The organism is Wolbachia endosymbiont of Ctenocephalides felis wCfeT (assembly GCF_012277295.1).
In the GTDB taxonomy this organism is placed as follows: Bacteria; Pseudomonadota; Alphaproteobacteria; order Rickettsiales; family Anaplasmataceae; genus Wolbachia.
The window spans coordinates 403,104-460,774 of record NZ_CP051156.1; the positions used below are offsets into that span (position 1 = coordinate 403,104).

At 34.9% G+C, this 57,671-nt stretch carries 49 protein-coding genes and 7 pseudogenes (2 of these 56 cut by a window edge); 31 read left to right on the top strand and 25 right to left on the bottom strand.

Features of this window, described 5'->3' with window-relative positions; genetic code table 11:
• The 5 genes in view from tsf to HF197_RS01980 are tightly spaced (at most 9 nt apart) and all read left to right on the top strand, a layout consistent with a single transcriptional unit that may run on beyond the window.
• Positions 1–304: the 3' end of a translation elongation factor Ts gene (gene tsf / locus HF197_RS01960; RefSeq protein WP_168464065.1), read on the top strand. 566 nt of this gene lie to the left of the window's left edge; the window shows 304 of its 870 coding nt (coding positions 567–870); its start codon lies beyond the left edge, outside the window; it ends in the stop codon at positions 302–304.
• 2 nt (positions 305–306) lie between these two features.
• Positions 307–1,038 (top strand): UMP kinase, encoded by a 732-nt coding sequence (pyrH, locus tag HF197_RS01965; RefSeq protein ID WP_168464066.1) that lies wholly within the window; start codon positions 307–309, stop codon positions 1,036–1,038.
• Between the two features lie 3 nt (positions 1,039–1,041).
• Complete coding sequence (gene frr / locus HF197_RS01970; RefSeq protein WP_168464067.1) at positions 1,042–1,599, top strand: ribosome recycling factor; 558 nt, start codon at positions 1,042–1,044, stop codon at positions 1,597–1,599.
• Positions 1,600–1,608: 9 nt separating this feature from the next.
• Positions 1,609–2,304 carry a polyprenyl diphosphate synthase gene (gene uppS / locus HF197_RS01975; RefSeq protein ID WP_168464868.1) on the top strand — a complete coding sequence of 232 codons (696 nt, stop codon included), beginning with the start codon at positions 1,609–1,611 and terminating at the stop codon, positions 2,302–2,304.
• Positions 2,294–2,920, top strand: coding sequence for a phosphatidate cytidylyltransferase (locus HF197_RS01980; protein WP_168464068.1), 627 nt, complete (start codon positions 2,294–2,296; stop codon positions 2,918–2,920). The genes uppS and HF197_RS01980 overlap by 11 nt, the downstream gene beginning before the upstream one ends.
• A 17-nt stretch (positions 2,921–2,937) precedes the next feature.
• On the opposite strand, the gene murB is transcribed toward HF197_RS01980, so the two are convergent.
• The 7 genes from murB to HF197_RS02015 form a co-directional block, all read right to left on the bottom strand.
• Positions 2,938–3,825: a UDP-N-acetylmuramate dehydrogenase gene (gene murB, locus HF197_RS01985; protein ID WP_168464069.1), complete on the bottom strand. Its 888-nt coding sequence runs from the start codon at positions 3,823–3,825 to the stop codon at positions 2,938–2,940.
• On the bottom strand, positions 3,816–4,694 hold the full coding sequence (hemC, locus tag HF197_RS01990; protein ID WP_168464070.1) for a hydroxymethylbilane synthase: 879 nt from the start codon (positions 4,692–4,694) through the stop codon (positions 3,816–3,818). The genes murB and hemC overlap by 10 nt, the downstream gene beginning before the upstream one ends.
• 92 nt (positions 4,695–4,786) lie before the next feature.
• Positions 4,787–5,923, bottom strand: a complete 1,137-nt coding sequence (locus HF197_RS01995) for a hypothetical protein (protein ID WP_168464071.1) — start codon at positions 5,921–5,923, stop codon at positions 4,787–4,789.
• 9 nt (positions 5,924–5,932) lie between these two features.
• Entirely contained in the window at positions 5,933–7,915 is a 1,983-nt protein-coding gene (locus HF197_RS02000) for a hypothetical protein (RefSeq protein ID WP_168464072.1), read from the bottom strand.
• A gap of 33 nt (positions 7,916–7,948) precedes the next feature.
• Positions 7,949–8,389, bottom strand: coding sequence for a hypothetical protein (locus tag HF197_RS02005; RefSeq protein ID WP_168464073.1), 441 nt, complete (start codon positions 8,387–8,389; stop codon positions 7,949–7,951).
• Between the two features lie 124 nt (positions 8,390–8,513).
• Entirely contained in the window at positions 8,514–8,651 is a 138-nt protein-coding gene (locus HF197_RS02010; protein ID WP_168464074.1) for a hypothetical protein, read from the bottom strand.
• Positions 8,652–8,681: 30 nt separating this feature from the next.
• A complete protein-coding gene (locus HF197_RS02015) occupies positions 8,682–9,545 on the bottom strand; it encodes a hypothetical protein (RefSeq protein WP_168464075.1) in 864 nt (287 codons plus the stop codon).
• Between the two features lie 143 nt (positions 9,546–9,688).
• Here HF197_RS02015 and HF197_RS02020 point away from each other — a divergent pair, with 143 nt between their 5' ends.
• From HF197_RS02020 to tnpC (HF197_RS02045), 6 genes and pseudogenes are all read left to right on the top strand, one after another.
• Positions 9,689–11,014 (top strand): phosphomannomutase/phosphoglucomutase, encoded by a 1,326-nt coding sequence (locus HF197_RS02020; RefSeq protein ID WP_168464076.1) that lies wholly within the window; start codon positions 9,689–9,691, stop codon positions 11,012–11,014.
• A 71-nt stretch (positions 11,015–11,085) separates the two neighbouring features.
• Entirely contained in the window at positions 11,086–11,412 is a 327-nt protein-coding gene (gene rpsP, locus HF197_RS02025; protein WP_168464077.1) for a 30S ribosomal protein S16, read from the top strand.
• Between the two features lie 9 nt (positions 11,413–11,421).
• Entirely contained in the window at positions 11,422–12,390 is a 969-nt protein-coding gene (locus HF197_RS02030; protein WP_168464078.1) for a polyprenyl synthetase family protein, read from the top strand.
• A 61-nt stretch (positions 12,391–12,451) separates the two neighbouring features.
• A complete protein-coding gene (locus tag HF197_RS02035) occupies positions 12,452–13,018 on the top strand; it encodes a nucleotide exchange factor GrpE (protein ID WP_168464079.1) in 567 nt (188 codons plus the stop codon).
• Between the two features lie 6 nt (positions 13,019–13,024).
• On the top strand, positions 13,025–14,017 hold the full coding sequence (gene trpS, locus HF197_RS02040) for a tryptophan--tRNA ligase (protein ID WP_168464080.1): 993 nt from the start codon (positions 13,025–13,027) through the stop codon (positions 14,015–14,017).
• Positions 14,018–14,374: 357 nt separating this feature from the next.
• Positions 14,375–15,735, top strand: a pseudogene (gene tnpC / locus HF197_RS02045) (IS66 family transposase).
• A gap of 80 nt (positions 15,736–15,815) precedes the next feature.
• Here the strand turns inward: tnpC (HF197_RS02045) and ftsY are convergent.
• The 5 genes and pseudogenes from ftsY to HF197_RS02070 form a co-directional block, all read right to left on the bottom strand.
• The gene (gene ftsY, locus HF197_RS02050; protein ID WP_168464081.1) at positions 15,816–16,727 is read right to left on the bottom strand and encodes a signal recognition particle-docking protein FtsY; all 912 of its coding nucleotides are present in this window, start codon (positions 16,725–16,727) and stop codon (positions 15,816–15,818) included.
• 349 nt (positions 16,728–17,076) lie between these two features.
• The gene (locus tag HF197_RS02055; protein ID WP_168464082.1) at positions 17,077–17,460 is read right to left on the bottom strand and encodes a hypothetical protein; all 384 of its coding nucleotides are present in this window, start codon (positions 17,458–17,460) and stop codon (positions 17,077–17,079) included.
• Between the two features lie 145 nt (positions 17,461–17,605).
• Positions 17,606–18,967 (bottom strand): annotated as a pseudogene (gene tnpC, locus HF197_RS02060) (IS66 family transposase).
• Positions 18,968–19,023: 56 nt separating this feature from the next.
• Positions 19,024–19,932: an Rpn family recombination-promoting nuclease/putative transposase gene (locus HF197_RS02065; RefSeq protein ID WP_168464083.1), complete on the bottom strand. Its 909-nt coding sequence runs from the start codon at positions 19,930–19,932 to the stop codon at positions 19,024–19,026.
• A gap of 145 nt (positions 19,933–20,077) precedes the next feature.
• Complete coding sequence (locus HF197_RS02070; protein ID WP_168464084.1) at positions 20,078–20,884, bottom strand: hypothetical protein; 807 nt, start codon at positions 20,882–20,884, stop codon at positions 20,078–20,080.
• Positions 20,885–21,086: 202 nt separating this feature from the next.
• On the opposite strand from HF197_RS02070, the gene dnaG reads away from it, so the two are divergent.
• From dnaG to HF197_RS07640, 4 genes are all read left to right on the top strand, one after another.
• Positions 21,087–22,823 (top strand): DNA primase, encoded by a 1,737-nt coding sequence (gene dnaG / locus HF197_RS02075; RefSeq protein ID WP_168464869.1) that lies wholly within the window; start codon positions 21,087–21,089, stop codon positions 22,821–22,823.
• A gap of 47 nt (positions 22,824–22,870) precedes the next feature.
• Entirely contained in the window at positions 22,871–23,608 is a 738-nt protein-coding gene (truA, locus tag HF197_RS02080; protein ID WP_168464085.1) for a tRNA pseudouridine(38-40) synthase TruA, read from the top strand.
• A 92-nt stretch (positions 23,609–23,700) separates the two neighbouring features.
• Positions 23,701–25,557: an ankyrin repeat domain-containing protein gene (locus HF197_RS02085; protein ID WP_168464086.1), complete on the top strand. Its 1,857-nt coding sequence runs from the start codon at positions 23,701–23,703 to the stop codon at positions 25,555–25,557.
• A complete protein-coding gene (locus tag HF197_RS07640) occupies positions 25,548–25,712 on the top strand; it encodes a hypothetical protein (RefSeq protein WP_369800025.1) in 165 nt (54 codons plus the stop codon). The genes HF197_RS02085 and HF197_RS07640 overlap by 10 nt, the downstream gene beginning before the upstream one ends.
• On the opposite strand, the gene HF197_RS02090 is transcribed toward HF197_RS07640, so the two are convergent.
• Entirely contained in the window at positions 25,692–27,041 is a 1,350-nt protein-coding gene (locus HF197_RS02090) for an IS110 family RNA-guided transposase (RefSeq protein WP_168464853.1), read from the bottom strand. The genes HF197_RS07640 and HF197_RS02090 overlap by 21 nt on opposite strands.
• A 309-nt stretch (positions 27,042–27,350) precedes the next feature.
• On the opposite strand from HF197_RS02090, the gene HF197_RS02095 reads away from it, so the two are divergent.
• The 4 genes from HF197_RS02095 (at position 27,351) to HF197_RS02110 (ending at position 31,318) form a co-directional block, all read left to right on the top strand.
• Positions 27,351–27,704 (top strand): hypothetical protein, encoded by a 354-nt coding sequence (locus tag HF197_RS02095; RefSeq protein ID WP_168464087.1) that lies wholly within the window; start codon positions 27,351–27,353, stop codon positions 27,702–27,704.
• Positions 27,705–27,855: 151 nt separating this feature from the next.
• Entirely contained in the window at positions 27,856–29,595 is a 1,740-nt protein-coding gene (locus HF197_RS02100) for a type I secretion system permease/ATPase (protein ID WP_168464088.1), read from the top strand.
• Positions 29,596–29,777: 182 nt separating this feature from the next.
• Positions 29,778–30,632 (top strand): ankyrin repeat domain-containing protein, encoded by an 855-nt coding sequence (locus HF197_RS02105; protein WP_168464089.1) that lies wholly within the window; start codon positions 29,778–29,780, stop codon positions 30,630–30,632.
• A gap of 143 nt (positions 30,633–30,775) precedes the next feature.
• Positions 30,776–31,318, top strand: coding sequence for a hypothetical protein (locus tag HF197_RS02110; protein WP_168464090.1), 543 nt, complete (start codon positions 30,776–30,778; stop codon positions 31,316–31,318).
• Between the two features lie 158 nt (positions 31,319–31,476).
• Here the strand turns inward: HF197_RS02110 and HF197_RS07400 are convergent.
• Positions 31,477–32,420, bottom strand: a pseudogene (locus HF197_RS07400) (IS5 family transposase).
• An 88-nt stretch (positions 32,421–32,508) separates the two neighbouring features.
• Between HF197_RS07400 and HF197_RS02120 the strand changes: the two are divergent.
• A pseudogene (locus tag HF197_RS02120) lies at positions 32,509–33,278 on the top strand (IS5 family transposase).
• A 187-nt stretch (positions 33,279–33,465) separates the two neighbouring features.
• A pseudogene (gene tnpC, locus HF197_RS02125) lies at positions 33,466–34,826 on the top strand (IS66 family transposase).
• Positions 34,827–34,901: 75 nt separating this feature from the next.
• Here tnpC (HF197_RS02125) and HF197_RS02130 read toward each other — a convergent pair.
• Complete coding sequence (locus tag HF197_RS02130) at positions 34,902–35,489, bottom strand: Maf family nucleotide pyrophosphatase (RefSeq protein ID WP_168464091.1); 588 nt, start codon at positions 35,487–35,489, stop codon at positions 34,902–34,904.
• Positions 35,486–35,716 (bottom strand): translation initiation factor IF-1, encoded by a 231-nt coding sequence (infA, locus tag HF197_RS02135; protein WP_168464092.1) that lies wholly within the window; start codon positions 35,714–35,716, stop codon positions 35,486–35,488. Before infA ends, HF197_RS02130 begins: the two co-directional genes overlap by 4 nt.
• A 344-nt stretch (positions 35,717–36,060) precedes the next feature.
• On the opposite strand from infA, the gene HF197_RS02140 reads away from it, so the two are divergent.
• Complete coding sequence (locus HF197_RS02140; RefSeq protein WP_168464093.1) at positions 36,061–36,654, top strand: hypothetical protein; 594 nt, start codon at positions 36,061–36,063, stop codon at positions 36,652–36,654.
• On the opposite strand, the pseudogene tnpC (HF197_RS02145) reads toward HF197_RS02140, so the two are convergent.
• Positions 36,634–37,994, bottom strand: a pseudogene (tnpC, locus tag HF197_RS02145) (IS66 family transposase). The gene HF197_RS02140 and the pseudogene tnpC (HF197_RS02145) overlap by 21 nt on opposite strands.
• A 187-nt stretch (positions 37,995–38,181) precedes the next feature.
• On the opposite strand from tnpC (HF197_RS02145), the gene HF197_RS02150 reads away from it, so the two are divergent.
• Positions 38,182–39,138 carry an IS5 family transposase gene (locus HF197_RS02150; protein ID WP_168463922.1) on the top strand — a complete coding sequence of 319 codons (957 nt, stop codon included), beginning with the start codon at positions 38,182–38,184 and terminating at the stop codon, positions 39,136–39,138.
• 5 nt (positions 39,139–39,143) lie between these two features.
• On the opposite strand, the gene HF197_RS02155 is transcribed toward HF197_RS02150, so the two are convergent.
• Positions 39,144–40,154 carry an ankyrin repeat domain-containing protein gene (locus tag HF197_RS02155; RefSeq protein WP_168464094.1) on the bottom strand — a complete coding sequence of 337 codons (1,011 nt, stop codon included), beginning with the start codon at positions 40,152–40,154 and terminating at the stop codon, positions 39,144–39,146.
• 135 nt (positions 40,155–40,289) lie between these two features.
• Here HF197_RS02155 and HF197_RS07340 point away from each other — a divergent pair, with 135 nt between their 5' ends.
• The gene (locus HF197_RS07340; RefSeq protein ID WP_174855531.1) at positions 40,290–43,004 is read left to right on the top strand and encodes a PD-(D/E)XK nuclease family protein; all 2,715 of its coding nucleotides are present in this window, start codon (positions 40,290–40,292) and stop codon (positions 43,002–43,004) included.
• Here HF197_RS07340 and HF197_RS02165 read toward each other — a convergent pair.
• Positions 42,964–43,785 (bottom strand): hypothetical protein, encoded by an 822-nt coding sequence (locus HF197_RS02165; RefSeq protein ID WP_168464095.1) that lies wholly within the window; start codon positions 43,783–43,785, stop codon positions 42,964–42,966. The genes HF197_RS07340 and HF197_RS02165 overlap by 41 nt on opposite strands.
• Positions 43,786–43,831: 46 nt before the next feature.
• A complete protein-coding gene (pdhA, locus tag HF197_RS02170) occupies positions 43,832–44,803 on the bottom strand; it encodes a pyruvate dehydrogenase (acetyl-transferring) E1 component subunit alpha (protein WP_168464096.1) in 972 nt (323 codons plus the stop codon).
• Between the two features lie 107 nt (positions 44,804–44,910).
• On the opposite strand from pdhA, the gene HF197_RS02175 reads away from it, so the two are divergent.
• Complete coding sequence (locus HF197_RS02175) at positions 44,911–45,291, top strand: CopD family protein (protein WP_246168563.1); 381 nt, start codon at positions 44,911–44,913, stop codon at positions 45,289–45,291.
• Between the two features lie 8 nt (positions 45,292–45,299).
• On the opposite strand, the pseudogene HF197_RS02180 reads toward HF197_RS02175, so the two are convergent.
• Positions 45,300–46,223 (bottom strand): annotated as a pseudogene (locus tag HF197_RS02180) (Rpn family recombination-promoting nuclease/putative transposase).
• Between the two features lie 81 nt (positions 46,224–46,304).
• Complete coding sequence (gene gshA, locus HF197_RS02185) at positions 46,305–47,444, bottom strand: glutamate--cysteine ligase (RefSeq protein WP_168464097.1); 1,140 nt, start codon at positions 47,442–47,444, stop codon at positions 46,305–46,307.
• A 106-nt stretch (positions 47,445–47,550) separates the two neighbouring features.
• Between gshA and hslV the strand changes: the two genes are divergently transcribed.
• The 6 genes from hslV to HF197_RS02215 all read left to right on the top strand — a co-directional run bounded on the left by hslV (position 47,551) and on the right by HF197_RS02215 (position 53,306).
• Positions 47,551–48,105: an ATP-dependent protease subunit HslV gene (gene hslV, locus HF197_RS02190; RefSeq protein WP_168464098.1), complete on the top strand. Its 555-nt coding sequence runs from the start codon at positions 47,551–47,553 to the stop codon at positions 48,103–48,105.
• A 1-nt stretch (position 48,106) separates the two neighbouring features.
• The gene (gene hslU / locus HF197_RS02195) at positions 48,107–49,576 is read left to right on the top strand and encodes an ATP-dependent protease ATPase subunit HslU (RefSeq protein ID WP_168464099.1); all 1,470 of its coding nucleotides are present in this window, start codon (positions 48,107–48,109) and stop codon (positions 49,574–49,576) included.
• Between the two features lie 101 nt (positions 49,577–49,677).
• Positions 49,678–50,163, top strand: a complete 486-nt coding sequence (locus HF197_RS02200) for a hypothetical protein (protein WP_168464100.1) — start codon at positions 49,678–49,680, stop codon at positions 50,161–50,163.
• Positions 50,164–50,203: 40 nt separating this feature from the next.
• Positions 50,204–50,566: a hypothetical protein gene (locus tag HF197_RS02205; RefSeq protein WP_168464101.1), complete on the top strand. Its 363-nt coding sequence runs from the start codon at positions 50,204–50,206 to the stop codon at positions 50,564–50,566.
• Positions 50,567–50,639: 73 nt separating this feature from the next.
• Positions 50,640–52,205, top strand: a complete 1,566-nt coding sequence (gene guaA / locus HF197_RS02210; RefSeq protein ID WP_168464102.1) for a glutamine-hydrolyzing GMP synthase — start codon at positions 50,640–50,642, stop codon at positions 52,203–52,205.
• 144 nt (positions 52,206–52,349) lie between these two features.
• Positions 52,350–53,306 (top strand): IS5 family transposase, encoded by a 957-nt coding sequence (locus HF197_RS02215; RefSeq protein ID WP_168464007.1) that lies wholly within the window; start codon positions 52,350–52,352, stop codon positions 53,304–53,306.
• 19 nt (positions 53,307–53,325) lie between these two features.
• On the opposite strand, the gene HF197_RS02220 is transcribed toward HF197_RS02215, so the two are convergent.
• The 3 genes from HF197_RS02220 to HF197_RS02230 form a co-directional block, all read right to left on the bottom strand.
• Complete coding sequence (locus HF197_RS02220; RefSeq protein WP_168464103.1) at positions 53,326–54,825, bottom strand: DEAD/DEAH box helicase family protein; 1,500 nt, start codon at positions 54,823–54,825, stop codon at positions 53,326–53,328.
• 91 nt (positions 54,826–54,916) lie between these two features.
• Positions 54,917–56,701 carry a pentapeptide repeat-containing protein gene (locus tag HF197_RS02225; RefSeq protein WP_168464871.1) on the bottom strand — a complete coding sequence of 595 codons (1,785 nt, stop codon included), beginning with the start codon at positions 56,699–56,701 and terminating at the stop codon, positions 54,917–54,919.
• On the bottom strand, positions 56,685–57,671 hold the 3' portion of the coding sequence (locus tag HF197_RS02230) for an ankyrin repeat domain-containing protein (RefSeq protein ID WP_168464104.1). Its footprint extends 201 nt past the window's final position; 987 of the gene's 1,188 nt are visible here — the last part of the coding sequence; its start codon lies beyond the right edge, outside the window — the gene reads right to left on this strand; it ends in the stop codon at positions 56,685–56,687. Before HF197_RS02230 ends, HF197_RS02225 begins: the two co-directional genes overlap by 17 nt.

Sequence of the window (57,671 nt, forward strand, 5' to 3'; positions counted from 1 at the left end):
GCATATTGTTGCTATGAAGCCTGAAGCCTTGTCCATAGATGATTTAGATCAAGCTAAATTAAATAATGAGCGATCTATCGTTGAAGAACAGGTAAAAAGCTTAAATAAACCTGAAGAAGTAACAAAAAAAATAGTGGATGGTCGTATGGCTAAATACTATGAAGAAGTTGTCTTGTTAGAGCAAAAATTTATAAAGGATGATAAGATAAAAATTTCTGATTTTATAAAATCAATCGAATCAAATGTAAGTTCTCCTGTTAAATTATCTGATTACAAGTTATTTGTTTTGGGTCAAAATAATTAAAGATGGAAATCTCACCAGATGAAGTAAAATACTCTAGGGTATTATTTAAAATTTCTGGTGAAGCTTTGATGGGGCTACAGCCTTTTGGCCATGATATGGAAGTAATAAGCCGATTATGTAAGGATATAGCTGATATTCATAAACTTGGGGTTCAAGTCTGTATTGTGGTTGGTGGTGGCAATATATTTCGTGGTTCGTCTGCGTCTTTGAATGGTTGTGAAAGAGCAAGCAGTGATTACATTGGCATGCTTGCAACTATAATTAATGCTTTGATTTTGCAAAATTTTTTAGAGGAAAATTCAGTGGACTCTAGGGTAATGTCTGCAATACCTATGGCTGCTATATGCGAGCCTTACATTAGGAGAAAAGCTATTCGTAATTTGGAAAAAGGTAGAATAGTAATATTTGCAGCAGGTACAGGTAATCCATTTTTTACTACAGACACAGCTGCAGCTTTACGTGCAGTTGAAATGAATTGTGATGTTATTCTTAAAGGTACGCAAGTAAATGGAGTATATTCCTCTGATCCTAAGAAAAATGAAGATGCTGTAATGTACGATAAACTGTCTTATACAGATTTATTAGCTCGTGATTTAAAAGTGATGGATGCATCAGCAGTTTCACTTGCACGAGAAAATTTGATTCCAATTGTAGTTTTTTCTTTGAAAGAGGAGAAAATAGTCAATATCATTAAAGGTAGAGGCATTTATACTATAGTGTCAAACAGTAGGTAATTTATGTTAAGTGAAGTAAAAACTAAAATAAAAGAGAGGATGCTAAAAACTATTCAGTCCTTTCATGATGATATTAAAGGTGTACGTACTGGAAGGGCTAGTGCATCGTTACTTGACGGTGTGGTGGTGAATGCCTACGGTGGACATCAAAAGTTAAGTCAAGTTGCAGGCGTTTCAGTTACAGACAATAAAACTTTATCAATCAAAGTTTGGGATGAGGGAATTATAGGTGAAGTTAAAAATGCCATACTGAATGCTAATCTTGGTTTAAATCCTGTTATTGAAGGCAATACAATACGTGTAACGCTTCCAGATTTAACAGAAGAGACTCGTAAGAAACTAGTTAAGCTGTTGCACCAATTTGCTGAAAATGCACGTATTGCTATCAGAAATATACGCAGGGATACTTTAGAAGAAATAGAGAAGATGAAGGAGGATAAAGAAATCTCAGAAGATGAGTTTCATAGTGCTAAAAAGGAAGTTCAGAGCATTACTGATGAAAATATCAAGAAAATTGATGAAGAATTATCCATAAAAGAAAAAGATGTATTGAGTCACTAAATGACAAACATATTAAGCCCTGAACTTTTGCCGAAACATTTAGCAATCATAATGGATGGCAATGGTAGATGGGCAAATAATCAAGGAAAGGTAAAACTTGACGGTTATAGAAAGGGTAGTGAAGTTGCATATGATATTGCTAAGTATTGCACAGCTCTCACTATACCTTATTTAACCTTATACGCATTTTCTATGGAAAATTGGCTAAGACCTGTAGATGAAACTAACTGCTTATTTGATTTATTTTATTCTATTTTAACTGATAAAGATAAAGTTAATTTCATTTGTAGCTGTAACATTAAATTGAACTTTATCGGCAATTTAAGCATGCTACCAGCCAGAATATTTGATCAAATTAAAAAGGCAGAGGAAGTTACACAAAAGAATGAAGGTTTATTACTTACTGTAGCAGTAAGCTATGGAGCAAAACAAGAAATCACACAAGCTATAAGCAATATCATAAAAGAAAATGTTGACTCTGTATCAGAAGATGAATTTGAGAAGTTTCTTTATACTAAAGGCTTGCCAAAGTTAGATTTGCTAATTCGCACGGGAGGAGAGAAAAGGTTAAGTAATTTTTTATTATGGCAAGCAGCTTATGCAGAGTTATATTTTTGTGATACTTTATGGCCTGATTTTTCTTGCCAAGATTTAAGCAAGGCATTAGAAGATTATACAAAAAGAGAGAGAAGATATGGTGGATAATAATTTTATAGTTAGGATGCTGTCTTCAATAGTAATATTGTTTATATTTTCTTTTGCTACATATTTTAGTGATTTATCGTTCTATTTATTGATCTTTTCAATAGCGGTTTTATCTTCCTTTGAGTGGTATAATTTAACCAAAGGGAATAAAATTTTATATATTTTTGCGCTGTTACTTATTGCATTGCCAAATGCCTCATTGATATATTTATATAATTTACCACAGGGAAAATACGCATTAGTATGGATAATTCTAACTATTTGGAGTATTGATATCACTGCCTATTTATTTGGCAAGAACTTTGGTGGACCAAAGATTTGTCCGATGATTAGTCCTGGTAAAACTTGGTCGGGGCTTCTTGGTGCTATCCTAGCTGGGATAGTGTGTACAATCTTTGGGTCAATATTTTTTGGTCTATTTTCAATTCTTTACTCTCCTTTTATTGGCTGTGCAATTGCTATACTAGGACAGCTTGGCGATTTCACTGAATCACTTATTAAAAGAGTTTATGGTGTGAAAGATAGCGGAGGCATAATACCTGGTCATGGAGGAATACTTGATCGGATGGACAGCTTTATCTTTACTGCACCTTTTATTGCTATTTATGTGAGCTAGCTACAGTTTGTCTTCTTTTAGTAGTTACCAATAACCCTTATCTCCCACTCAAGTTCGACATTAAATTGATCTTTTACGATATCTCTAACTCTATTGCCAAGACTTTCAAGATCAGAAGCAGTGGCATTATTGCAATTAAGTAAAAAATTACAATGCTTCTCAGAGATTTTAGCTCCACCAACATTTAACCCTCTACAGCCAGATTTATCGATCAGCTGCCATGCTTGGTAGTTTTGTGGATTTTTAAATATGCAACCGGCAGTTTTTCCCCTTGTTGGTTGGCTCTCATTTTTTTTATCAATGATTTCTTCCAATCTTTTCGAGATGATTTCGTATTCTGAATTTACTCCCTTGAACTCAGCTTCAATGAAAACCCATTTTCCTTTTAAACTATGCCCTCGATAAAAATAACCCATCTCTCTGCTGGAGAATTCATATATATTTCCGTCTTCCAAGCTAATTGCTTTTACAGACTGCATAATACTCGCGATATCACTACCATATGCACCAGCATTCATTTCTATTCCGCCACCCACTGTCCCTGGGATTCCAGCTAAAAATTCTAGTCCACCTATTTGCCTTTCTCCGGCAAAGTAAGCAAGATTACTAAGCAGTGCAGCACCACCTATAACAATAGAGTTGTTTCCCTTGTACTTTATATATGCAAATTCTTTACCTAACTTTACTGTTATCCCTCTAATGCCGCTATCTCGCACAATTATATTGGATGTTGCACCAATAACACTAATTGGTAATTCAGCATTTCTAATTAAATACCTCAAATCGTCAATATCATGAGGTTTAAATAATACGTCAGCTTGCCCGCCAACATTTAACCACGTCATTTTGGACATTGAAATATTATAACGATATGCCCCACGTACTTTAGGTAAGCTTATAAGCATTTTGATTTCAACTCTAGCCCTGCATCTATGCCCATTTTTTCTGCATCTTCTATGCAGGAAGTACGCTCCGTAAAGTATATGTCCTTCTCATTAGCTAACATACAGCGAAGGTATAACATATTTTCATTTACATACTCAGCTAAAGCTGCAAGTGGTGTAAAACATGAGCCATTTACCGTTTTCATAAAACTACGTTCTGATTTAACCCTTATATAGGACATATTATCATTAAATTTCTCTAAAAGATCGATAATTTTTACATCATTTTTTCTACATTGAACACAAATTGCCCCCTGTCCAACCGCACTTAACATGAGTTTTGGTGGCAATATCTCTGTGATTAAATGGTGTTTTTCTAATCTTATCAATCCAGCTTCAGCTAGAATTATCCCATCAAAACTCTGATTTTGTAATCTAGTTGTTACATTCCCACGTAGCGGTACTATGTTTAAATCTGGTCTAAAATGTAATAACTGAACTTTCCTTCTTATTGCAGAAGTAGCAATTGTGGCCTGCTTTGGTAAAGATTCAAAGCTGCTATGCTTATGAGAAACAAATACATCATATGGACTTAGTCTTCTCAGAACGCATGGAATTATTAAATCATCTGAAAAGAATGCGGGTACGTCCTTTAGAGAGTGAACTGCAATATCTATCTTGCTCTCAAGTAATTCATCTTCAATTTCTTTAATAAATAGCCCTTTACCCCCTATTTCAGCAAGATTCGCATTGGCATATTTGTCTCCAGAGGTTTTAATTTTAATAATCTCAATAGATAAATTAGGAAAAGAACTAAGTAACTTCTTTTTCACTTCTAAAGCTTGAGCAACCGCAAGATCGCTTCCTCTAGTACCTATTCTGATTAACATGTGTGAAATTAAAATATTAGCTTAATTAGTTACCTAAGTGAAGTCTATTCTAGCTATTTGTACAGTCCCACAATATCATTAGATGTACAACCTCAACTCCTCTCTTGGGATTGTGGTTTATCATCAGATTTTTTAGAACCACTAGTAGTTGGAAGTGACGTAGTTCGTGGCTTAGGTTGTGGTGTACTATCAGGTCTTATAGAATCACCAGGTTCGACAGAATCTTCAAGAGTGATTTCTACAGGACCGGGAGCGACTTGTGTTGGTATTGTTTCTGATAATTTTGTTCTCGGTGGCAGTTGTTGGAACTTCATTCTTGAACCAAAAAAAGTCTTGCTTCTTTGAGAAGTTAACTCTGTTTGAGTAAATGAGTCCATTGTTTTTGCACCAAGTGGCATCGTTCGTGGCTTGGGTTGTGGTGGTGTCTGGTTAGGTTTTTGAGAATCACCAGCAATTGGGGGGAAGGACTCCGTTCGTGGCTCGGGTTGTGGGGGTTCATCAGGTTTTTTAGAACCACCAGTAGTTGGAGATAACGTTGTTCGTGGCTTGGGTTGTGGTGGTTCATCAGATTTGATAGAACCGGAAGTGACTTGTGCTGACGTTGCTCCTGATAATTCTGTTTTCGATTGCATTAATCTCGTTCCAACAATTGTTCCATGAGTCCTTCTTGGAAATTCCTGAAGAATTGCATCACGATTCGCGTGTATGAAAACTTTACAGTCCCTTGCTAACTCCCATATCTTGAAATCTCTTCTTGCAATTTCACTACTTCTTTTTCCATCTAAACTTTCTTGTTTAATTTTCTTACTTAATAACTTATCTTTTTCATGTAACTGTTTGTACTTTTTTTCTAACTGTTCTATCTTTGGATTTTTTTGTTTAGTTTCCTTACTTAAATCTTCTTTCTTGCCAGTGAAAAAATTTACGATGGAATTTGCGATGTAATTTTTAAAAAAAATCATAACATTCGATGCTAAATTCATAAGTCTTGATCGTAAGGGGACTTTTTGTTTATTAAATACGGAATCATTTGCACGTTCCAATATTTCTTCACCCTTTCCTACCATTCCATCTTTTTGTTGGTCGGTTACACGTTCTATCTGTCTCAAAAGGTCCGTGAACTCTTTTATTATTTCATCTTTCTCTTTTACTAATGGATGAGTTTCCTGCTTAGCTTGAGCTACTTCTTTAACCCCTGTTTGGTCAGTGGGAGACGACTGTTTGAGCATTTTCTCTGTCTACTCTACACTTAAACCTCGTCTAGTAAAAAGATTCATGAAATAATTTATAGAACGAGTTATGAGACTAAATCCGGGAAAATTCATTAAATAATTTACAAATCTTAATTGTAAGGAGGGGTTTTCTTTTAACTGTTCTATCTGCTTCTTTGCTATAGTAACATCGTCGGGGTGTACACTCATTCTGGGTACTTTAATTTCATTTTCAACTTTAGTTTTAGTTGATACCACTTTGCTTTCATCAGCTTGAACTACTTGTTTGACTTCTGTTTGGCCAGTGGAAGGTGACCGTCCTACCTGTTGAGTTTCCTGTTCAGCTTGAACTTCTTGAGTCTTTTGTTGAAGTTCCATACGAGTCAAATCTATGAGAGTTTGACAGGCAGGTACAAACGACCGTATCCAGATATCTTTCAATTCAATTTTCTCTCTTGTTTCTTCATCTAACTTTTCTCGTTTAATTCTCTCATCTAATGACTTATTTTCTTCTTGAAGATGTTTGAACTTTCCTTTTAACTGCTCTATACTTGGAGCTTCCTGTTCAATGTTTTCGGTTACATGTTTTATCTGTCTCCTAAGGTCCGTGAACTCTTTTATTATTTCATCTTTCTCTTTTACTAATGGATGAGTTTCCTGCTTAGCTTGAACTACTTGTTTGACCTCTGTTTGGTCAGTGGGAGACGACTGCTCTACCTGTTGAGTTTCCTGTTCAGCTTGAGCTTCTTGAGTCTTTTTTTGAAGTTTCTCACGAGTCAAATCTATGAAAGTTTTACAGACAGGTACAAGCCACCGTATCCAGATATCTTTCAATTCAATTTTCTCTCTTGTTTCTTCACCTAACTTTTCTTGTTTAATTCTCTCATCTAATGACTTATCTTCTTCTTGAAGATGTTTGAACGTTCCTTTTAACTGCTCTAGCTCTTTATCCCCTACTACCATTCCATCTTTCTGTTGGTAGTATAAATCTTGTGCCTGTGTCCGAAGCTTCTCGAACTCTTCCATTATTTGACCTTTCTCTTTAACTAACGGATGAGTTTCCTGCTTAGCTTGAACTACTTTTTTAACTTCTGTTGGTGTATCAATAACTTGTGCTTGTGTAGTCCCTGTTTGGCCAGTGGGAGATGACACATAAAAAACTGATTCACCAACTTTATATTCTGCTCCTGTAGTCTTTTTGGGATCAGTGGAAGACGGCTGTTCTACCTGTGTCATTTTATCCAAATCATCAATTAACTTTTCGCAGTTCTTTTTAAAATCCAATGTCTCGACTCTTAGCCTTTCAACTTCCATATTGTTTGCTATCTCTGGATACTGTCTAATTCTCTTACTCAATAAATGATCTTCTTTTTGCAATTTTATGAACTTTTTCTTGAAGTACTTTGGACCTCTGAAAAAATTTGCAACTCTTGATGGTAAGGATGTAGGTAGGGTGCCATTTTTATGTTCTAACTGTTCCACAAGATTCTTGAACTCTTTTTTCTTTTGACCTCTCTCTTCAATTGCTTTATTCAACTCCTTCTCTATAGCGCCAGCTTCGTGTGGCACGCTCGTCTGAGTAGCTTTATGTTCTAGTAGCTCATTTTCTTGTGATGACACAGTCATCGTTCCTGCTTGTTTAGTTGAAGGTGATTCAGTAGCCTTTTGCTTTAGTAGCTCATTTTCTTTTACTTTCCTTTTTAACTCCTCAATTTCTCTTTTTAACTCCTTATTTTCTCCTACTTTCCTCTTTAATTGGTCAGATATAGCGGAGTTATCTCTCTCTAATCTTATCTCTTTTTTTCCTTTTTTCCTTAACGCATGCACCAGATTCGAGTTACTACTTACGGCTTGCTTACCTTTATCTTGATGATCTTCTTTCTGCTGCAATGCTCTTTCCAATTCCTGCAATGCGTCTACCAATTTCTTCTCAGTGTCTCTAGCAATTTTTATCTCATCGTCCCTACTTGCTACCGTAGCTTCAAGCTCTTTTATCTTATTATCCTTCATTTTGTCTAGCTCACCTGCAAGACTCACACCAGGTTATTGATTCGGCAAATTTCCTCCTGAGCCCTTCTTTATTTTATTTAATTCCTCAGTTAACCCTTTCTCTCTGTTCTGCACATCCATTAATTCACTTGTTGTCTCAGTCAATCTCTTCTCTGTTTCCAACAACCGTTTTTCTGATTTCTCTAACTCCCTTTTATGACCACTTACTAAGCCTTCCACTACTGCCTTCATATCGCTCTCTAGCTTTGCCTGCGCTTCTGTCATTCTAGCTAGCTTTGCTTCAACTTCATCCAATTTTTTCTGCAGTCCGTCATTTGCAGCATCTGATAATTTAGTGTCGCTCTCTTTGTCCTTTAACTGATTATTTAATTTTTTGATAGTATCGTCTCTATCCTTTAGCTCTTTCTCTAACGCGTTTATATCTTGCACCGATTGTTCATTACCTTCATCTCTTTGGGCTAAAATTTTCCTCAAAATTTCCGATTCAGCTTCAGATTTCTTAACTTTTTCTCCTAACTCTTCTTTTTCTTTAACTAATCTCTTTCCTTGTTCATCGCTTTCTTCTATTAGCGCTTTATTACGATTTTCTAATTCTCCCTTATCTCTCTAATTGCCTTACTCTATCCTTTAATTCTTCCTCTCCTTGCTCATGAACTTCTTTAACTCCTTTCTCTAACCCTTCTCTTTGTTCATCGTCTTTTTCTATTAGCGCGTTTAATCTTACATTTTCTTTCATTATTTGCTTTACTGCCTCCTCTAATCCTCCCTATCCTTGCTCATGTACTTTTTTACTACCAGGTATACTATTTACTTCTTCACGAGCATTACGTGGAGGCGTAGGAGCGCTGCTATAGCCTCCAAATGTTTCATCACCAGCCTTCCCAGTACCTTTATCCATATTAGGAAAAGCTCGAAGCAAATCTTGATACAGAGTTTTTCCATTAATATAAACTTCTTCATTCTGCTTAGCTAATTCTAGGATCTTATCTAGCGATAGACCACCAAAGGTTGGCTTACTCACGAAGTCCTCGATACCATTAGGGCCAACCTTTACCTCCATGCTACAGTCTATATCTTTACCGTCAGAGCCTTTAGCTTTCCAGCTGATGGTCATTATACATGAACTTGAATCTGGACCGGTAAAAGTATAGTATCTTTTGTTACCTTCTCTCTTCGTAGCTACTTCAACACCACCTCCTAAATGTATATAGTAGACTTTACCCTCGTCACCGTTCCTTAAGACATCACTGATTGCTATTGATTTCCCTTCTTTAGGTCTAATGTAAACATCAGTACCATCTAGACATATCAAACAATCTTCCTTCTTTAATTTCAGTTTTGTATATATTGCCTCGATGACGCTATTAAACGACCGTAACTCACTTTTCCATTTTGCTAGTTTTTTCTTAATGTCTTTGTCCTCCAAGAAAGAATCAACAAAATGCCAAATTAAATTATCTTCTCCTAATTTCTTTGTGAATAATTTCTCTATGAAGTCCGTGAAAGACTGACTCTCTTCAGCAATTTTAAGAATACTGTTTTTGGTTTCTTCACTTACATCTAAACTTTCATTTTTACTTACTAACCCTTCAAAACTTTTCTTTTTAGGTGCTGATATTCCTTCTGGCATAGCTTTAATACTTTTAAAATATAATTATATATAAAATGTAAACAATTTTTATTAAAAAATTAATAAATAAGGATGCAAATTAAATTGAGTGTTTTCGAATTGTCTATGTATACTTACAGTGCAGTGATTACTTAAGAAGCAGCATGATTATAAGGAAATATGATATTAGAGGCGTGGTAGGAAAAGATTTACAAATTAGTGATGGATATGAAATTGGCAGAAAATTCGGTCAAACTGCAAATAAAGTATGTATTGGCTATGACAGTAGAATTAGCTCACCTAGCATAGAAAGAGAGTTAATTAGAGGGCTAACTTTATCCGGAGCGAATGTTTTGCGCATTGGACTATGCTCCTCACCGATGCTTTATGCCGCAACGCAGACTATGCAGGCAGATCTTGGTATCATGGTTACCGCTTCTCACAATCCGAGTGAATATAACGGTTTTAAGTTTTTCAGTAATGAAAAAGTCTTTTCTGATCAAGAAATAAAGGAAGTCATAAACAGCAAAATTAAAAGTAGTGAAAAAATTGGCAGTGTGATTAATATAAATATATATAGACAATATATTGAGATACTAAAAAACTCGGTAAAAAACAATACATCACGAGAATTGAAAATAGCCTGGGACTGTGGTAATAGCCCAGCAAGCGGAGTGATAAGATATATTGAAGAGGTTTTACCTGGTCATACGCACATAGTTACCAACAATTCAATAGATGGAACGTTTCCACTACATAATCCCGATCCAATAGAGGAGAAAAATCTTGCTCAATTAATTGATATTGTGAAGAGATCTGGATGTGATCTCGGTATTGCACTTGATGGTGATAGCGATAGGGTGCGTCTTATCGATAACAAAGGCAATGTTGTTTCTAATGATCACCTATTCATGATCTTCGCACGTGAAGTTTTGGAAGGTCATCCAAATAGCAAAGTCATTGCTAATGTAAAGATGAGTATGAAAGTGCATGAATTTGTTAACAAATTAGGAGGACAAGTTATTACCTGTGCTACTGGGCACTCATTAGTTAAGAAAAAAATGCAGGAAGAAAAGGCAAAATTTGCTGGTGAGTTGAGTGGGCACTTCTTTTTCTCTGAACTTGGGTTTGATGATGGGCTATACTCTGCAATTAAGGCTATTGATATTTTACTTAAAAAGGACCAAAGTTTATCTGAGATGATAGAGAGTTTACCAAAATTATATATTACACATGAAATGAAGATCGAAGTTGATGAAGAAAAGAAGTTTCAAATAGTAGAATCAATGAAAAAAACGCTAAAGCAAAAAAACATTGCATTTTCTGATCTTGATGGAGTTAAAGTAGTCAATGATGACGGTTGGTGGCTGCTTAGGGCATCAAATACACAAAACTGCATCACAGCAAGATGTGAGGGAGATACCTCAGAAGGTTTTAAGCTCACTAAGAAGGTTTTGCTGAATTATATTGATAAGCTGCAAATAGCTTAAAAATTGTAAAAATTAATTTGACTAAAACGCATCGTTGTATAAAATTATATAATATATGAATAAAGATTAACATGGCAGTTAAAATAAGGTTGGCAAGATTTGGAGCAAAGAAGCGTCCTTTTTATAGAATAGTTGTGGCTGACTCGCGTGCACCAAGAGATGGGCGATTTATTGAGAGAATTGGACAGTATGATCCGATGTTACCAAAAGATAATAAAAATCGTGTTGTAATAAAGGTTGATAGATTAAAACATTGGCTCAGTGTAGGTGCTCAAGCAACTGAACGAGTGCTTTGGTTCATCAAAAAAGGTGCGATAAATTTAAATGCAGAAGCAGAAGTTAAAAAAGCAGAAACACAGAAAGTAAAAGAAAAGAAAGTAAAAGAGCAAGAGGCGTAAATCCCTTTAATGCTAAAAACCAGCAACAAAAAGTTAGATGATATAGTATTTTCTGATTTATTAATAATGGAGGATTTTATCTCCAGAAATGTAGCTTACGAACATTCTGAACTCGCTGCAAATATTATATCAAACCTAATCAAGTCAGGTGGAAAAAAAATAAGGCCTAAGCTTGTTTTTATTGTATGTAAGATGCTTAACTATTCTGGGGAGAATAGGATCAATGTTGCAGCAGCAGTAGAATTTATACATAATGCAACTTTGCTCCACGATGATGTGCTTGACGACGGTGAAGCACGTCATGGTGTTAAAACGGCAAATAAAATCTGGGGGAATAAATCAAGCATCTTGGTTGGTGATTTACTGTTAACTTTGGCATTCAGGTGGCTCATAGAGTGTGGAAATTTAAATATTCTTTCTATTTTATCTGAAGCATCGCACTCACTTGTAAAAGGTGAGATTAAGCAGATGACAACGCAGTTTAGTCATAAGACAATGAGGGAAAATTATTTTGGCATCATTGAAGAAAAAACAGCATCTTTGTTTTCTGCGTGCTGCGAGACTGCTGCTGTAGTTTCTGGTGCTACAAATGATGAAACAACTAGGTTGAAAAATTTTGGTTTTAACTTTGGTATGGCGTTTCAAATAATTGATGATGTACTTGATTACACTGCAAGCACGTCTGGAAAGCAAATTGGAAAAGATTTTTTTGAAGGTAAAATTACCTTGCCTGCCATTATAGCATATGAGAATGGTAACAATAAAGAGCAAGAGTTTTGGCAAGAGTGTTTTTCTTCCATAAATATTGAGCGTGATTTTAACCAGGCATTACGTTACATTGAATACCATAATGCAATTCAACTTTCCATGGAAAAAGCAAAACATTACATTGATGCAGCACAAAGTAATATCATTGATTCTCCTTACAAAACCGTTCTTATTAACTTTTTGAATGAGAGCATAGAAAGGCGGGCATAGGTAATGCTTGATATTTTCGGATTAATTGCTATATATTTATTAGGTTCTTAAGGATAACAAAATGTCAGACAGAAGCAAAGAAACAAAGAAAAAGTTTGCCGATATGGTAAACAGGAATAAAGTTGATGACTCACAACACGTAAAAACCGATGATTTAAATGAAGAGCTAAATGCACTGAAAGAGCGTGCAGCTCAACTTGAGGATCATTTACGTCGTGCTGTTGCAGACAACGAGAACATAAAACGAATAATGCAAAAGCAAATTAGTGATGCAGGTGATTATGCAGTCACGAAATTTGCACGTGATATGATCGATTCGTGCGATAATTTAAAAAGAGCAATGGAAAATTTACAAGACAGTGATCCTATACATGAAGGAATCAAAGTAGCTCATCAAAAAATAGTTAATGATTTAAAAAATCATGGAATAGAAGAAATAAATCCAATAGGGGAACCTTTTGATAGCAATCTACACCAAGCTGTTGTAGAAAAAGAGGATAATGAAAAAGAAGCTGGCACTATTGTAGAGGTATTACAAACCGGTTATACCATTAAAAGTAGATTACTTCGCCCTGCAATGGTTATTATTTCTAAGAAATCTAGCAATGCTGAAGAAGCAACTGAATAATTACACATGACAGATATTGTCTTCTCAGGCATTCAGCCAAGTGGTGTGTTGCATTTAGGCAATTACCTTGGTGCAATCAAACAGTGGGTGGATTTGCAAAAACAATATAAGTCCCTTTTTTGTATCGTTGATCTGCATGCAATAACAGCCAATAAGCTTCCTGCAGATGAATTAAGGAATAATATTTTTAAAGCAGCAGCAACTTACATTGCCTGTGGCATAGATCCAAAACAGTCCATTATTTTTAGTCAATCTACAGTTAGTGGTCACGCAGAGCTTTGTTGGTTACTTGAGTGTTATACGCCTATAGGCTGGCTCAATCGCATGACTCAATTTAAAGATAAAGCTGGCAGCGATAAGCAAAAAGCCTCACTTGGGCTATATAGTTACCCAGTGCTTATGGCTGCAGATATATTGCTTTATCAAACTAAATATGTTCCTGTTGGAGATGATCAAAAACAGCACTTGGAGCTTGCACGTGATATTGCATCAGCATTCAACAATCATTATAAGCTTGAGCATTTCACTATACCTGAAATCTTAATTTTGGATCAAACATCAAGAATAATGAGTTTAAGAGATGGTACGAATAAGATGAGCAAGTCTGATCCTTCAGAATACTCATGTATTAATCTTGATGATACAGATGATCTTATTATCAAGAAAATAGAAAAAGCTAAGACGGATTCAGAACATGGCTTTACTGACCTCAAAGGTCGCCCAGAGATAAATAATTTAGTAAATATTTATTCAGCACTAAGTGGTTCAAGTGTAGAAAAAACATGTGAAGAAATGAATAAACATGATATGAAATACTTCAAAAAAGAGCTAGCAGAACTGATTATTAGCATAGTGTCACCGATACGCGAGAAAATAAACGATTTACTGAAGGATCAATCCCATTTGCATGAAATACTAAAAAACGGCACAGAGAAAGCAGCAGAAATTGCAAACCAAAATTTAAAAGAAATTAAAAACATTATAGGATTTGTTCAGTAAATTTTTTGCATATTATGCACAACAACTTACTCCAGGAGTGCCTATAAAATTAGCAACAGGCTCATCAAGTTTAGTTATAGGTATCAAATTTCTAAAACTACCATACAGTAAGTGACCTGATTTTTGTATGTTACTTTTAGTAGATGTAAAACTTCTATCACGGACTGCGTCAACTAAAAGACTTAGTGCTGCTTCTAAGATTTCAACAATTGCTAAGGATAATAATATGCAACTCTGTAGAACCTTAAGAGGAAAAGCTAAGAATACAGCAAGGTAAGGTATCCATTCAGCCGGGCGGTAAAATAAAGAGTAGACAAGGAATGCTAAAAAGGTAAACTAGAGTGGCTGTGAGGTAATATGGTTGATCTTTTAGAATTTTGCGAAAGTTTAAGCAGACTATAGAAAAGTTAGAAACAAAAATAGAAGAGCTTAAAGCAGAAAATAAAGCGCTAAGGATCGAAAACGCTGAGTTAAAAGAAAGGCTTGGCTTAAATTCAAAAAATTCATCTATACCAAGCTCCAAAGAATTATATAAGATGAGGGAAAATAAGCCAAAAAGTGACAGGAAAGTAGGAGCACAGGTTGGACATAAAGGCAGTTACCGCCCTAAAATGGAGGCAGATGAGATGGTAAAAATAGAACTGCCCAATACGTGTGAGTGCGGAGGAGAAATTGCGGTATCAAAAGATCCGTATACTCATCAAAAGGTCGATTTGCCGGAAATCAAGCCGTATGTAGTTGAATATCAACTAGAGCATGGACGTTGCAAAAGATGTGGAAAAAGAAAAAGTAGCAAGCTACAAGAAGGAGTAACTGCAGACACATTTGGTCCAAGAGTTAAGTCAGTAATTACAGCATTAAGTGGATTTTACAAGAATTCGAAAAAAGAAGTGGCAAATATTATAAAGGACATTTTCAACCTGGATATCAGCGTCGGTAGTGTATCAAATAGCGAGGCTAGAGTGGCAGAAAAATGCCAAGAAGCATATGAGCAAATTGAGGAAGAGGTAAGCAAGAGCAAAATTTTACATATCGATGAAACTAGCCATTACAACAAAGGTAAACAGGGCTGGTGCTGGATGTTTGCGAGCAAAATAGGAAGTGTGATCAAATTGACAGAGTCAAGAGGGATGAAAGTCCTGGAAAATAGTAAATTTGGAAAGAATAACAACCTAGTAGTGACCGACAGATATGCAGCTTACAACTACTTTTCCAGCAAGAAAAGGCAGGTCTGTTGGGCACATTTAGCAAGAGATTTTGAAAGGTTGTCTCATAGTTGGAATAGCGAAGTGAAAGTTTTGGGGTATTATTTAAGGAATGTTGCTACTGAATTATTTGCATTGAAAAAAGCTCTGTTAAAGGATGAAATAGACACATTAAGGTTCATAAGAAGAGCAAGAAAATTACGCAAGCGAACGAGATATTACTTAAAGAATATATCAAATTTACCCGAGGCAATTGGAGCGTCTCGAGTAGCAAAAAATATCATGAAATCGGATCTGATGATGTGGAAATTTTTGGACGATCCAGAAAATATTCCACTGACAAACAACTATGCTGAGCGACAGATTCGGCATTACGTTGTTTACCGAAAAGTTTCATATTTTACACAATCGAAACGGGGAAATATGTTTCTTGAGAGGATAATTTCATTGTACTTGACTTGGAGGCAAAAGAAGTTAAATCCTTTTCAAAACCTACTGGCTATTGCTTCTTAAGCCATACACCTGAATGGATACTAATAAGGGAGCGTTCAAGAGCAGAAAATGATACGAGCATCGTAATTTAAGGAAGTCTTTTAGTTACAATTAAATAGCGCTTCAGCGAATTCTTTGCTGGTAAACTCTCTTAAATCCTCTATACTTTCGCCAATGCCTATGGCGTATAATTTTACCTTATAGGCTTCTGCAAGTCCGATTACCACTCCACCTTTAGCAGTGCCATCAAGCTTTGTTACGATTAAACCTGTGACGTTTACCATTTTGCTAAATGCTTCCAATTGACTATAAGCGTTTTGACCTGTTGTGGCATCAAGTACTAAAATGACATCATGAGGAGCAGTATCGTCCAGTTTTTTTATCGTCCTATAGATTTTTGACAATTCTTCCATAAGATTCATATTATTTTGCAATCTTCCTGCTGTATCAATCAGAACAATATCTGTTTCATCTTTTATAGCCTGACTTACAGCTCTATATGCTACGCTTGCAGAATCGGCTCCATGTTCCCCGGTCACAATAGAACAGCCAGAGCGCTCTGCCCAAATGTTTAGTTGCTCACTTGCTGCGGCTCTAAATGTGTCACATGCAACAAGCATAACAGATTTTCCCATTTTCTTATATTTATGTGCAAGCTTACCTATAGTTGTAGTTTTACCATTACCGTTCACTCCGCATACCATTATGATATGTGGTTTTTTATCTAAAATGAGCGGCTGCACAACTGGATTTAGCATAGTTTCTATTTCGTTTATCAGCTGCTGAGTAATCGCATTGTGCTCAACTTCTTTTTCAAATCTGACACTTGCCAGCTTATCAATAACTAATTTAGAAGTTTTGTGACCAATATCCATGCTAATTAGCAATTCCTCTAGCTCATCTAAAAGCGGCTGATCCAGTTTTTTTTTAGTAGAGAAAATACTTTTTATCTCATTGCTAAAGCGAGAAGAAGTTTTCAACAGACCTTTATAAAGATTATTAAATAAGCTCAAGAAATCCTCCTTAAATTTACATTATTAAGTTTTAATTATAACACAGAGAATACTAGCAAGCAGCTACTTTTTTCTCCCCGTTACTTAAAATACAGGGGAGGGGTGTTATTTCAGTTACAATTGTACAAACATTGCATTTTAGGCCAATTGCCTACGTATTATACCAGTGCGTGTAATACACAACTGTACGAACATTGTAATATGTTCTTCACATACTAGAAGATAGTGTCATTACAGCGCGTGAAGCTGGAATCCAGTTCTTTTCATAAACAAAAAAATCTGTTGTTTTTGTGCTAAAAACCATGGATCCCAGTGACTAGGCACTGGGACGACAGATGACATAAAAAACTCAAGTGTTTTTCTGAATTTTCACATTTATCATTTTGTTAGGTGATGAGTGTGCTGTGAATGTTATTTCGTTATCTTTATTATTAAATGATTTATTATCTATCTTGTACATCACGTGATAAGCGCTTGGAATGCCTTCAATAGCTCCAGATTCAGTAATTTTTAAGCCCTCCAAGTCAAAAGATATAGATTCTCTTTTTATCTTATCATTTGGAAGAGTATACTCATGAAAATGTGAAATATGTGGAGCTTTAGAATCTCCTACAATTCTTCCAATAGCATCCATGCAATTATAACCTACATCGTTTTTTTGTATGCACATAGTATAACTTGCGCCTTCTTCAAAGAAATAAATGTCGTTAAGGAAATTTATAGAATTTACCATATATTACTTACCATTATTGATATAATATACTGGTGTAGTTAATTCTGTAGTATAAGTCAACATAGTAAATTAATTGTGTGTAATACTTTTTCTTTCCATAATATATATTATGTAATTATTTCATGTATCCATTCAGATGTATGGCTTAAGAAGCAATAGCCAGTAGGTTTTGAAAAGGATTTAACTTCTTTTGCCTCCAAGTCAAGTACAATGAAATTATCCTCTCAAGAAACATATTTCCCCGTTTCGATTGTGTAAAATATGAAACTTTTCGGTAAACAACGTAATGCCGAATCTGTTGCTCAGCATAGTTGTTTGTCAGTGGAATATTTTCTGGATCGTCCAAAAATTTCCACATCATCAGATCCGATTTCATGATATTTTTTGCTACTCGAGACGCTCCAATTGCCTCGGGTAAATTTGATATATTCTTTAAGTAATATCTCGTTCGCTTGCGTAATTTTCTTGCTCTTCTTATGAACCTTAATGTTGTCTATTTCATCCTTTAACAGAGCTTTTTTCAATGCAAATAATTCAGTAGCAACATTCCTTAAATAATACCCCAAAACTTTCACTTCGCTATTCCAACTATGAGACAACCTTTCAAAATCTCTTGCTAAATGTGCCCAACAGACCTGCCTTTTCTTGCTGGAAAAGTAGTTGTAAGCTGCATATCTGTTGGTCACTACTAGGTTGTTATTCTTTCCAAATTTACTATTTTCCAGGACTTTCATCCCTCTTGACTCTGTCAATTTGATCACACTTCCTATTTTGCTCGCAAACATCCAGCACCAGCCCTGTTTACCTTTGTTGTAATGGCTAGTTTCATCGATATGTAAAATTTTGCTCTTGCTTACCTCTTCCTCAATTTGCTCATATGCTTCTTGGCATTTTTCTGCCACTCTAGCCTCGCTATTTGATACACTACCGACGCTGATATCCAGGTTGAAAATGTCCTTTATAATATTTGCCACTTCTTTTTTCGAATTCTTGTAAAATCCACTTAATGCTGTAATTACTGACTTAACTCTTGGACCAAATGTGTCCGCAGTTACTCCTTCTTGTAGCTTGCTACTTTTTCTTTTTCCACATCTTTTGCAACGTCCATGCTCTAGTTGATATTCAACTACATACGGCTTGATTTCCGGCAAATCGACCTTTTGATGAGTATACGGATCTTTTGATACCGCAATTTCTCCTCCGCACTCACACGTATTGGGCAGTTCTATTTTTACCATCTCATCTGCCTCCATTTTAGGGCGGTAACTGCCTTTATGTCCAACCTGTGCTCCTACTTTCCTGTCACTTTTTGGCTTATTTTCCCTCATCTTATATAATTCTTTGGAGCTTGGTATAGATGAATTTTTTGAACTTAAGCCAAGCCTTTCTTTTAACTCAGCGTTTTCGATCCTTAGCGCTTTATTTTCTGCTTTAAGCTCTTCTATTTTTGTTTCTAACTTTTCTATAGTCTGCTTAAACTTTCGCAAAATTCTAAAAGATCAACCATATTACCTCACAGCCACTCTAGTTTACCTTTTTAGCATTCCTTGTCTACTCTTTATTTTACCGCCCGGCTGAATGGATACATGATACACCCATTTTAAGTAGATTTTTTGCCACCTCAATTTTTCCAGCTTCTCTTCCTTTCTCTATCCCCTTCTCTTCACCAATTTTAATTCCTTCCTCTCTGCCTTCTTCTCTTCCTTTCTCTCTACCCTCCTCTCTTCCCTTTGCAGTAGCAAGGTCAATTCTGTATTCAATAATGGCTTCTTCCTTGTGTAAGTCCATTATTCTCTCTTCATAGGCTAACAAATCTTTTTCATCCCAGTGGAATTTATTTAACTCTTCATAAGCTTGCTTTATTACTGGTGCTCTTCTTGCAATCTTTTTTAGGTCTTCGTCTGTGGTGTCCTCTGCATATTTAAAGAAAAAACACCACTTTTCCACAATATTTTCCAACTGTTTCACTTCATTTTTAGGAAATTTTAGCAGCTCAATAAAGACAAATTGTAAATCTTTTAAATAATTTCCATTAGTATTAATATCCCGTATGTTATGTGTGGATATGTAATCTACTTCTTCAGGAAATAGATTACAATTAGCAATGGCGATGAAGTAAACTTTTTGTAAATCAACATAATTGCCAGATCTGTCCAATTGCCTTGAATATGCCCTTGCAGCGTACAATTGAGCGCGTTTTTCAAAGCCTTTGTCACGAGCCACTTGCATTTCAATGATGAATCTATTGTTGGCAGAATCTTTGCATAAAATATCGACAATACTTTGCTTATCAGAAGCAATTTCTGGGTCCATGATAGTGCTTAAAAATTCAACTTCTTGTATCTTGCTTTCTGCAGTAAAGCCTAAAATATCGTTCAAAAAGTGAATGAGAATATTTTTGTTCTTCTCTGAGCCGAAAATCCTCTTGAAAGTTAAATCACATTTTGGATCAAGGAATTTTGTCAGGGCCATAATTTTGATATGCTATATAAACAGATTGTATAGTGTTTTAAGTGTAGTTACAAGAAAGCTTATAGAAACTGTATTTTACATCAAAATCAGTAAATAAAATAACCTGATAAATGATGATTCTATGTCACCTATCCTTTACCTTCTATCATCTATTCTGTCCGTAGTTTAGGTTCATAGAAAGCTCTACCTCATCAAGTGAGCTGCCGGGTTGCTGGTCAGAAGGGCCCGAAGGATCAGAAGGGTCCTGCATTAAGCTATAATACAATGACCGCAAAAAACACACATCTCTAATTCTATTTAACACATTAGGTAGATCAAAATCATATGTAATATCCTCTGAGATTGATATTTTTCGGCTAGACATCAGCTCATAGCCTAAAGTTTCAGTAAGAAAAATTGTTAAATCCAATATTAAAAAACATACACGTTTAAAAAACGGTTTTTTCTCTTCCTCTGCACTGCTGTATGCTTTATTGTAAGCAGAGTAACATCTGATCATACTTGAAACTAAAAATAAAGTTGCAGCTATGAGAAAAAGATAATGAACTACCAATGGATCCAATAATGGTACATGATAATCATCTTCATTAGCTTTTTTATTAGGAATAAATACTTCTTCAAAGAAGAATTTTACGCGAGAATTTACACTTATGAGTATAAAAAGGCATAAGCCGATTATTGCTAACTTTTTAGCTATAACTTCTATTTTTTCTATATTTTGTTTAGAACCTTGACCATTTTTTAGCAAACTATCTACTGAATCATATAAATAGAGCACAGTGGCAGGTAGGATAAATAGCCTAAAAATGTTACTTGTAACTCGTAATTTATGTATGTTATTAATGGTAAAATTGCAATTAAACTTTAGTAATATCTCAATACATAAAACCCCTACCCTCAAACCTAGTATTAATATATCAAAAGCAATTCTCTTTTTTGTTTTTTGCGTCACCCCACACTCATTTAAAATAATCCCACTTATAGAATAACGGAATTTCGCACTAAAATAAATTTTTCTTTTTAGCTATTGTGATAATATTAATCTAGGCACTAAGTTAGATGTACATAATAGAGCTCTTATATAACCATGAAGAGCTCTATTATGCTCGTATAGCTATGCAGGAATGAAAGTAAACGCATATGAAAGAAATCTAATGGATTACATAGATATTATAAAATCAAAATTATCACTGTCTGATCTAGTAGGTAAAAAAGTTAGACTAGTCAAAAGGGGAGATAGTTTTATTGGATTATGCCCATTTCACAATGAAAAAACGCCATCTTTTTCGGTGAGTAATACAAAAGGTTTGTATTATTGTTTTGGCTGTTCTGCTTATGGTGATGCATTTGAATTTATTTCACGCACTGAAGGTTTAAGTTTTAAAGAAGCAGTGGAAAAATTAGCGCCCATTGCTGGCGTTGAATTACCTCAGAACCTCAATCTAAGAGAAGATAATAAGCTATTTTCAGCACTAAATTTGGCTGCTAGTTGGTTTTCACAGAAAAATCATGGAGTTATGGAATATTTAAGGCAGCGCAAAATCTCGTTTGAAACAATAAATAAATTTAAGATAGGATACGCACCAGCTTCTGGCTTGAAGGAATATTTAAATTCATCGGGCATTGAAGATAAGACCTTGATAGATGTTAGGTTAATAAATAAAAACCTTCATGATTATTTTTACGATCGGTTGATATTTCCTATACATAATATTACAGGTAAAATTATTGGTTTTGGTGGACGTGCACTGAATTCCACACAACAGCCGAAATATTTAAACAGTTCAGAAAGTCTACTCTTTAAGAAAAAGGAGAATTTATATGGATTAAATCTTGCTTTAAGTGAAATACGTAAAAAACAACATATCTTTGTCGTTGAAGGATATATGGATGTTATAGCACTACATCAAGCAGGAATTTGCAATACAGCTGCTCCTCTTGGAACTGCAATCTCTTCAGAGCAGGTAAAAAATCTGTGGAAATTTGCTAAGGAAATATCCATCTGCATGGACGGTGACAGCGCTGGACATAAAGCTGCTATTCGAGTTGCAGAACTTGCATTGCCCATATTGGAGCCTGGATACACGCTGAAATTTGTAACTTTACCAAAAAGTAAAGATCCTTACGATATTTGTAACGATTTGGAGTACAAGGAAGAGGATATATTAAAGATTTTTGATCATTCAACAAAATTACATTCTGAGTATTTATGGCACCATATCATTAACAACAACTTGCAAAGCTACGAAAGACTTGCTCCGGAGCAATTTTCAGTGATTGAGCATAAGTTTATGCAGTATGTGAATGCCATTACCAACAGCAGCATAAAAAGATACTACAGAGATTACTTTTACAATAAAGTTAATGAATTAAGAGGTAATTTTAAGAAGCATATTTTCAATGCTAAAGCAACAAGAGGTGAGTACTTTCGTAATAAATCCCCAGAATTAATTGAAGCAGAGCAAAATCAGGCTATAATTCTACGTATAATCATAGAATTTCCTGAGTTTTTAAACGATCCTATGTTTTTTGAGCAATTCTCTCATTTTGAGTTTACTAATCCAGAAATGAAAAAGTTGCAGCAGCATATAGTTCGTTTAGCAAGCGAGAAAAGTGAATTGAGTAAAGAATCTTTAGAATTGGAACAGTTTGATCTTAGTGGAACAATATTTAAAAGAACTAGAATATTGAGTGGTCAATTAAATAATAAAAGATCTGCAGAAATTGTTTGGAATAACATAGTATTACTAAAGGAATTAAATTCATTACAAAAAGAAAAAGTTGAGGCAAGGTTAATTGGTAATCTTGATTTAGAGGAAAGACTAGTAGATCAAATAAAGCGGATAGAAAATGATATGCAGGAAATGCAGATGGAATTTATCCAAAAGTGAAGAAATCTCACAAGATATATAATTGCTGAATAGTTGAGCAAAATGTAATGCGGTACAAAATAACGATAGAATATAATGGAAGAAATTTTTCCGGTTGGCAGAAGCAGCAGCATTCTACTAACTCGATCCAAGAAACCATAGAGAGTGCTATATTTAGCTTTAGTGGTGAGAAAATTATGCTATACTGTGGTGGTAGAACAGATGCGGGAGTTCATGCTTTTGGGCAGGTTGCTCATTTTGATATGCAAAGAGAATTTGAGCTCTATAGAATAAGAAATGCAATAAACTATCATTTAAAATCAATTCCTATAGTTGTACTTAACGCAGAAGTTGTAGATGACGCATTCCACGCTCGCTTTTCAGCAAAAAAAAGACACTATGAATATAGAATAGTAAATCGCTATGCTCCTGCAGCACTGGAATATGGATATGTGTGGCCAGTATTTAATCCGCTTGATATAAATATCATGCAAGAGGCTGCTAAATACCTGATTGGCAGGCATGATTTTTCAAGTTTTCGCTCAAAAGATTGTCAAGCTGCAAACCCAGTAAGAACAATCGACAGTATTGATATAATACAAGATGGTAATCGCATACATATAAAAATATCGGCTCTCTCTTTCTTACATAATCAAGTGAGAATTATCGTAGGCACTTTGGTGGAATTTGGAAAAAATAAAACTGATCCACGAGAAATGCTCAATATATTGAACGAATGTAAAAGAGCTGCTGCTGGAGTTACTGCACCATCTTGTGGTTTATACTTGGTAAAGATAGACTACTAGCCACCATACTTAATGGAAGTAATAAGTAAACTGCATTTTAATACAAAATTTACCATAAGAAAAACATAATACCAGTATGTTATTAATTTATTATGGTAAATGCTATGCACATAAACAACAATGAACCACCTATCAATGAAGGAGCTAGTACAAGTAGAGGTTCTTCTGGTACAGAAAGTAGCGGTCTTCTTAATGTTGCAGAAGTAGCAGGAGGTATGCGTAGATCTGCAAGTAAATTGCTCGTATGGAAATCTGGAAAAAAAGAAAGCACAAGCGTAGGCTCAAGTAAAAACAGCTCACAAGATTCAGGAATCTTGTTAAACAAGGAAGATATCGGTTACATATATGATCATATAATACAAGAAATCAAGGAAGGAAAATGTGAAATATGGGACGATAATTTCAACCAATTAGTAGAAAAAGTTCTGGATGATGTAGATAGAAAAGCAAGAGAAAAACTTCGTCAAGATAGGTGGAATATAACTAGTGACGATGGCTCTTCACTACTAACTGTTGCTATAGAAAGAGCTGAGCAAAATAAAGATGATGATGAATATGACATTCATATTTGGAATACTATATTTTTAATACATCATTATTTTCAAACGAATAAAACAGAATTAATAAAAGGATTAAAAAATTTTACAAATAATCAAGGTAAAACACTTTTACACTATGCAATTGAGTCAGGTAATAATGAATTTTTAGGAGCAGTAATTAATGGGTTACGTAGCTCTATTAGTCATGACATTAAAAAAGAAATAGATAGTAAAGACGAAAATGGTAAAACGCCATTACATTATGCAGCCGAATTAGGCAATAAAGAGTTCTTTAAGCTGCTCGTAGAAAATGGGGCACGATTTACTGATACTATCCACTGCAACAGTGAATTGCACTATGCTGCTGAAAGCGGGAAGCTTGATCTTTTAGAATACATAAAGGAGAGACTAACAAAAAGAGGATTATTCGAAAGTGAGAAAAGTAAAAAAGATGCAAATGGAGATAATGCGCTACATTATGCCGCTCAATCTGGCAGTGGAGAATGCATAAAATTTTTGATTGATAATTGTGTACAGTTTTCAAGAAATAAACATGATGAAAATCCTTTACACAGAATTGCAAATGCTAAGACAGTAGATGAAAAGGCAATAGACTATTTTATCAATGACCTGAAATTAGCAGGTAGACTACGCAGCGCAATAAACAGACAAGATAAAGATGGCAACACTCCGCTACATAGAGCAGCAGAATGTGGCAACAAACTATTTATAGAAAAACTAATTCATTTGGATGCTGATATTAGTATTAAAAACAATAAAAATAATACCCCTTTACATAGAGCTATTATAAAGGGTCACTCAGATTGTGTTAGGGTATTCTTCGATAGCTATGAAAGAAGTGGAAAAATAATTCAGGAGACTGAAGGTGGATATGGAAGAGGTCTTGTACACCTGGCTGCAATGTATGGGCAATATGATTGCTTAGAATTCTTACTTGGAAAATTTTCTAATTATGACACAAATAAAGAAACAGATTTAGGAAATACAGCATTACATTTAGCCGTATCAGGCGAAGGTGACAAATCATTACCCGATACAGAAGTGCAACACAGAAAAGCTTGCATAAATTTACTAATCAAAAAAGGTACAGAGGTAAATAGACTCAACAATGAAGGAAACACCCCTTTGCATCTTGCTGCTAGATTTAGTGATAGTAGAGCAGAGCTTCTTAAATGCGTAATTAGCAACATAAGAAAGAAAAAAATTGATTTGAATAACGAAATTTTTCACAAAAACAACGATGGTGATAATGCATTTCACATGGCAGCTCATTCAGGTAATAGAGCATGCCTTAAATACTTTTTTACCCATGTAAAAAAAAATAAAAATAATAAAATACCAGAGATATTAAATAAAAAAATTACAAAGGAAAGACCTTACTGCATTTAGCTGCAAAAAGTGGAAATACAGAGTGTGTTGAATTTTTGCAAAATGAGGCAGAAGCGGTATGGGGTAACTTTTATTGCCCCAATCGATATAATTTAGATAAAATACAAAAAGAAATATTATTCTCATCTGCACTCCTAAGAAACTCCCTCAATTAGTTCTTCTTGTTGAATCAAGATATAACCAAGTTCCCGTGCCTTCTTGACCAAGTTTTTTACAACTCTCTCTTTATAACATGTTTCATAATATTCCATCCCTTTTTCCACATACTCCTGCCCGTATTTCAACATTTGATAAAAGATACATGCTAATTTTCTTGCCGTCGCAGTAATTGCTTTTATTGGTCCTAGTCGTTTTTTTAATTTCCTACAATACGCACCTAATGCACTCTTACTACCTCCCACAGAATAAGCAGCCATTCTAAAAGCATTTGTAGCGCGGTTAATAACTTTACGAGTTTTTGTTCCTAATACTTTTTCCCCTGTAATCTTATTACCAGGGCTGAGTCCCAACCATGAGGTAAAATGCTTTTCTGATCGCCATTTACTATGATCAATACCAACCTCTGAAATAATAGTTTGCACAGTTAACACATCAAATCCAGGAATTTTGGTAAAATCTGTACCAGTTACCCGATACAATTCTTCACGCAAAGTGAAGTTTGGTCTGCCTCTTCTAGACTTATTTTTTTCCCTACCTAACTCTTTACTTTCATCAGACTTCGTTTCCAATGTTTTATAATAATTTTCTATACTTTTATCACATTCAATTATTTTCTCTTGAAAAAAATTATATGTTTCATATTCTTGCTTTAATACAAACAAATGTTCTTCTCTATAATCGCCTGTTAATGCTTTTGCTATAGTAGCCTTATCATTCTTCATATTCACACTTCTAAATTCAGCTAATTTTTCAGGATTCCTTTCACCTTCTACTATTGCTTTAATAATTTGCATTCCTGTAACACCAGTAATATCGCTTATAACTTTATGTAATTGGATATTCATTTGTATTAATGCCTTTTGCATACGATTGATATGTGTAGATGCATTTTCAATTAGGTTTTTACGTTGCCGAACATAACCACGTAATACACACATTTGATCATCTGGCCTAAATGATCCTTGAATCAATCCATAACTATGTAGCTGTTGAAGCCATTGGCAATCCTGGACATCTGACTTTCTTCCTGGCACATTTTTTACATGTCTTGCATTTGCCAGCTTTACCTCAAGTCCATATGTTTCAAGTACTTGGAACAAAGGAATCCAGTACACTCCTGTTGATTCCATAGCTATTGTAGTAACTTTGCACTTCTTTAACCACTTTGCTATATTATGAAGGTCTTCTGTAAAGCAGCTAAATTTTTGTATACGTTGCTCATCTCTTCCCTCTGGCACACATACATAATGTACAGCTGAACCAATGTCTATTCCTGCTGCGTTAGGGTTCATTACTTCTAATTTACTTTTTTTTGCTTTTTTCATGGCTTTTTTCATGATAGCTCCTATAATTTATAATAAGTAAAGCGCTTCAGCTTGGGGCGGTTGATAATACAATCTCCTAACCGAGGTAGTCTAAAAGACTCCATCAATGATCTGACCGTTCCTCCAAAACCACGCTAAACGACGGGCACTTATGGCACCAGTGAAGATTACGGTTATAACTGCAGAAGCGCTTCCTATAATTATACTTAAAAACTACTAAAAACTTAAATTGGGAGTTTTTTCCTGATTTGACAGATTTTTCTGTTCGGTGCTAAACGGAAGGTTTTTTTGCGTAAAATACAGAAAACATTGAGCGTATCAGATGACGCCCCTAAAAGAGGTAAACTTGCAAGACAAGAAGCTACGTTGAAAGTACCAATTTCTTCTTCACGAGGATCACGAGGATCAATAGCTTCAGTTATTTTACCATTTATCACCAAAAGTGATTCAAAACTTTCTTTAACAAGAAGAACTCCAGATCAATCTGGCTCTAGCGAGAATTTGCTATCTATACACTCTCCCCCACCCTCTACTTCTAAAGGACAAATTCCACATTGCCCTGAATTTAAAGTCAAAATCACCACTGATGAAAAAAGTAGTAGTACAGATAAAGGAAGCAACATATCAAGAACACCTTCTAATTCATCAAGTTGTAGATTGTAAGATTATACAGGCAAGGCTCGCAGTCTTGCCTGTAAAGATTTTTTTATTCACATTTATCAATATTTCATTATTATCTTAACTTATAGTCATCGTTAATATTTTCGTAATAAAAATAGTATACGGTGCATTAATCAGAACGAAGAGGAGAGTTGTGGAAATTTCGCCAGCCATACAAAAAGAATTTAAGCAAAGCTTGCTATATACTTGCTTTCAGAAGTGCAAAAGCGCACTTTGGTTCATTTTTTGGTTTAGTTCAGGAATTAATTTATTAATGCTATTCCTGCCACTTTATACGTCTCAAGTGCTGGATCGAGTAATATCAAGCGAAAGTGTATCAACACTAACTATGCTTACGATTATCACCTTATCCGCATTTGCCTGTTCCGCAATGCTTGAAACCTGTCGATATTTAGCAATGGCAAAAATTGGTGACTGGATTGATAAAACCGTCACACCAGATTTGATAGTAAAGTCAATCAGATTAACATCTGTACAGAGCTCAACTTCAAGTGGTGAGGCAATTCGTGACCTTGGAGTAATAAAAAATTTTATTATAGGAAATGGCATATTCTCATTATTTGACACTCCATGGTCAATAATTTACTTGGTTATTATCTTCATGATACATACCTCAACGGGATTTATAGCCATTGCCGGAATTATTATATTGGTCTCTATGGCAATATGGAATGAGATTGCTACTAAGCAAATATTACAAGAAACTAATGAAGAAACCATACGAAATATTAATGCTATTGACGTTGCAACAAGGAATGCAGAAGTAGTTGAAGCTATGGGTATGTCCGAGTTCATAGTTTCTGACTGGTGTACAAGAAATGATCAAAATCGTGAGATGCAAATTAAGGCTCAGAATCGCTCTAATGTAATTACTGGAATAACAAAATTTTTACGTTCAACTTTGCAGATATCAGTCATTGGAACAGGAGCGTTGCTTGCAATCACAGCTCATAAAACTGCTGGTAGCATCATCGCCGCTTCAATTTTAATGGGTAGAGTGCTGGCTCCATTTGATGCAGCAGTTCATACTTGGAAGTTTTTAAATCAGGCAAGAATATCATATAGCAGGCTGCAAAGATTGATATTAACTTCACCAAAAAGAGAGCAAACAATGTCTCTACCAGAGCCCGAAGGGAGATTAGAGTTTGATAGGGTATTTTTCACTCCCTATGGAAGCAATAAACCGACAATAAAGGGAATATCATTTATGATAGAGCCAGGAGATGTAGTAGGCGTAATAGGTGCTAGCGCTTCTGGTAAGTCAACTATTGCAAAGCTAACTGTTGGTGTGTGGAGACCAATATCTGGAGTAGTAAGACTGGATGGTGCTGATGTATATACTTGGAATCGAGAAAATTTTGGCAGTTACGTTGGTTATTTACCTCAAGACATCGAGCTATTTAACACTAGCGTTAAAGCAAACATCGCTCGTATGAGGCCAAATCCAAACCCTGAAGAAATAATAAGAGCAGCAAAAATTGCAGGCATACACGAGTTGATATTAAGCCTGCCAAGTGGATATGACACAACAGTTGGAGGAATGGGAGGAGTAACACTTTCTGGTGGTCAAAAGCAGTTACTTGGTCTTGCAAGAGCTTTTTATGGCAATACAAAGCTCTTAGTGCTTGATGAACCAAATGCCAACTTAGACAGTAATGGAGAATCATGCTTGATTAATGCAATCAATATTGCAAGACAACAAAATACTACCACGTTAATTATCACCCATAAGCTACCATTATTATCAGTGGTTGATAAAGTAATCCTCATGTCAGATGGCGTAATCTATGCTATGGGTCCAAGAGATGAGATTCTGAGCAAATTAGTTGCCCCTCCACCAAGTGCTGCAGAAGAAGCTTCAGCAAACGGTTAAGTTGCTTAGGTGTACAACTCTCATCTTTAATCGTGATATAAATATTACCCAACTATTGTTCTATTTTATTAAAATTTTAACGCATTACTTCATGCCGGAATAATAATAAAATTATTAGTTAAATATATTGTTATTTTCATAAAAATATGTAATAATTGAATTATATTTTGTTGGAGAAAGTTATGACACTAGAAGAGAAAAAGGCATCACATAGAATACTTCTAAGACAGGTTGTTAATAAGCGCATAAAAAAAGGTAAAGTTAATCATAAAGATATGAAGCATGGACAAACTATTTTACATTGCGTTGCTTTGGATGGTGATCTAGAATCAGCAAGAAAGCTCTTATCAGTAGGAGCTAAACTTAATATAGAAGATGATTATGGGCGTAACCCTTTATATTATGCCGCCTTACGTAATCATAAAGAATTATTAAGCTTTTTTATAACAGCTAATTCAAAGATAAATAACGATAGGGTAGAGCTTCTGAATGTATTAGATAAACTTTTTACTTACGGCTATTGGCTGTCCCCATTAACGGTAGGAGAAGGTGAAACATCAGGAGTCATAGATCCATCTATTAGAAATGATGAATGCAAGGAATTTTTAATTCAGCGCATCATATTAGATGATCCTAATACAGTAAAACCATATTATATCCGTAATCATCCTGAATTTTCTAAATTTTGGGATGAATGTAAAAATCAATATAATAATAAAATACCAGCACAAAACAGCAACAGAAAATACCTTGTTATAGATAATGGTTATATGACAATTGGCCTTATAATTGGTGCAATGATTATAGGTTATTTCATAGGTAGTATATGTGGTCCTATAGGAGCTATTGTTGGCTCTGTTATCGGCGCTATTTGTCTTGTAGCTGCAGTATATGGTGCCGAAAAATTTCATAACAAGGTAAATAAAGAAAAAGCTAATGATCCAACCATTAGCACTGGAGCTGCTGTTACAAAGGTGTTGTCCAAAATATTCATCACCACTCAGCACTCTGATCCATTCCATCAACCAGGCCAGTAATTTAAGATACAAGGGTAACAACTAAATGGGCTACTTACCCTTCAAAGCCTGCTTGTATTTTCTATAATTGCTATACATAACAAAATTTGACAATTACTAAGCACTGTGCATAATTTAATTATTAGTATTAAAGGATTAAAATCATGCCTTCTAACTTCAAATTAAATGGTTTGCAAGGTAAGGAAGATCCTATGAATAATCAACAGCCAATCATTGCGCCGACAGAAAAAGATCCTAATCAAGCAAAGGGTAGTAGTTATAATGCAACAGTAAACGCTCAAAACTCAGGAACTAATCTCCCCACTATTGCAGAAAAAGAACTGAACGGTCAATTACCAAGTTCAATAGCGGTAAATGCAAAAAATCAACTACCAGCACAAAACAGTAACAGAATATACCTTGTTACAGGTATTTGTATGGTAATTGGTCTGATAGCTGGTGCAGCTATAGGTTTTGTAATAGGTAGTATAACAACAGGTAGTCTAACAGGTGGTCTACAAGGAGCTATTGTTTGCGCCGTTTTGGGCCTAGTTATTGGAGCTATATTAAGTCCTTGTGTTGCAAAATTTCGTGAAGAGAAGAAAGCTAATGATCCAAAAAACATTAGCACTGGAACTGCTGTTAAAAAGGAACTATCAAATACATCCACCACTCAGCACTCTGGTCCATCCCTTTCAACACAGTAACCTTAGGTTCTGTGGTAAATATTATACAATTAAATTATTTTGGCCGTATTAATTCCCGTATCCCACTGGTCTTATAAGGAGTGCTTTTTCTCCATTACTCAGACCTCCATTCGGCTTTGTTGCATCGCTCTTTGGATAGGAGGCAATGCATAATAAATTCATGAAGCTATCTCAAATTTAGCCATGCCTATTTCAGCAAATAACACTTGAGTAGCATTTCTTTCTCACGGTTAATCTCAGATTTGTTCCTAAAACTAAACCCAAATGTTTGCTTCAGTCGCGAGAAAAAACTTTCTATATAAGATCTCTTCCCATAATTTATCTCTTTTTTCCACTTCTTCATACCATCTTCACCATATGACTTTATGAGCTTGATTGTAGAATTTCTCTCAGCCATATAATCCAGCTTTGGATGCTCCACTGCATTGTTTTGCAGAGGAATTTTTGTCTTTATGCCAAGCTCATTGCACAATTTATATAACTTCTTTCGATTATATGCTCTGTCTGCATATAGTGTGCTTATATTGTATTTAGCATTAGCCCTTGCAATAAGATCACAGGCTCCATAGTGGTCAGAATAAACTCCACTACTGTATTTTGCAGCTATGACTTTTTTGCTACCTATCTCCAGCATTACATGCAATTTTCTTGTTTGCTTATAGCCACGGTACTTTCTATCTGTACCGTTTGCCTTACTATGGCCTGGAATATTATTGTAGATGCTTATTCCAGTGCTATCTATGGCGATCTCAATATTTTCCATACTGTTTTTATCATGTCTTCGATCATTAATTTTTAAGTTAAGCTTTTTGAATCTTCTGGAAGCCTGGGAATAGCTGATAACTTGCAAATTTTTTCCTATTTGCTCAAGGTATCCCGCTATAAACCCCACCGTTTGTCTTAGGCCTATTCTAAACAAATAAGTTATTATGTGAATTAGAATTACGACTTTATCACTATAAATATTGTTGCCACCGGCCATTTTGGGACTTTTTTCGTACCAATTTTCTATGGCATCGTTGACGTAATAAAAAATATTTCCTCTTTCTTGGAGAAATTTGTTATATTCGTAGCAGTTACTGACTTTCATTTTGACTGGCATATTTTTCCTTTGTCAGTTAGAAGGTGTCTGCAAAGTATGTAGAAAAGTAGAAAAAAGGACAATTATGTGATACAAGGATAACTTTAACATGTATCCAAGTGACATAAAAGACAGTGAATGGGAAATTTTAAAGCCATATTTTGAGCCAAAAAAGACAGGTAGACCAAGAAAACACGATATTAGAACAATTATTAATGCAATAAGGTACGTAATGAGAACAGGCTGCCAATGGAGACAATTACCTAAGGATTTCCCACCATGGAAGACAATTTACAGTTGGAACACACGACTAAAAAACACTGGAAAATGGCAAGAAATACACGATATTTTAGTAAAAAAAGTAAGGGAGGTAGTTGGTAAAAGAGCCACACCATCAGTTGGAATAATTGACAGCCAATCAGTAAAAACGACTCAAAAAGGGGGGCCAGAGGTTACGATGCTGGCAAGAAAATAAAAGGTCGAAAACGGCATATTATTGTAGACACGCTAGGACTCGTGATTACGGCAGATGTACACAGTGCAAGCATCCAAGACCGCGAGGGAGCTTTAGATCTTCTGGTAAAAGCAAAACAAAAAATACCAACATTACAGAGGTTTTTTGCTGATCAAGGATACACAGGTAACCTTAAAAACAGATGCTTAATAAAAACAGGATGTTTATTTACAATAGCAAAAAAAGCTCCTAATATTGCGGGATTTGAGGTTATACCGAAGCGTTGGATTGTTGAAAGAACTTTTGCTTGGCTTTCCAATTTTAGGCGTATGAGTAAGGATTATGAGCATTCTCCTCAAACTTCGGAAACCAATATTTTCTTTAATATGACTACTATTATGCTTACTAAATTAGCTAATTCTTGAGTTTGCAGACACCTTCTTAAATGCCTGTTTATAATGAATTTCATCAGTAACTCCCAGTTCTTTTTACTTTAGCTATGCAACAAAGCCGGCTGGAGGTAAGGCTGATAGGTATCCATTCAGCCGGGCGGTAAAATAAAGAGTAGACAAGGAATGCTAAAAAGGTAAACTAGAGTGGCTGTGAGGTAATATGGTTGATCTTTTAGAATTTTGCGAAAGTTTAAGCAGACTATAGAAAAGTTAGAAACAAAAATAGAAGAGCTTAAAGCAGAAAATAAAGCGCTAAGGATCGAAAACGCTGAGTTAAAAGAAAGGCTTGGCTTAAATTCAAAAAATTCATCTATACCAAGCTCCAAAGAATTATATAAGATGAGGGAAAATAAGCCAAAAAGTGACAGGAAAGTAGGAGCACAGGTTGGACATAAAGGCAGTTACCGCCCTAAAATGGAGGCAGATGAGATGGTAAAAATAGAACTGCCCAATACGTGTGAGTGCAGAGGAGAAATTGCGGTATCAAAAGATCCGTATACTCATCAAAAGGTCGATTTGCCGGAAATCAAGCCGTATGTAGTTGAATATCAACTACAGCATGGACATTGCAAAAGATGTGGAAAAAGAAAAAGTAGCAAGCTACAAGAAGGAGTAACTGCGGACACATTTGGTCCAAGAGTTAAGTCAGTAATTGCAGCATTAAGTGGATTTTACAAGAATTCGAAAAAAGAAGTGGCAAATATTATAAAGGACATTTTCAACCTGGATATCAGCGTCGGTAGTGTATCAAATAGCGAGGCTAGAGTGGCAGAAAAATGCCAAGAAGCATATGAGCAAATTGAGGAAGAGGTAAGCAAGAGCAAAATTTTACATATCGATGAAACTAGCCATTACAACAAAGGTAAACAGGGCTGGTGCTGGATGTTTGCGAGCAAAATAGGAAGTGTGATCAAATTGACAGAGTCAAGAGGGATGAAAGTCCTGGAAAATAGTAAATTTGGAAAGAATAACAACCTAGTAGTGACCGACAGATATGCAGCTTACAACTACTTTTCCAGCAAGAAAAGGCAGGTCTGTTGGGCACATTTAGCAAGAGATTTTGAAAGGTTGTCTCATAGTTGGAATAGCGAAGTGAAAGTTTTGGGGTATTATTTAAGGAATGTTGCTACTGAATTATTTGCATTGAAAAAAGCTCTGTTAAAGGATGAAATAGACACATTAAGGTTCATAAGAAGAGCAAGAAAATTACGCAAGCGAACGAGATATTACTTAAAGAATATATCAAATTTACCCGAGGCAATTGGAGCGTCTCGAGTAGCAAAAAATATCATGAAATCGGATCTGATGATGTGGAAATTTTTGGACGATCCAGAAAATATTCCACTGACAAACAACTATGCTGAGCGACAGATTCGGCATTACGTTGTTTACCGAAAAGTTTCATATTTTACACAATCGAAACGGGGAAATATGTTTCTTGAGAGGATAATTTCATTGTACTTGACTTGGAGGCAAAAGAAGTTAAATCCTTTTCAAAACCTACTGGCTATTGCTTCTTAAGCCATACACCTGAATGGATACCTGATCGGGTGCTAGAGAGAAGGACTTTAGCGTTAGATAAAGAGGACGGAATGTCTAAGTAACGCTCTCTAGTAATTTAAAATAATTACTTAGTAAGCAATAAGTCTCATGCAGCGGCAGTCCAATAACGGAAGAATAGGAACCACGCAGGAATAATACAAACATTCCTGCAAGGCCTTGCATATTGCACCCCCCTGCCCTATTCTTCCATTCTTCTGATTCTAAGTAGTACTTAATTTCTAGCTCACTTAAACGTTTAAATTTTACTATTGTTACTACAGTTTTAATATGTTGCTTTAATCGATTAGGAGTAAGTAGACAAATGCTGGTATATACTCTGTGCCTTCTTCCTGATAATAAACGAAGGCATTTTTCTGCTTGTTCGATGTTTTCAGCTTTAGGTAATATTCTGCGTCCACAGGCAACAACTGTATCAACACCAAGCACAAAGCAGTTTGGATTTGAGCTGTGCACCTTATCAGCTTTGTTCTTTGCCATACGAATTGAGTAATCCTTTGGCAGCTCATTCTTTAGAGGAGTTTCATCTATATCTGCAGGTATAACTAAACCAGGTTGGATATTTATTTGCTTTAGTAAATCCAAGCGTCTCTTTGACGATGAAGCAAGAATGAGATCTTTCACTTAAGCCTTCTAGTTATTCGGCCTTTTTTTGCATTTCTATCATAAATGCTCATCTCAACTAATACCCTATCTCCAATAACAATACGTATTTTACTCCTTCTTACTTTCCCCGAAACATGACAGATAATTTCATGCTCATTATCTAATTTCACCCTAAACTCTGCTGCAGGCAACAAAGCAGTTACTGCACCTTCTACCTCAAAAATTGTCTTCGATTTATCGTCCATATTATAATTTAATAACCTTTTTCAGTCTATCACAGATTTAGCACAATACACAAGGCCTTTACAGCAACTTCACGCATAAGGCCTTTTGCACATTGTTATTTACTATATTTTAATAAGTATGACGTAATTAACGCAGCATAGTAATTAATTTTGGAGGGTACTATGCCAAACGGCGGAAATAACGTCTCAACACCTTTTTACAATCAAAATAGTGATAAACCACAAGCTCCACCAAGAACACAAGCATCTCAGTAGATAGTGGTAATTCACCATCTACATCCCAAAACCCGTTTAATGGAGATGGAGATGGATATGGATATGAAGACGAAGATGATTTACAAGAAATGACAAATGTAGTTGAGAATTTAAGTAGTGGACCTTCAGAAAATGGATCTCCAGAGAAATTTAAAACAGGAATGACATGGCCAGATGGCAGCATAAACCTACTCTATAAGCCAAAAGCACCTCATCCTTCTCAAACGAGTGGGCCAATACGTGCTTCGCTTTCAGAAATAGAAAACAGAAGCTTAGGAACTGGAGAATCATCGGACGATGAACTTACTAATACAGATGTAGATGAAACTCCCGGAAAAAAATCAAGAAGTGGCAGTGAAGGATTCAAAACTCCAGATAACACTCCAACTAAACCTAATTTTCAAGATATACCTCGTAGTACATCTTCAAAAAGTAGTGTTGTTAAGAATTTATTCGATACGTCATCTATAGCAACATCTTCAATCACTCCACCTTCATCAGGAAGTGATTATAACAGTGAAGCTGGCTCACAAACCCCTTTAATAATAAAGGCAAATCCAGAAAGTGATAGTAAAGTTGGCCTACAAACCCCTGTAATAAGTTCAAACAGAATTTGGCCAAGAATAAAATATGCATTGCAGGTATCCATTCAGGTGTATGGCTTAAGAAGCAATAGCCAGTAGGTTTTGAAAAGGATTTAACTTCTTTTGCCTCCAAGTCAAGTACAATGAAATTATCCTCTCAAGAAACATATTTCCCCGTTTCGATTGTGTAAAATATGAAACTTTTCGGTAAACAACGTAATGCCGAATCTGTCGCTCAGCATAGTTGTTTGTCAGTGGAATATTTTCTGGATCGTCCAAAAATTTCCACATCATCAGATCCGATTTCATGATATTTTTTGCTACTCGAGACGCTCCAATTGCCTCGGGTAAATTTGATATATTCTTTAAGTAATATCTCGTTCGCTTGCGTAATTTTCTTGCTCTTCTTATGAACCTTAATGTGTCTATTTCATCCTTTAACAGAGCTTTTTTCAATGCAAATAATTCAGTAGCAACATTCCTTAAATAATACCCCAAAACTTTCACTTCGCTATTCCAACTATGAGACAACCTTTCAAAATCTCTTGCTAAATGTGCCCAACAGACCTGCCTTTTCTTGCTGGAAAAGTAGTTGTAAGCTGCATATCTGTCGGTCACTACTAGGTTGTTATTCTTTCCAAATTTACTATTTTCCAGGACTTTCATCCCTCTTGACTCTGTCAATTTGATCACACTTCCTATTTTGCTCGCAAACATCCAGCACCAGCCCTGTTTACCTTTGTTGTAATGGCTAGTTTCATCGATATGTAAAATTTTGCTCTTGCTTACCTCTTCCTCAATTTGCTCATATGCTTCTTGGCATTTTTCTGCCACTCTAGCCTCGCTATTTGATACACTACCGACGCTGATATCCAGGTTGAAAATGTCCTTTATAATATTTGCCACTTCTTTTTTCGAATTCTTGTAAAATCCACTTAATGCTGCAATTACTGACTTAACTCTTGGACCAAATGTGTCCGCAGTTACTCCTTCTTGTAGCTTGCTACTTTTTCTTTTTCCACATCTTTTGCAATGTCCATGCTGTAGTTGATATTCAACTACATACGGCTTGATTTCCGGCAAATCGACCTTTTGATGAGTATACGGATCTTTTGATACCGCAATTTCTCCTCTGCACTCACACGTATTGGGCAGTTCTATTTTTACCATCTCATCTGCCTCCATTTTAGGGCGGTAACTGCCTTTATGTCCAACCTGTGCTCCTACTTTCCTGTCACTTTTTGGCTTATTTTCCCTCATCTTATATAATTCTTTGGAGCTTGGTATAGATGAATTTTTTGAATTTAAGCCAAGCCTTTCTTTTAACTCAGCGTTTTCGATCCTTAGCGCTTTATTTTCTGCTTTAAGCTCTTCTATTTTTGTTTCTAACTTTTCTATAGTCTGCTTAAACTTTCGCAAAATTCTAAAAGATCAACCATATTACCTCACAGCCACTCTAGTTTACCTTTTTAGCATTCCTTGTCTACTCTTTATTTTACCGCCCGGCTGAATGGATACCTATCAGCCTTACCTCCAGCCGGCTTTGTTGCATAGCTAAAGTAAAAAGAACTGGGAGTTACTGATGAAATTCATTATAAACAGGCATTTAACTGACAAAGGAAAAATATGCCAGTCAAAATGAAAGTCAGTAACTGCTACGAATATAACAAATTTCTCCAAGAAAGAGGAAATATTTTTTATTACGTCAACGATGCCATAGAAAATTGGTACGAAAAAAGTCCCAAAATGGCCGGTGGCAACAATATTTATAGTGATAAAGTCGTAATTCTAATTCACATAATAACTTATTTGTTTAGAATAGGCCTAAGACAAACGGTGGGGTTTATAGCGGGATACCTTGAGCAAATAGGAAAAAATTTGCAAGTTATCAGCTATTCCCAGGCTTCCAGAAGATTCAAAAAGCTTAACTTAAAAATTAATGATCGAAGACATGATAAAAACAGTATGGAAAATATTGAGATCGCCATAGATAGCACTGGAATAAGCATCTACAATAATATTCCAGGCCATAGTAAGGCAAACGGTACAGATAGAAAGTACCGTGGCTATAAGCAAACAAGAAAATTGCATGTAATGCTGGAGATAGGTAGCAAAAAAGTCATAGCTGCAAAATACAGTAGTGGAGTTTATTCTGACCACTATGGAGCCTGTGATCTTATTGCAAGGGCTAATGCTAAATACAATATAAGCACACTATATGCAGACAGAGCATATAATCGAAAGAAGTTATACAAATTGTGCAATGAGCTTGGCATAAAGACAAAAATTCCTCTGCAAAACAATGCAGTGGAGCATCCAAAGCTGGATTATATGGCTGAGAGAAATTCTACAATCAAGCTCATAAAGTCATATGGTGAAGATGGTATGAAGAAGTGGAAAAAAGAGATAAATTATGGGAAGAGATCTTATATAGAAAGTTTTTTCTCGCGACTGAAGCAAACATTTGGGTTTAGTTTTAGGAACAAATCTGAGATTAACCGTGAGAAAGAAATGCTACTCAAGTGTTATTTGCTGAACAAATTTACTGAAATAGGCATGGCTAAATTTGAGATAGCTTCATGAATTTATTATGCATTGCCTCCTATCCAAAGAGCGATGCAACAAAGCTGTTCTATTGCCACATCTAAAGGATCTTCTCCTGCATCGCTTCTTAAATGTGGATTTGCTCCATTACTTAGTAATAGTTTTAGGATTTTTTGGTATTCTTCTCCTTCTTTATTGTGCTTAGCATCGTTAGCAACGATATGCAGTGCTGTTTTACCGCGGTTGTTTTTTACGTTAATATATTCTTCCTTTTCTTCTGCTGCATTTATCAGTATTTCAGTAAGTGCAAAGTTATTGTCACAGGCTGCAACGTGTAAGCACGTAGTGCCATCGTCATTTTTTGGATATTCTGGATATATGCTTGCTTTCCTTGCGAGCACTGACTCTAACATATTCATGTATTCTGATGAACTAAATGATTGTGAAGGATTATTTATAACAGCTATTTTCTTCATCGCTCCATGCTTTATCAACAGTTTTGCAATCTCTATGTTTTTGCTCAAAGTAGCTAAAAGCAATGGTGTATTGTTTGCATCACCTCTTACATTAACGTTTGCACCGCGCTCTGTTAGCAACTCTACAATTTTAGTATTACCTTCCTGAACTGCAGAATATAAGGGGGTAATTCCGCTTTTTGCGCTATTTACTGAGTTAACATTTGCTCCATATGTGAGTAATAGCCGTGCAAACTCTATATGGTTTTTTTGTGCTGCTATGTGTAGTGCAATATATCCATCTTTAGATGTGGCATCAATATTTGCTCCACAGCGTATTAGAAGCTTTGCAGATTTAATATCGCCTGTTTGTGCTGCAACATGTAAAAGAGTACATCCATTTTGGTATGTATCAATGTTCATCCTAATTTCTGGCAAAGTGAAGAATTTGATTGCTATAATGTCTTGTTTTTCTAGAGCCCAGGAAAGCAGATTGTATGCATAATTGTTTGGATCTTTAGCTCTCTCTTCATTTATGTCAATTTCTTTACCATCTATTTCATAGATTAGCTTTCTTTTTCGTTCTACTTCTCCTGTCATACATAAAATATATAAGTTAATATATTATTAATAATTTTTATTAATTTTTTATTAAAATGTAGGTTAAAATTTTAATAAAATAAAAGTGTTTATGCTCAATATAAGTTTGATACAATAGGCATTTATTGCGTTCAAATGGGCAGAATTTTTACTATTAACGTAAATGAATCCTTTTTCGATGAGCTGGTTCAGTATATATTGTCTGAATATGAGAAGGAGAAAATCTCTGAATTGAAGATTATCCTGCCTTGTAAAAGAGATGTGATAGCATTACTAAATGCATTCAAGAATTGCAGAGCAGAAAAGTGCATAATGTTACCAGAGATAATCTCACTAGAGAATATCGATGAAGAAGACCTAATATTAAATATTGATAGGGTAAAGGTTATCAATCCAAAAAAGAAAATATTGCTGTTGATGCAATTTATATTGGAGTGGAATAAGCAGAATAATGATAATTTTCCCATTGATCTAGCCTATAGCCTGCCAGCATTGCTCGATAAAATTCAATATAATGACAATTATCTTATAGGTAATAAATATTCACAAAAAATAGAGAATTTCGTAAATTTACTTATTAAAACTTGTAGTAAAGCTTTAAGTAATTTAGGAGTAGTAGATATATTAGAACATAAACGTAATTACATAAATGACATGATACTTTCGCTTAAAAAAGATCAGCAAATAATCTTTGTTGGCATTGGAAAAGATGAAATTTATAAGTCACTTATTAAGGCTATATATGATCTGCCGCTTGGAATAATAATTTTAACTAATCTTAATTTAGATATTGAAGAGAAAGATTGGCAGCTGCTTGATAAAAAACATTATCAATATTGCTTAAAGAGTTTACTAGATTATTTAAGTATTGAGCGGAAAGATGTAGTCTGTTTGAATGCTAAGGAGGAAAAAATAATTGATTACATTTTTGATACAACTGCTGATCTAAGTAAGATTAATAGTGGTCAGGATTGCAATATTGAGGTTATTACCTGCGATTCCGAGGAGGAAGAAGCGCAAGTGACGTCGTTAATTATAGAAAATGAAAGTTATGAAAAGGTTTCTTTAGTTGTCATTAATAAGTTGCTTGCAGCTCGCATAGCGTGCTTATCTGGACAGCATACAGAAGATATCACGTTGTTAACTTATACTATCGAAGTTTTAATCTCAAATTGGAATAGTGTAGCTTTGCTCTCTCTACTTAAACACAGGTTAGTGAATTTTGGTTACGCTAAGGAAGAATACAGACAAATCTTGTCCGAGTTTGAAATAGAGATATTACGTAACTTTAATACGATTGGTCTGAAAGACATTATCAGAGCTATTGATGGCCATAAGCAGCTAAAATATAAAGATGATATATTAGAGATTATCAAAAAATTAGATAAGATATTCAATCTATTACTTAAATGTATAAATTGTAATATTGCAGAAGTTACTGCAGCTCACTTGCAATGCATTAATATGCTGTATGGTGTAAATTTTTTAGAATTAGATAGTGAAATAGGTGATTTTATTTGTAATTTTTCAAATGCATGTGAAGGTATAACAATAAAGTGTTCATTGGAGTTATATAGCAAGATCCTAACGTTATTTTTAGAGAGAGATTTTTTCTCTGCAACAAATGATTTAAATAGATTCAGTTTATACCATAATAAGGTTGTTATACTTACTGGATTTAATGTTGGCAGTTATCCTCCAAACTTTCAGAATCCGTTTTTAATAAGAGAGCTCTCTGCCATACAAGAAGAGCAGGGGTATTTTCTATACAATTTACATAATTTGTTTTGTGCAAGTAAGGTATATATTACACGTTCATCAAATCAGAGAAAGCCAATTTTACTACAGCGTTTAGAAGTTTTGCTGAATGAGAATAGACTTCTTTCAAAACCGATTTATGGTGAGAAATTTTTAGGAGAAGCGCAAGCGAGTACCACAGAATACTTGGATGTATTTGAGGAACGCAGCTCAGCTTCGACAACGAAATTGCCATTAGAAATTGAGCTTCGAAAGAAGTCTGATGTATCAAAGCAGCCGTATCGCGAGTGGCTCAGAATGTTGAATACGCCGGAATGTGTAGTTCCATGTACTCAACCCATGCCAAAACCTAATGCTGAAGTGAGAAGAGAAAAAATGCAGGTAATATCTTGCAGTGCAGTGGAAAAGCTAATTCGTAACCCTTATTCATTTTATGTTGAGTATATATTGGGCCTGAAGCAACTTAAGGATCTGAATTTTAAGCCGTCAATTTTGGAATTTGGTACTATGGTGCATGACATTCTTGCACACAACGAAAAGTCGCTGATGACAATTGCGCAAAAAGAATTCTCATCTGGTCGATTTAATTTTTCAAATATGTGGTGGGTAAGGTTAGAAAAGATAATACAATCTTTTCTTCAATTAACTGAAACTAGAAGTAAACATTTTGAATTGGAAAAAAGTTTTTCTTATCCCGTTTTGCAGGAAGTGTTACTTACTGCAAGATGCGACCGGGTTGAACACCTTTCTGATAATCAACTGGCAATAATAGATTATAAACTCGGCTCACCACCTTCCAATGAAGAAGTCATGTCAGGATTTTTTCCCCAGTTAATTTTACAAGCTTTAACAGTTGAGCATATTACAAAAAAGCAAATCTCAGAGCTTGCTTATTGGAAGCTTGATTATGATAAAATAAAGGTTGTTTCTCTGCAAAATTATAGAGAAAAAATGCAGGAATTTCAAAATGATCTACCAGATTTTTTATCTAACTATTTAAAAGATACCACTCCCTTTGTAGCCTCTCCATATTTTGATAAATTCATGAGATTTAATAGCTATAAACAACTGGAGAGGATGGGGAAGTGGTAGGTAGCTCAACCTGAATTTCTTGCATGTCATATTGCTCTACATTAGCTTGCTCTATAAAAGAGTTTTCCAAAATTTTCCTATTTTTAACTATTGAACATGACACTATTAAGCCTAATATAGAAATTAATAATCCAAATGTCATGAAAGGCATGACAATTTGAGCTGCAGAACGTGTGACTACAAAGATCATGAAACTACATGATGCTGCTGACCCTAATGCTATACTAGGAATGAAAAGCAAATATCCATCACTCTTCAAATTGCAATTTAATCTTATGATACAGTCAGACTCCTCATCTCCAGTATATTTTCCTTTTTTTACGGTTTCATTTTTATTGATTGTACGATTCAGCTGCATGCAAATAAATAATAAGAATATAGACATACATGCGGAAGGCACAACATAAGCTCCGTATAAAGAGCACACAAAAAAATGACACATGCTCAAGTACGATAGCATTATCATTGGACGAAGCGCATAAATTGAATATTTGGTTTTGGGGTTGATAATTTTTCCACCAGATCTTTTGATTGTCTCTTCTAGTTCTTTTAATGCTTTTATATTTTCTATTGCATTGCCATTTTGATTTTTAAGTTCAATTACGTAGCCTAGAATTGTCATTCTAGTATTTCCATATTTTACGTAATCATTAATATAATATTTTAATTTATTAATAACTCTTAAGGCTTCTTTCTTCTCTTCTTCCAATTTTATACCATAAGAAGCTGGAATGTTAACGATTATACCAAATAATTCTGCTTGTAATTCTGTTACGCTCACAACCTGAATAAAGTCTAATGTACTTTACATAATACCATAAATAAACTTACTTGTAAATATCTTTATATAACTCATCAAAGCTTGGCTCTTTGCTACTTTTAGCAAAATCTTCTGCTTTTTTCACTGACTCGCGTATTTCTTTATCAATAGTTTTGCATTCTTCCTCTGAAGCAATTGTTTCTTTTATTATGTACTTCTTCAAGGTATCTATAGGGTCATGATTTTGCTTCATATCATCTACTTCTTCTTTTGAACGATAAGTTGCAGGGTCAGACATTGAGTGGCCACGATATCTATATGTTTTCATTTCAAGCAGGATTGGTCCCTTTCTGCTACGTACATGTTCTGCTGCTTCTTGAGTGGCTTCATAAGCAGAAAAGAAGTTCATGCCATCGACTTGTTTTCCTGGAATGCCAAAGCTTTCTCCTCTTTTATATAACTCAGTTGCTGCAGTTGATCTTTCTACGGAAGTGCCCATTGCATATCCATTATTTTCTATAATATAAACTACAGGTAACTTCCACAAAGCTGCCATATTAAACGATTCATATATTTGTCCTTGATGTGCAGCACCATCACCAAAATATACAAACACTACGTGGTCTGCTTTCTTATATTTATTAGCAAAAGCTATTCCTGTACCAATTGGGACTTGTGCACCAACTATTCCATGTCCGCCGAAGAATTGTTTCTCAACATCAAATATGTGCATAGAACCACCTTTGCCTTTTGAACATCCTGTTTCTTTGCCTTTCAGCTCTGCCATAACGACATTTGGATCAGAATCGCACGCTAGCATTAGTCCATGATCTCTATAACTTGTAATAAATGCATCACCAGGCTTTGATGCAGCATGAGTTCCAACTGCAACTGCTTCTTGTCCTATTGCCAAATGACAAAATCCTCCTATTAATCCCATTCCATAAAGTTGCCCAGCTTTTTCCTCAAATCTTCGTATGAGCAGCATTTTTCTGTAGAATCCTATAATCTGTTCTTTAGTGAAATTTTCTGCTTTCATATTAATTTTTTTTCATTAGACTAACATAATATCAGAATTTTTTCGCATTTTGTAACAATATCTGCATGTATCACTGGATTGAGGCTTTTCATATTATTTCTGTCATTATGTGGATGGCAGGTATGCTTTACTTACCAAGGCTTTATGTTTACCATACAACTGCAAAGCCAAAGTCAGAGACTGATGAATTGCTTAAAATCATGGAGAAAAGGCTACTCAGATACATTATAAACCCTGCAATGTTTTTCTCGCTTGGTTTTGGAATTACATTGATGATAATACGAGAAGCTTATCATGAAAGGTGGTTTCATGTAAAAGCACTAGCGTTATTTTTTATGTTTATTATTCACGTATTACTTGCAGTACATAGAAAAAAATTCGAGAAAAATGAGAATGAAAAAACTCATATTTATTTCCGTGTTTTAAATGAGATAGTTACAATATTAATAATAATCATAGTGATTATGGTTGTTGTGAAGCCATTCTAAATTTTTTATCATACAACCTCTTCATCCTGTAGTTGCTTCACTTTATTAACAGGTAAGCCTGTTATTTTAGCTGTAACATCCACAGGGATACCAGCCTTAAGTGAGTTTATTGCCACTTCAATTTTTTCTTCAATTTTTCCTTCCTCTCTGCCTTCTTCTCTTCCTTTCTCTCTACCCTACTCTCTTCCCTTTGCAGTAGCAAGGTCAATTCTGTATTCAATAATGGCTTCTTCCTTGCGTAAGTCCATTATTCTCTCTTCATAGGCTAACAAATCTTTTTCATCCCAGTGGAATTTATTTAACTCTTCATAAGCTTGCTTTATTACTGGTGCTCTTCTTGCAATCTTTTTTAGGTCTTCGTCTGTGGTGTCCTCTGCATATTTAAAGAAAAAACACCACTTTTCTACGATATTTTCTAGTTGCTTAACTTCATTTTTAGGAAATTTTGGCAGCTCAATAAAGACAAATTGTAAATCTTTTAAATAATTTCCATTAATATTGATATCCCGTATGTTATGTGTGGATATATAATCTACTTCTTCAGGAAATAAATTACAATTAGCAATGGCGATGAAGTAAACTTTTTGTAAATCAACATAATTGCCAGATCTGTCCAATTGCCTTGAATATGCCCTTGCAGCGTACAATTGAGCGCGTTTTTCAAAGCCTTTGTCACGAGCCACTTGCATTTCAATGATGAATCTATTGTTGGCAGAATCTTTGCATAAAATATCGACAATACTTTGCTTATCAGAAGCAATCTCTGGGTCCATGATAGTGCTCAAGAATTCAACTTCTTGTATCTTGCTTTCTGCAGTAAAGCCTAAAATATCGTTCAAAAAGTGAATGAGAATATTTTTGTTCTTCTCTGAGCCGAAAATCCTCTTGAAAGTTAAATCACATTTTGGATCAAGGAATTTTGTCAGGACCATAATTTTGATATGCTATATAAACAGATTGTATAGTGTTTTAAGTGGGGTTGCAATTACAGTATGTTGTTTTGAGACTTAAATCTATGAAAGCTCCACAGCCAATGCTAACACTGCTAATTTACTCACTATGTTCCAAAGTTTTTCCTCAATTGTTCTACCAATATCATAAAATTCACAATCAGTGGAATTTAAGCTGGAATATACGTCTTTTCTATCGTTGCATCGGTATAAGTAACAAGCAGGTGTGTCGCCTATATAATATATTAATGGTTCTGCAGGGCTGTTTTTAAACACATCAATGGTGGGTATACCCTCTTGTATAATAACACTATTGATTTTTACTCCTTCTTTTATCTTGTTCATCTTATTACGTTTTTTTTTATTTATGTTCAATATCTCATCGCCATTCTCTGCTGTTATAATGCCCATGCCGTATGTTCCATTACTTGCTTTGATAAACACATAAGGTTGTGTTTCTATCCCGTATTCTTCATATTTTTTTCGCATCAGTGACAATACATGGTCAACTTTAGCTGCAATTCTTTCAAGTGATAGATTATCGTTAAAATCAACTTCATTACAATTTTCGGTAAATGCAAATATGAGCCATGGATCTATTGCAAGTTCATTACAGAATTCAAGCGCTAATTTTTCGTAGATTTCAAAATACTTTAATTTATGCCTACTGTGCCATCCATATAATGGATTTGGTGTTATCTCTTGTTTTACGTCTTTTAACGTGTCTGGAATGTGGCTTGTCATATCACGATTTAGTATGACAACGTCTGGTACAAATCCTGATTTTGTTTTTAACAAAGAACCTTCTTTTATAATAGTTTCATACGATTCTATTAAGTTGTAAGTTTCATCACTTAGGAGGCCAATTCTAGTTTCAAAACCTGCCATTTGTAGTATTTTCTCTATGGCAAATACGTTTTCTATATACATTTTATTTCGTGTATAGTTCTCCGGTATTATAAGGACTTTCCGGTATTGCTGCTTTTCAAAATAGCTTTTTACCAGTTTAGCTGCAGTTACTTTTGACTCCTCACTAAAGTTGTTAAATCCTGCAGGAAATAAGTTAGCGTCCACTGGGGCAATTTTATAGCCTGAATTTCTGAGGTCTATTGAGCTATAAAATGGTAATTTAAGACCTTGAAATCTTTCCTTCAACCAATCATTTATACTTTTTTCCAATTTTGGGTGAATTATATTTTGCATCTACACTTTAAATGTTATAAGGAAGGTATTATATTATAAATTATAATTAAATATATTTATCAAATTTGATTAAAGATTAAAGTATAACAACATTATTATAAAAAAGATGATTAATCACGACGACAACAAAATGTATGGTACTACTATACTGTCAATAAGGAAGGGTAAAAAGGTGGTAGTGATAGGTGATGGGCAGGTTTCACTGGGCCATACTGTTATAAAATCTGGAGCAAAGAAAGTTAGACGTCTGTCAAATGAGTCTGTAATTGCTGGTTTTGCTGGGGCAACGGCTGATGCATTTACTCTTTTTGAAAGATTAGAAGCTAAGCTAGATAAACATCCAGGGCAATTAATGAGGGCTTGTGTTGAGCTTGCAAAAGACTGGAGAATGGATAAGTATCTGAGAAAATTAGAGGCAATGATGATTGTTGCAGACAGATCCATTTCACTGGTGATAACAGGAACGGGTGATGTACTTGAGCCTGAAGATGGGATTGCAGCTATTGGCTCTGGAGGAAATTTTGCATTATCTGCAGCAAAAGCTTTGATTGACGTGGAGGGGATATCAATAGAAGAAATTGCTGAGAAGTCTATGAAAATAGCTGCTGATATATGTGTTTATACGAATCATAATGTAATTATTGAAAAGATAGAGGAGTGATATGTCTTCTGAACGAAAAATTTTATGTGCTAATCAATTTACAGCTCTTTCGGAAGGGCAGTCTTGTAGTTATAATGAAAGTGAAAAGGATGATTCTCATAAAAGTACTAAGAGCAGCCGTAATCTAAATGGTAGCAATGCTCAATTTACACAGATGTTACTTGATGATTTACCGCCACAGAAAATAGTTAAAGAATTGGATCGGTTCATAATCGGGCAAAATGATGCAAAGCGTGCTGTTGCTATTGCGCTCAGAAATCGTTGGCGTCGCAATCAGGTTCCACTTCCACTACGTGATGAAATAATACCTAAAAATATATTGATGATTGGTCATACAGGGGTTGGTAAGACTGAGATAGCTCGCCGTTTAGCGAAACTTGCTGGTGCACCATTTATAAAAGTTGAAGCAACAAAGTTTACTGAAATAGGATATGTGGGGCGTGATGTTGATTCGATAATACGTGATCTGGTCGATGCTGCGATAGTTTTAGTCAAAGAAAAAGCTCGCAAAGCTTTAGCTAAAAAAGCTTTAAATCTTGCTGAAAAGATTATAGTTAATTCCATGGTAGGTGAGGATGCAACTGAAGAAAGTAAAAAGATCTTTAGAGAGAGGCTAAGAAATAAAGAATTTGAAGATGGAGAAGTTTCGATCAACGTCAAGGAAAGCAAGGGTATAGTACCTACTTTTGACATACCTGGTGTACCAGGAGGTCAGGTTGGTGTAATGAATGTAACGGAAATAATGGGCAAAATGTTCAATGGAAACAAGAAAACAAAAACCGTTACTGTTAAAGTTAAAGAAGCACGTGAAATACTGATTAATGAAGAAAGTGAAAGATTAATGGACGAAGATAAGATTATCAGGGAAGCCATTGATCTGGTTAGCAATGATGGTATAGTTTTTCTGGATGAAATAGATAAAATTGCAGCACGAACAGAAGTAAAAGGTGAAGTAAATAGGGAAGGGGTGCAGCGTGATCTGTTGCCGCTGATTGAGGGTACAACTGTTTCAACTAAGTATGGTCCTGTGAAAACAGATTATATATTATTTATCGCATCTGGCGCCTTTCATCTATCTAAACCATCTGATCTCTTGCCAGAGTTGCAGGGTAGGCTACCAATTAGAGTTGAACTGAAAGCGTTAACTCAAGAGGATTTAATTAGGATATTAAAAGAACCAGAATCTAGTTTATTAAAGCAATATATAGCTTTAATGAAAACAGAAAATGTAACACTTGAATTTACTGAAGATAGTATAAAAACCATAGCTGAAATAGCATTTACAGTGAACAGAGAGGTGGAAAATATAGGTGCAAGAAGGCTCCACACTGTCATGGAGAAGCTTTTAGATGAAATAAGTTTCATTGCTTCTGAAAAAGGTAGTGAAAAATTCGTGATAGACAGTAAATATGTCAAAGATAAGCTCGAATCTATTTCTAAGCAGCTAGATCTATCTAAATTTATACTTTAGTGAAATATCTTGCTAAATTTATATTTTAGTTAAATATCTTGACATATCCTGATATTTTGATGTATAATATTAACATAAGGTAAATAACAGGGGATGAAGATATGGCAGCATCATTTGTAAATTTTTTAGCAGGTAAGTTATCGTCTTACAGGAAGAAAAAGAAAAGTACTGAACATGAATCACAAGAGGAACCCGAGTCGATAGAGATGTATGAGCTATCATCTGACGCAAAAAGAGTACCATCAACACAGAATGCTCAGACTACATCTACAAAAGTAATTCTGCCTGGTCAACGGGAAGGCAATAAGTCTGTCAGTGAGGCAGATGATGAATTTCTTGATGCAGTAAGTCATTTTAGTGAAGATGATGGTCTATATGATCCATCAAAGCACGGTCCTCAATATGTGCCTGTAGAGTACACTGATTTAGAGAAGGAAGCTGAAGTAGAGTTAAAAAAGTATATAGAAGGTGATGATATTGACACAGTGTCAATCGAGGCAAATCAACGCGGTAACGGTGGCCGTCATATAAAAGTAAAATTAGGAGGTAACGGCACAAGTGTTAAAATAGCTGAGCTTTTCAATTAGCAAGTTCTGTGAAGAGAATAAAATCACTAGTTTTTCAATATTGAATAGCAATAATAAAGAAGTTATAAATGGCTATGTTGCCAACGACAAAGGTGGTAAAAAAATTAGATATTATGACTTTGACCATCCTTCTTTATGTGAAAGAAAATTGCAGTTTACGTGGTATGTCAGTGGGGAAGAGCGTAATGTTGCATTCACTACTGATGCTAACGGCAATATTGAGATAGTAGGTAATAAACCAAGTGATAAAGATTTAAAGAAAAATAAAGATGTGAGAATCATATTTGGTGGTAAGGAGTTAAGCCTTGCAGATGCTATAAAAAAAATATCAAAAATGCCAAAAAGCAAGGTTAATGAGGTATCACAAGAATCTATTCGTCCGTATAAGTGTTCTATATTATAGCATATAGGTCTTATTTACTTATCTAATCATTTCTTCTATCATTAATCATCGCTTTAAACAATGGAGGAGTGAATTGTCAGCAATTGCTATTATTGATTTTGGTTCGCAGTTTACGCAGCTCATCGCAAGACAAATTAGAGAAATGGGCGTATATTGTGAAATATTTTCAGACAATGTCAATTTTGAAACAATATCGAAATTTAATGGGTTCATTCTTTCTGGTGGTCCGCAATCTGTAAATGCTGATAAAGATGGTGGAATAGCCTATGAAATTATAAAACTTAATGAAACAGCAAATGTTCCTATACTTGGGATATGCTATGGACAACAGTTAATTTGCCACTATTTTGGAGCGAAAGTAAAAGAGGATTTCAATCAGGAATTTGGCAAAACTAAAATTAAAATATTACAAGACTCCTCTATTATAAAAGATGTATGGGATGTAAATTCTGAAGTGGATGTCTTGATGAGTCACTCCGATAGTGTTGATACTATACCAGAAGGGTTTACTGTAATAGCATCAGGTGTGATAAATCACACAATTGCCATAATCGTCAATGAACAGCGAAAAATATACTGCACTCAATTCCATCCTGAAGTAAAGCATACGATAAATGGCAGTAAGCTACTTTCTAATTTCTTGGATATCGTAAATTGTGAAAGAAACTGGACGATGAAATCGTTTATTGATGAGCAAAAAGAAAAAATCAAGAATTTACTAGGGAATAAGAAAGTAATTGCTGCAGTCAGTGGTGGAGTTGATTCAAGCGTTGCAGCAGCACTTATGAATAAGGCTATAGGAAATCAATTAAACTGCATTTTCATTGACACTGGTTTATTGCGCAAGAACCAGAGGCAAGCTATTGCTGCTATGTTGAAGGACATCTCAATGAATTACATTGATAAGTCAGATTTATTTTTGCAGAGATTAAAAGGGGTAACTGATCCAGAAGAAAAGCGAAAAATTATCGGCAACACTTTTATTGAAGTGTTTGAAGAAGAAGCAAATAAAATAGGGGATGTTGATTTCCTTATGCAGGGTACCATTTACTCTGATGTGGTTGAATCAGGACATGCTTCAGGTAACACTAGTACAATAAAATCTCACCATAATGTTGGCGGATTACCAGAAAAGATGAACCTCAAATTAATAGAACCATTGCGCTATCTCTTTAAAGATGAGGTAAGAAAGCTTGGGAAAGAAATTGGACTTTCTGATGAAATAATATTTCAACATCCATTTCCTGGTCCTGGGCTTGCAGTGCGGATTATAGGAGATATTACAGAAGAAAAAGTTAAAATATTACAAGAAGTAGATGAAATATATATCAATACAATGAAAAATTATAACCTATATGATAAGATATGGCAGGCTTTTGCTGTATTATTACCGATAAAAACCGTGGGTGTTATGGGAGATGGCCGCACATATGGACATGTTTGTGCTTTACGAGCCGTTACATCATCAGATGGCATGACTGCTGATGCATTTCCATTTGAAGATAAGAGTCAATATGCATCAGTATTTTGGGATTTTCTGCAGAATGTGAACAGTATTATCGTTAATAACGTTTCTGGTGTAAATAGAATTGTATACGATATTACCTCCAAGCCACCTGCAACAATTGAGTGGGAGTGATTATTTAAAAGGGTATCATCCAAGTAGCTCCGTCACCCCAGTGCTCGACACTGGGGTGGCTTTGTTGCATAGCTAAAGTAAAAAGAACTGGGAGTTACTGACGAAATTCATTATAAACAGGCATTTAACCGACAAAGGAAAAATATGCCAGTCAAAATGAAAGTCAGTAACTGCTACGAATATAACAAATTTCTCCAAGAAAGAGGAAATATTTTTTATTACGTCAACGATGCCATAGAAAATTGGTACGAAAAAAGTCCCAAAATGACCGGTGGCAACAATATTTATAGTGATAAAGTCGTAATTCTAATTCACATAATAACTTATTTGTTTAGAATAGGCCTAAGACAAACGGTGGGGTTTATAGCGGGATACCTTGAGCAAATAGGAAAAAATTTGCAAGTTATCAGCTATTCCCAGGCTTCCAGAAGATTCAAAAAGCTTAACTTAAAAATTAATGATCGAAGACATGATAAAAACAGTATGGAAAATATTGAGATCGCCATAGATAGCACTGGAATAAGCATCTACAATAATATTCCAGGCCATAGTAAGGCAAATGGTACAGATAGAAAGTACCGTGGCTATAAGCAAACAAGAAAATTGCATGTAATGCTGGAGATAGGTAGCAAAAAAGTCATAGCTGCAAAATACAGTAGTGGAGTTTATTCTGACCACTATGGAGCCTGTGATCTTATTGCAAGGGCTAATGCTAAATACAATATAAGCACACTATATGCAGACAGAGCATATAATCGAAAGAAGTTATACAAATTGTGCAATGAGCTTGGCATAAAGATAAAAATTCCTCTGCAAAACAATGCAGTGGAGCATCCAAAGCTGGATTATATGGCTGAGAGAAATTCTACAATCAAGTTCATAAAGTCATATGGTGAAGATGGTATGAAGAAGTGGAAAAAAGAGATAAATTATGGGAAGAGATCTTATATAGAAAGTTTTTTCTCGCGACTGAAGCAAACATTTGGGTTTAGTTTTAGGAACAAATCTGAGATTAACCGTGAGAAAGAAATGCTACTCAAGTGTTATTTGCTGAACAAATTTACTGAAATAGGCATGGCTAAATTTGAGATAGCTTCATGAATTTATTATGCATTGCCTCCTATCCAAAGAGCGATGCAACAAAGCCACCCCAACCCTGGCTTAAACAACTTCTTATTTTTGTTTTAAATTGTTCTATGCAATAACGTCTCTGCGATTCTTTATAGGAGAAATCATATTTCTCACCAAAATCTTTTCCGAGTTTGTACTTATCATGAGTGCCACTGTAGCTAAGTAACTTGCCATTTTTATATACTTCATTTTTCTCATCTCTATAGAGAAGACTTAAATTTCTAATCACATCATAGTTAGATGCCAAAATTAAGTTTTTTTTGCCTCTGGAGCTTTGAGTAGTTATTGTACCTTTAGAGTTCTTTTCGCATATAAAAGTCTCCTCAGTTCTGCAAATGTCTTCATGTGCTGGACTAGAAGCTCTATCATCTAATAAATTTGCTATAAGTCTACTTGATACATCCCTATCAGCTATTTTATCCACTACTAGGTTGATAAGTGATACAATAGGAAGGGCAATGAGAAGAAGTGAAATCTGCCCTATGATGGGGTGGTATATAAATGTATTAATATAAAAGTTATAAAAAGTGTATAAGAGGGAGAAAGCGATAAATTTTTCTGTAACAAAGGAGTTTAAAGAGATTTTAAATAATACAGTAAACATATATGAGATTACTACAATACAAGCATATGGTACAAACCCAGATCTCTTGTTAGTTCTTTTCATAACACTACTTGCAGTAGCACTTATCGAATGTGCTTTAATAATCCTCATTTCTTCTATCTTCCTTTGCATGGAAATGGTGATTATACCTGTAATTTCCTTGATGCTTTTGTGTAGCCACTCATGTGGTGTGGCACTTAAGCTGATACATGGATATTCTTCTTTTAAATCTTTAAAACGCTCTCTGTGTAAGGGCTCTTTTGTTGCTGAATCTACTTCATCAATCATTAAAACTGTTGATTTTGGAAGTTGTTGAGTGTTTTGCCAGTCTGTTATGAAAAACTCTTCATATCCTCTTATTTGCTTTTTTATATGCTCTGCTATTGGGTTTAAAGATGATTTTTTAATACCCTCTTCTGTTGGGTTGGAAGATGATTCCTCAATACCACCTTCTATTGGATTGGGAGATGATTTCTTAACACCACCTTCTTTGCCATAAAAGAATTTATCAACCTCTTTTTGAAACTGCGATACTAAATGATCAGGGACTATTATTCTATAATCAATGTTAGCGATTTTTAAAACACTAGCGAACGATATTTGCATGAGTGATTTACCAAATCCTGTGGTTATATCCAATAGCATGTTAGGGTCTTTGCCTATTTCTATATGCTTCAGCATGTCTCCAAAAACGCTCTTTTGTATTGTATGTAATGTTTGATATAGCTTTTTAATCTTTTGGATTTCTTGATTACTATTTTCTCCATCACTATCAGAGAGGAGTGATTTGTAGGTACCCAAAATCGCTTTTTTATTGTTTACATCTAGTTTATTAGCTGCATCTAACGTATTAGTTGTATCTAGTGTGTTAGTCGCACCTACCATTAAAACCTCCTATTGTATCATGTTAAAGCTTTTCTATGTAAAATAGATTTAAAACTATATTAATATAGTATGTTAAAAATGTTACCAAATGTCAATTTAATTTGTTAGTTTTTAACACAGCACGTTTTAAGTCCGACTCTGAAAGATTAGAGTAATCTAGATTAGAATTTATCAAATTTGTACCAATGAGAGAGGAGCTATCGAAAATAGCATAACACAAATCAGCTTTTTCAAGATTTGCCTTATTTAAGTTAACATTTTTAAACTTTGCTCTGCTGAGTATTGAATTGGAAAAGTCAGCGTTTTCTAGATTCATGTCTTCAAACTCAAAATAGGAGTAATTTACATCGAATTTTTCACCTTGTGATATTTTTTCCTGTAGATCTTCAACTGAAGTTATAGCGTTCTCAAGGTCTTCAAGCTTCTTCTGTCCATCGTTTCCAATAAAAATTGAATTGTCAAATTTGCAATCTGTTAAATGAATATCAGCAACTGAGTTTTTATATATGCTTGAGGAATCAAAGGACACTTTATTAATTGTTGAGTTACTAAAATTATTGCGAAAAAAACTAGTTTTCTTAAAGATGTTATTATTAAGTGAAGAAGAAGTGAAATCGCTTTCTATGAAATGTGAATTAGCTACTGTTAAATTAGACCAACCTAAATTGTCAGCTGTTAAATTAAAGAATGTTGACCTTTCTATTTCACTGGAATCGATATTATGGTGAGAAAGTGTGCTGTTATAAATTTGAGAATCTTGCATTTTAATCTTGTGCATTGAAGCTCGAGCAAGATTTGCCTCTTCTATCTTTGTGTGAGTAAATAGTGAGTAGTCAAAAAACGAGCCACTTAAATCGGAATTTGCCACTTTAGTGTTGTGAAACTTTCCGCTTCGAATGTCGGAGTCAGAAATGTCAACTTGATAGAGTTCACTATAGCTAAAATCAATGTTGGACAGATCAGCATCATGTAGATTTACCTCAAAAGCGTATGAGTGCTTTATTTTAGAGCCATTTAATACAGAATGAATGAAAGTTGAGTTATTACCATTAACATAAGAGATTTGCGTATTGCTTAAATTAGCTCTGTTAAAGTTGCTATCAACTATATTTGAGGCATTAAAACAAGCGTGAGAAAGATCGCTTCCTGTAAAATCCGATTCTTTTATCTCAGCACCGTATATATTAGCGTTTTTCAACGAGGAAAATTGTACTTTTAGCTTATATGAATCCACACCAAAGAAGTTGCCGTTATCAAGATTACTTTTTTGAACAATAGTATTACTTATTTCACTATCGTTAAAATTTACATGACTGATATTTGAATTAAATAGGCTGGCGAAGCTTATTTTCATACTCGAAAAATTGGTGTGTAATCCAGTTACATCGTGCATAGTCACGTTCTTGAGGTCAGAATTGATGAATTCAGAGTAGCTAATGTCAGATTTTTCAAAGGTAATATCGACTAGACTTGCGGAAATAAATTTTGCAAAGTTTAAATTTGAGTCTTGTATTTTAATACCTTGTATACTAGCATTGGAAAAGTTAGCTCCGCGTAGATCAGCATTGATAAACGATACATCAGATAAATCAGTGTTAGAGAAATCAGCACCAATTAAGCTTACCCCGTCAAAAACTGATCCCTTTAGGTATAATTGACTAAAATCAGCTCCATTTAAGTCAGAACCAAAGCCTGTTTTAAAATCTTCTTGTACTCCATCTTTGTGACATTGTATTAAAAATTTAGCAAAATCTTTTTTAGTATAAGACACATGTTTTTTATCATGTAAAGCGTTTAAAAAATCACTAACTGCATCATTTCCATAACATAAATGACCAACCAAAATTAATATTAAAAACCTAATCATTTTGTTCATCACATAGCGACTTTTTTGTTTTCCAAGCCCAGTCATACATTTCTGAATTCTCTTTACTCTCAATTTTTGTGTGTCCTAAAATCTGTGGCATCATCTCAGCAATAGCATTAACTACATCAATTTGCCTTCTTTCAATTGCTATATCAAGGGGGGATTGAGAATCATCATTCATTGCGCTAACATCAGCTCCTTGGAGGAGAAGAAAGCGTACTACCTCTACCTCACTGTGTTTGGCTGCATAAGTTAAAGGAGTGTCACCTAATTTATTTTTAAGCCTCAGTGCTTCTTTTATAGTTAATCCAAGTTTTTCCAATTTACTGATAATTCCCCTAAGGCAAGGTAAATTGTTCTTTTTAATGCAATAGAAAAACTGCTTACTGTAATCATCAACAAAGATGGTTGTTGGCAGGTGCTCATTAAGGCTGTCATACTGACGTTTGTGTATTAACATGCTTTGTTCGTTTTTATGCGGCCATTCATTTGTTGGCTTTTTCTCTGTAGGTGTTTGCAAGTCTTTTTTTTCTTCTTGATCTTCTTTTTCAACTATAGGTTTTATTTGTATTTTCTTGCTTTTACTTGTTTCTTTTACTTTCTTTACTTCAGCTTGATCTTCTAATTCTTCTATTTTTTTTACCTCAATTTTTTCTTCTTTTTCCTCCACTTCTAAAGATTTATCTTCTTTTACGTCAATTTTTTGATCAGCCTGATTTAAAGGACTTTCATCGATTTTCGTGTCGTGTACATCTGTCTCTGTGCTTTTTTCTGGCGCATCTTTCTTTAGATCTATAGACTTTTCATTAATTTTTTTACCTTCATCTGCAGTCTCTTTTATTTCATGCTCTTTATTATCAACATCTTGTGCTTTTTCTCCAATTTCTGCTTTTGCAGCATCACTTTCTGGAGGTTGTGGTTTATCTTCTTTTATGGCCTCTTTTACCTCGGGTTCTTTATTGATTTCTTCTGCTTTCTC

Coding starts and splice junctions, on each gene's coding strand:
- pyrH (WP_168464066.1), top strand. CDS start 307: ATGGAAATCTCACCAGATGAAGTAAAATACTCTAGGGTATTATTTAAA.
- frr (WP_168464067.1), top strand. CDS start 1,042: ATGTTAAGTGAAGTAAAAACTAAAATAAAAGAGAGGATGCTAAAAACT.
- HF197_RS01980 (WP_168464068.1), top strand. CDS start 2,294: ATGGTGGATAATAATTTTATAGTTAGGATGCTGTCTTCAATAGTAATA.
- murB (WP_168464069.1), bottom strand. CDS start 3,825: ATGCTTATAAGCTTACCTAAAGTACGTGGGGCATATCGTTATAATATT.
- hemC (WP_168464070.1), bottom strand. CDS start 4,694: ATGTTAATCAGAATAGGTACTAGAGGAAGCGATCTTGCGGTTGCTCAA.
- HF197_RS01995 (WP_168464071.1), bottom strand. CDS start 5,923: ATGCTCAAACAGTCGTCTCCCACTGACCAAACAGGGGTTAAAGAAGTA.
- HF197_RS02000 (WP_168464072.1), bottom strand. CDS start 7,915: ATGAAGGATAATAAGATAAAAGAGCTTGAAGCTACGGTAGCAAGTAGG.
- HF197_RS02010 (WP_168464074.1), bottom strand. CDS start 8,651: ATGAAAGAAAATGTAAGATTAAACGCGCTAATAGAAAAAGACGATGAA.
- HF197_RS02015 (WP_168464075.1), bottom strand. CDS start 9,545: ATGCCAGAAGGAATATCAGCACCTAAAAAGAAAAGTTTTGAAGGGTTA.
- HF197_RS02020 (WP_168464076.1), top strand. CDS start 9,689: ATGATTATAAGGAAATATGATATTAGAGGCGTGGTAGGAAAAGATTTA.
- rpsP (WP_168464077.1), top strand. CDS start 11,086: ATGGCAGTTAAAATAAGGTTGGCAAGATTTGGAGCAAAGAAGCGTCCT.
- HF197_RS02030 (WP_168464078.1), top strand. CDS start 11,422: ATGCTAAAAACCAGCAACAAAAAGTTAGATGATATAGTATTTTCTGAT.
- HF197_RS02035 (WP_168464079.1), top strand. CDS start 12,452: ATGTCAGACAGAAGCAAAGAAACAAAGAAAAAGTTTGCCGATATGGTA.
- trpS (WP_168464080.1), top strand. CDS start 13,025: ATGACAGATATTGTCTTCTCAGGCATTCAGCCAAGTGGTGTGTTGCAT.
- HF197_RS02055 (WP_168464082.1), bottom strand. CDS start 17,460: ATGGTAAATTCTATAAATTTCCTTAACGACATTTATTTCTTTGAAGAA.
- HF197_RS02065 (WP_168464083.1), bottom strand. CDS start 19,932: ATGGCCCTGACAAAATTCCTTGATCCAAAATGTGATTTAACTTTCAAG.
- dnaG (WP_168464869.1), top strand. CDS start 21,087: ATGGATTACATAGATATTATAAAATCAAAATTATCACTGTCTGATCTA.
- truA (WP_168464085.1), top strand. CDS start 22,871: ATGCGGTACAAAATAACGATAGAATATAATGGAAGAAATTTTTCCGGT.
- HF197_RS02085 (WP_168464086.1), top strand. CDS start 23,701: ATGGTAAATGCTATGCACATAAACAACAATGAACCACCTATCAATGAA.
- HF197_RS02090 (WP_168464853.1), bottom strand. CDS start 27,041: ATGAAAAAAGCAAAAAAAAGTAAATTAGAAGTAATGAACCCTAACGCA.
- HF197_RS02105 (WP_168464089.1), top strand. CDS start 29,778: ATGACACTAGAAGAGAAAAAGGCATCACATAGAATACTTCTAAGACAG.
- HF197_RS02110 (WP_168464090.1), top strand. CDS start 30,776: ATGCCTTCTAACTTCAAATTAAATGGTTTGCAAGGTAAGGAAGATCCT.
- infA (WP_168464092.1), bottom strand. CDS start 35,716: ATGGACGATAAATCGAAGACAATTTTTGAGGTAGAAGGTGCAGTAACT.
- HF197_RS02140 (WP_168464093.1), top strand. CDS start 36,061: ATGACAAATGTAGTTGAGAATTTAAGTAGTGGACCTTCAGAAAATGGA.
- HF197_RS02150 (WP_168463922.1), top strand. CDS start 38,182: ATGCCAGTCAAAATGAAAGTCAGTAACTGCTACGAATATAACAAATTT.
- HF197_RS02155 (WP_168464094.1), bottom strand. CDS start 40,154: ATGACAGGAGAAGTAGAACGAAAAAGAAAGCTAATCTATGAAATAGAT.
- HF197_RS07340 (WP_174855531.1), top strand. CDS start 40,290: ATGGGCAGAATTTTTACTATTAACGTAAATGAATCCTTTTTCGATGAG.
- pdhA (WP_168464096.1), bottom strand. CDS start 44,803: ATGAAAGCAGAAAATTTCACTAAAGAACAGATTATAGGATTCTACAGA.
- HF197_RS02175 (WP_246168563.1), top strand. CDS start 44,911: ATGTGGATGGCAGGTATGCTTTACTTACCAAGGCTTTATGTTTACCAT.
- gshA (WP_168464097.1), bottom strand. CDS start 47,444: ATGCAAAATATAATTCACCCAAAATTGGAAAAAAGTATAAATGATTGG.
- hslV (WP_168464098.1), top strand. CDS start 47,551: ATGATTAATCACGACGACAACAAAATGTATGGTACTACTATACTGTCA.
- hslU (WP_168464099.1), top strand. CDS start 48,107: ATGTCTTCTGAACGAAAAATTTTATGTGCTAATCAATTTACAGCTCTT.
- HF197_RS02200 (WP_168464100.1), top strand. CDS start 49,678: ATGGCAGCATCATTTGTAAATTTTTTAGCAGGTAAGTTATCGTCTTAC.
- HF197_RS02215 (WP_168464007.1), top strand. CDS start 52,350: ATGCCAGTCAAAATGAAAGTCAGTAACTGCTACGAATATAACAAATTT.
- HF197_RS02220 (WP_168464103.1), bottom strand. CDS start 54,825: ATGGTAGGTGCGACTAACACACTAGATACAACTAATACGTTAGATGCA.
- HF197_RS02225 (WP_168464871.1), bottom strand. CDS start 56,701: ATGAACAAAATGATTAGGTTTTTAATATTAATTTTGGTTGGTCATTTA.